This is a genomic window from Kitasatospora sp. NPDC057904, from assembly GCF_042887925.1.
Lineage (GTDB): Bacteria > Actinomycetota > Actinomycetes > Streptomycetales > Streptomycetaceae > Kitasatospora.
On record NZ_JBHVOL010000012.1, the window covers coordinates 1 to 55293 of the forward strand.

The window sequence follows — 55293 nt, forward strand, 5'->3', positions numbered from 1 at the left end:
TGGCACGCTGTTGAGTTCTCAAGGAACGGACGCTTCCTTCGAGCCGCCTTCCAGCGGGCCCTCCGGGCGCTTCGTTCTTTCGTGTTTCCAGCTTACCAGATGTTTTCCGCTCCGTTTTCCCGGAGTTTCTTTCATCCGATTCCCACTGGGGGGATTTCCTGCAACTTCGCTCCGAAGCTTATCAAAGCTTTCGTACTGCGCAGTTCGCGGGATTTGCTTCGTCGGAGGGCGCGCATTTCGTGAAACGCGCGCGCCTCGATTCGGCGGTGTCGTAGACACTAACGCCCGGGCCCGACCGTTGTCCAGTCAGTCCCAACCGTTCAAATCTACTAGCCCACCGGTGCCACGTCAATGGTCCGGCCGGGATGCGAGAAGAGTAGCAGGTCAGAGGCCTGGTGATCACATCCGCCTCACGCGGCGACCGGCTGAAGGTCCGGCCGGTCGGCCGCGTCCAGGTCTCCGGTCTCACCGTCCGCGGCGGCCTTCTTCCCCAGCACCAGGGCGTAGAGCAGGAAGGCGGTCTCCGCGACGACGCCGATCGAAATGCGCGCCCAGGTGGGCAGGCCCGACGGGGTCACGAAGGCTTCGAGGATGCCGGAGACCGCGAGCACCGTCGCCATGCCGATGGCCATGCCGATGATGGAACGGCCCTGTTCCGCGAGCGCCGTCGTCCGGGTGCGCGGACCCGGGTCGATCACCGTCCAGCCGAGGCGCATGCCGAGCCCGCCGGCGACGAAGACGGCGGTCAGCTCCAGCAGGCCGTGCGGGATGAGCAGGCCGAGGAAGACGTCGAGTCGGCCCGCCGAGGCCATCAGGCCGATGCCCGCGCCGAGGTTGAGGACGTTCGACCACATCACGAAGATCACGGGGATGCCCAGCGCGATCCCGAACAACAGGCACTTGACGGCGACCATGGCGTTGTTCGTCCAGACCTGGGCCGCGAACGAGCTCGCGGGGCGGTCCGAGTAGTACGCCTCGTACTCGCCACCGGGGCGGGTCATCTGGCGCAGCATCTCGGGCGAGGCGAGGCTGTTGCGGACCTCGGGGTGGTTGGCGACCCACCAGGCGATCACCGCGGTGGCGACCAGCGAGACGACCGCGATCGGCAGCCACCACCGGCGGGAGCGGTACAGGGCCGCCGGGAAGCTCACCGTGTAGTACCGCGCCACGTCCCGCCAACCGCTGCTACGGGTGCCGGTGACGGCGGCCCGCCCGCGGGAGACCAGCGCGGTCAGCCGGCTCACCAGTGTCGGGTCGGGCGCGGCGGCCTGCACCTTGGCCAAGTGGCCGGTGGCCCGCTGGTACAGGGTGACCAGTTCGTCCGCCTCTTCTCCGCTGAGCCGGCGCTTGCGGGCGAGGGCGTCCAGCCGGTTCCACTCCCCCTGGTGGGTGGCGACGAAGACGTCCAGGTCCATGCGGCGGCTCCATGGTCGACGCGAGGCGCGGGGCGCACGGGGCGGCCGCACACACGCGGGGCGGTCGGGCAGGTCGGGCGGGCGAAGACGTACGGACACGTGCGGGCCCAGCATGCCAGGACGGACCGACGCCGTGGCCCCCGGGATCTCACTTCCCGTCCGAGCGCCGGGCGCCGTATGTTGGCGACTGCGGATCGGACGGCAGCAGGTGGGTCGCGGGGGCCGGTCCGGGATGTCCCGCGCCACGGCGTCCATCCGCCTCCGCGACCTCGACGAGCGTGAACGGACGGGTGTCTTGAGCGACCTGGTGACCGGTGAGGCGGTCGTCCTCGACCTGCGCGCGGCGAAGCTTCCGAGCCGGGCGCTGGCCGTCGCGCTCGACCTGGCCGTGGAGTTCGCCGGCCTGCTGATCACCTCGCTGGTCCTCAGCGTCGCCCTCTCGGGCCTCGACGGCGCCGCGCTGACCGCCATCCTGCTCGGGCTGATGGTGTTCTTCCTGGTCGGCGTGCCGGTGATGGTCGAGACGTTCAGCCACGGCCGTTCACTCGGCAAGGCCGCGCTCGGTCTGCGGGTGGTCCGCGGCGACGGCGGTCCGGTGCGGTTCCGGCACGCGCTGGTGCGCGGCCTGACCGGCTTCTTCGAGCTGATCACGCTGAGCGGCGCGCCCGCCGTGATCTGCTCGGTGGTGAACTCGGAGGGCAAGCGGCTGGGCGACATCTTCGCCGGGACGCTGGTGGTCCGCGAGCGCGCCCCGGGCGGCGGCGGGACGGCGGTCGCCCTGCCACCGGTGCACCCGCAGCTGCTGCAGTCGATGGGGCACGAGCTCCGCGCGATGGACCTGTCGGCCGTCCCCGAGCCGCTGTGGCTCGCGGTCCGCCAACTACTGGGACGGATAGGCCAGTTGGACCAGGCCGTGGCGCACCAGTTGTCCGCCCGGCTGGCCGCCGACCTCGCGGCCAGGACGTCCCACGACGTGCCGCCGGGAGTGCACCCGGCCGCCTACCTCGGCGCCGTGCTCACCGAACGTCAGCGTCGGGAGTGGACGCGCGCCGAGGGCTACCGGCCGACGGCAGCCCCACAGGCCCCGCAGACCCCACAGGCCCCGCAGACCTCCCAAGGCCCTCAGACCCCGCAGCCGTCGATGCCCGCGGCGGCCCCCGCAGGCCCCGCCCCGCTGACCGCACCACCGGCACCGCCAGCACCGGCCGCCACCACCCAGCCCAACGACATGGGCTTCGCCCCACCCGCCTGACCCGCGGCCTACCCCCCGAACTCCACCGGCCAGGCGTTCGGCGGCGACTCCAGCTCCTCCAGCTCGACCCCGTCCGCCGACAGCACCACGTCCCCGGCGAGGTGCACCACCTGCTGCTCCCCGGTCTCCAGGTCCGCCACCTGGTACCGCTCGACGAGCAGCGGACCGGAATCCGTGTCGTGCGTGTTGGTCCCCTCCAGCAACCAGCCCTGGTCGAAGGTGCGCGGCGCCAGCACCGGCTCGGTGAACGCCACCAGCCGCACCCGGGCGCTCGCCCCCTCCCGCAGCCGCAGCAGGCGGGCGGTCGCGACCAGGAAGGCCGGCGAGCGCCCGGTGAACCCGTGGGCCCGGTCGTGCCCCTCCACCGCGTGCTCGCCGCCCGGGTCGGCCGCGTCCGTACGCACCCACGCCACCCCGTCCACCGCCCCGCCGCGGACCTGCCACCCGCCCGCCCGCAGTTCCATCCGCAGCGGCCGGGCGCGCGAGTCCAGCGTGAGGTCGACGGTGCCGGTCACCCGGCCGTCCGGGGCGTAGGTCTTGGAGACGTACCGCCAGCCGGCCGGCCCGGGAGCGCAGCTGAACCGCTCCTCGCCGAGCAGCACGTGGTCATGGGTGTCGTGGAGCGAGTACCGGCCGTTGGGCATGCCCGAAGCCTACGTGGACGCCTCCGACCGGTCGGCATGCAACCTTCCGGAGCAGTGCCCGCATTAGGGAGGCGGACGGCGCGGGAGAGACGCCGCCGACACGATGAAGGGGGGTGCGGATGGCGAAGCAGACACACGACGCGGAGTTCACGGAGTACGTGGCTTCCAGGAGCGGCTGGCTGCGGAAGGTCGCCTATCTGCTGTGCGGGGACTGGCACCGGGCCGACGACCTGGTGCAGGAGACCATCACCAAGCTGTACGTGAACTGGTCGCGGGCCAAGCGGGTGGAGAACCTGGACGGCTACGCCCGGCGGGTGCTGGTCAACGTGTTCCTCGGCGAGCAGCGCACCTCGTGGTGGCGCCGCACGGTCCGCCGGGAGACAACGCCCGAGACCGTCGCCGACAGCATCGACCTGGACGCCTCGCTGGACCTCCGCCAGGCCCTGGCGGCACTGCCGCCGCGCCAGCGCGCCACGGTCGTCCTGCGCTACTACTGCGACCTGACCGTCGACCAGGCCGCAGAGGCCCTGGGCTGCTCCCCCGGCAACGTGAAGAGCCAGAGCTCACGCGGCCTGGACGCCCTCAGGACCAGGCTCGTCGCCCGCCCCGCCGTCGCAGAGAGGACGCCATGACCATCAACGATCACGACGAGCTGGCCGCCCACCTGACGGCCCTGGCCGACGCGCCGGCCCCACCGGCGGCCTTCGACGTCGCGACGTCCATCTCCCGGGGACGGGCCCGCCTGCGCCGCCGGCGCCAGGCGGCGGTCGGCGCGCTGGCCGCCATGACAGCGGCCACGGTCACGGCCGCCCTCCTGCTGGCGCCCGGAGGGGGTTTGCACGCGACCCAACTGCTGCCCGCCGGCACTCCCCGGGAATCCGCGACCCCCACCCCCGGCGAGCCGGTCGGCAGCCCCACCAATCCGCTGATCATCAGCGGCAGGTTCGGCTGGCTCCCCGACTGGCTGGACCCGGCTCGCGACGTCGGGTACCTGGCGGACGGATCGACGGTCGTCACCAAGGCCGGCCAGGGCGGCCCGTCGGGGCGGCGGCTGGACCTCCTCGTCCATCCGGCCGGTGCCGAGCCCCGGTTGACCGAGACATCGCAGTCGAAGCCGGAGAAGGACCCGGCGCCCCCCGTCAACGGCCGGACCGCGTACTGGATCACCGATCCGACCCATCCGACGTTCGACAGCGGTCGGCGCATCCTGTGCTGGCAGACCGCTTCCGGCCGTTGGGCGCAGCTGGTGTCGAACCGCCCGCGCGGCGGCGAGGTGCCCGACGACGTGCTGCTCCGGATCGCGGCCGACGTCCAGACCGGCGAGTGGCCCGCCGCGCTGCCGTTCTGGCTGTCCGGACTGCCGGAGGGCCTCCGGCCGAACCAGGCCGATCTGAGCCGTCCTGCGGCCGGGCAGCCGTGGAGTGCGGGAGCCGCCTTCTCCGTCGGCGAGATGACCATCGCCTTCATCGTGGCCCCCGCGGGCAAGCTGGAGTTCGGGAAGTCCGAAACGGTCTGCCGGGAGGAGCAGGGTCTGCAGATCTGCGCGACGACCGAAGGTGGCAGCAAGCCGCTGCTCGACAAGTTCGGTGGCCTGGAGGGCCTGACCCGGATGGTGCACCCCACCGGTGTCGACCCGTCGACCTGGACGACCGACGTCATCCGCTGACGGACGTCCGAACGCGCCGGTGGCCGGCACCCACGGGGGGTGCCGGCCACCGGCGTACGACTGTCACCGCATCAGTAGCGGTACTGCTCCGCCTTGTACGGGCCCTCGACCGGGACGCCGATGTAGTCGGCCTGCTCCTGGGTCAGGGTCGTGAGCTTCACGCCCAGCGCGTCCAGGTGCAGACGCGCGACCTTCTCGTCCAGGTGCTTCGGCAGCACGTACACGCCGATCGGGTACTGCTCGGTCTTCGTGAACAGCTCGATCTGCGCGATCGTCTGGTTCGCGAAGGAGTTGGACATCACGAACGACGGGTGACCGGTCGCGTTGCCCAGGTTCAGCAGACGGCCCTCGGACAGCACGATGATCGTCCGGCCGTCGGCCTTGCGCCACTCGTGGACCTGCGGCTTGACCTCGGTCTTCACGACGCCGTCGAGCTTGGCCAGACCGGCCATGTCGATCTCGTTGTCGAAGTGGCCGATGTTGCCCACGATCGCCTGGTGCTTCATCCGGGCCATGTGGGAGGCCATGATGATGTCCTTGTTGCCCGTGGTCGTGATGAAGATGTCGGCGGTCTCGACGACGTCATCCAGCGTGGCGACCTGGTAGCCGTCCATCGCCGCCTGCAGCGCGCAGATCGGGTCGATCTCCGTGACGATGACACGGGCGCCCTGGCCGCGCAGCGACTCCGCGCAGCCCTTGCCGACGTCGCCGTAGCCGCAGACGACGGCGACCTTGCCGCCGATCAGGACGTCGGTGGCGCGGTTGATGCCGTCGATGAGCGAGTGGCGGCAGCCGTACTTGTTGTCGAACTTCGACTTCGTCACCGAGTCGTTGACGTTGATCGCCGGGAACAGCAGCTGGCCGTCACGGTGCATCTCGTACAGCCGGTGCACACCGGTGGTGGTCTCCTCGGTCACGCCCTTGATGGTGGCGGCGACCTCGGTCCACTTGTTCGGGGTGTCCTTCAGGGTGCGGTTCAGCAGCTCCAGGATGATCCGGAACTCGTCGTTGTCCGCGGTGGACGGGTCCGGAGCGGCACCGGCCTTCTCGAACTCGACACCCTTGTGGATCAGGAGGGTGGCGTCACCGCCGTCGTCCAGGATCATGTTCGGGGTCTTGCCGTCCGGCCAGGTCAGCGCCTGCTCGGTGCACCACCAGTACTCCTCCAGCGTCTCGCCCTTCCAGGCGAAGACCGGGACGCCCTGCGGGTTCTCCGGGGTGCCCTCCGGGCCGACCGCGATGGCCGCGGCCGCGTGGTCCTGGGTGGAGAAGATGTTGCACGAGCACCAGCGGACCTCGGCGCCCAGCGCGGTCAGGGTCTCGATCAGCACCGCGGTCTGCACGGTCATGTGCAGCGAGCCGGTGATGCGGGCGCCGGCCAGCGGCTGCGACGCCGCGTACTCGGCGCGGATCGACATGAGGCCGGGCATCTCGTGCTCGGCGAGCTGGATCTCCTTGCGGCCGAACGGCGCCAGGGAAAGGTCGGCGACCTTGAAGTCACCGGTGATGTCGGTCGACATGCGTCTGCTCCTCGCTGATGGGGTGGGGCAAGGCCAAGGTCCTGGGTGTGCGTCGCAGCGCGGCGGTGCCGTACGAGGGTGCACGGCCACGCCGGGGCGGCCGGGCCCGCTGTACCGGACCGGCTCCCTGTGCGCAGCACAAACCGTCGGAGGACCTCTCTCCCTCGACCGGGGCACACCCTACGGGTGCGGACCGCCGATCGACCGCCATCAGCAGCGACGTTCTGGCTCTGGTGACGAATCTACACCGGTGACCCACCGGCCGTTCCCGGTTACGGATTTTCGGGGCCCGGCCCGCCGGGCGTGGCCGCCGGGTCGGCGCCGGCCGCGGCCTTGGCCGCGCTGTACACGTCCGGCTCCAGGTAGATCGCCCGGGCGATCGGGACGGCCGCGCGCACCCGCTCCTCGGCGGCGTCGATGGCGGCCGCGACCCGGGCGGCGCTGTCCTCCGCGTTGACCGCGATCTTGGCGGCGACCAGCAGTTCCTCGGGGCCGAGGTGGAGCGTGCGCATGTGGATCACGCCGGTGACCGCGTCCCCGTCGACCAGGGCCGCGCGGATGCGGGCCACCGACTCGCGGTCGGCGGACTCGCCGAGCAGCAGCGACTTGGTCTCCAGAGCGAGCACCACGGCGATCAGCACCAGGAGGACGCCGATGCACAGGGTGCCGACGCCGTCCCAGACGCCGTCGCCGGTGATCACGGTGAGCGACACGCCGAGCAGCGCGAGCACCAGGCCGATCAGCGCGCCGGTGTCCTCCAGCAGCACCACGGGCAGTTCCGGCGCCTTCGCGGTGCGGATGAACTGCACCCAGCCCTGGCCGCCCTTGGCCTTCGCCGACTCGCGCATCGCGGTGAGGAAGGACCAGCCCTCCATCGCGATCGCGAACACCAGCACGCCGACGGCCCAGCCCCAGGAGTCCAGCGCCTCCGGGTGGCGCACCTTGTGCCAGCCCTCGTAGACCGCGAAGAGGCCACCGACGCTGAACAGCACGATGGCCACCAGGAAGCCGTAGACGTAGCGCTCGCGGCCGTACCCGAACGGGTGCTCCTCGTCGGCCGCCCGGCGCGCCCGCTTGCCGCCGATCAGCAGCAGCACCTGGTTGCCGGAGTCGGCCACCGAGTGGACGCCCTCGGCCAGCATCGACGACGACCCGGTGAAGCCGAAGGCGGTGAACTTGGCCACCGCGATCGCCAGGTTCGCCGACAGCGCCGCGATCAGCGCTTTCGTCCCACCCTCTGCACTCATGCGCTCACCGTAGCGTGCGCCTCTCCCGCGCCTGCTCCCTACGACTGCGCGGCGGCGAGTCCCAGGTAGACGGCGGCGAAGTCGGTCAGCGCGACGAGGTCGGCGAGCGCGTGCAGCGGCTCGGGCCGGGCGCTGGCGTACTCGGTGAGCCGGACGTCGTGGGCGGCGGCGAGGCGGTGCGCCCGGGAGACGCCGAAGGCGCGCGGGCCCTCGTCGTCCTCCGGAACCTCGGCCGGGCCCTCGTCCTCGTCCAGCGGGCCACCGGGCGTGCCCGGGACGTGCCGCAGCAGCAGGACCTGGAGGTGCAGCGGGTCCGGCTCGTCGACGCGGTCGCGGAAGAAGTCGTCCGGGTCGGCGCCCGCGCCCAGCTGGCCGGTGAACATGCCCCGGTGCGCGGTGAGCACCTGCGGCAGCAGTCCTGGCAGCGCCGGGCGGCCGGCCCGGTCGGCCAGCTGCGCGGCGAAGCGGGTGACGACGGCCCCGGCGACGGCCCCCTCCGCCCACAGCAGCGGGACGGTCCCGGCGAGCCTGGCGGCCAGGCCCTTGGCCGGGTTGGTGTAGGCGGCGGCGTCGGGGCGGCAGCGGACGGCCGACGCGTCGAGGAGGTCGGCGGTGGCCGGGAGCGCGTCGTACGGCAGCTGGGTGACGCCGATCTTCTGGGCGAGCGCGAGCATCGGGGTCAGGTGGGCCCACAGCGCACCCGGGTCCTCGGCGGGCAGGTCCGGTTCGGCGGCGCGCTCGGCCGGCGGCTCGTCCTCGGGCCGCGCGGACGGCACGTACGGGAGCGGCAGGGCCCGCACCTGGAGTGCCGCCGCGGCGAGCGGGCTGCCCTCGGGCGCGGTGACGACGATCGCGCAGCCGCGCGCGTAGGCCTGCTCGGCGAGGCCGATCAGGCCCTGCTCGTCACCGTCGGCGGAGCTGATCACCAGCAGGTCGAGCGGTCCGGCCCAGCCGGGCAGCTGCCAGCCGAGCCCGGCGGTGAAGACGGGCGGGGCGCCGGCCCGGTCGGCGCGGGGGGCGGTGGCGTCGGCGGGCGGCAGCGGGGTGACGAGGCTGCCGGTGCCGGCCAGCGCGGCGAGGATCTCGCCCGCGGTCAGGGCGCTGCCGTGCCCGGCGACGAGGACGGCGCGCGGGCGGCCGTCGGGCCGCAGCCGGTCGAGGCCGGCCGCGTCGGCGAGCCGCAGCGCGGTGCGCACCCGCGCGCCGGAGCCGGCCAGCGCGAGCAGGGCGCGGTCGCGGTCGGCGCGCTGGAGGGCGGCCGGGTCGTCGAGCAGGGTGTCGTCGAGCATGCGGCGGTCCTCCGGCTGCGGTCGGCTGCGGTCCTGGGGGCGCTGGGCTGGCGGTGCGCTGGACTGGCGGGGCGCTGAGCTGGCGGTGCGGGGCTTCGCCCCCAAGGATCAGGCCGGGCGGCGGGCCTCGTCCACCAGGAGGACCGGAATGCCGTCGCGGACCGGGTACGCGAGGCCGCAGTCCGTACCGGTGCAGACCAGCTCGGGCTGCTCCTCGGTGCCGGCCTCGGCGAGCGCGGCCCGGCACTGCGGGCAGACCAGGATCTCCAGCAGGAAGGATTCGAGCTTCAAGGGGCTCTCCAAGAGTCGGGAGGTGGCGCGGCGGTGCCCCGGCCGATAGGCAACCCTACCGGCCGGGGCACCGGCGCTCCGGCTCGGGCGCGTCGGCGCCCGGGGCGCGTCAGGCGCGGACGATCGCGAGGACGCCGTCGCGCAGCTCGGCCATCTTCGCCGGGTCCTTGGCCTCGACGTTCAGGCGCAGCAGCGGCTCGGTGTTGGACGCGCGCAGGTTGAACCACCAGTCCGGGCCGGCCACGGTGAGGCCGTCCAGCTCGTCGACGGTGGTGCCCTCCAGGCCGGCGTAGGCGGCGCGGACGGCGGCCGAGCGGTCGGCCTGGTCGGCGACGGTGCTGTTGATCTCGCCGGAGGCCGCGTAGCGGTCGTACTCGGCGGTGAGCGCGGACAGCGTGCCCGGCTGCCCGCCGAGGGCGGCGAGCACGTGCAGGGCGGCGAGCATGCCGGTGTCGGCGCGCCAGAAGTCGCGGAAGTAGTAGTGGGCGGAGTGCTCGCCGCCGAAGACGGCGTCGGTGACGGCCATCTCCTGCTTGATGAAGGAGTGGCCGACGCGGGTGCGCACCGGGGTGCCGCCGAGCTCGCGGACCACCTCGGGGACGGTCCAGGAGGTGATCAGGTTGTGGATGATCGTCGGCTCGGCCTCGCCGGCGGCCTGGGCGCGGGCGATCTCGCGGGCGGCGACCAGGGCGGTGATCGCGGACGGGGAGACCGGCTCGCCGCGCTCGTCGACGACGAAGCAGCGGTCGGCGTCGCCGTCGAAGGCGAGGCCGAGGTCGGCGCCGACCTCGCGGACCTTCGCCTGCAGGTCGACCAGGTTCTTGGGGTCGAGCGGGTTGGCCTCGTGGTTGGGGAAGGTGCCGTCCAGCTCGAAGTACATCGGGACGAGCTCGATCGGCAGGCCGTCGAAGACGGTCGGCACGGTGTGGCCGCCCATGCCGTTGCCCGCGTCGACGGCGACCTTCAGCGGGCGGATCGCGGTGAGGTCGACCAGGCCGAGCAGGTGGTCGGCGTAGCCGCGCAGGGTCTCCTGCTCCGAGAGCGCGCCGGGCTTGACGTCCTTGGCCGGGACGGTGACGGCGTCGTCCTCGCCGGTCCAGGACTCGACCAGCTCGCGGATCTCGGAGAGGCCGGTGTCCTGGCCGACCGGGGCGGCGCCGGCCCGGCACAGCTTGATGCCGTTGTACTGGGCCGGGTTGTGGCTCGCGGTGAACATCGCGCCGGGCAGGTCGAGCTTGCCGCTGGCGTAGTAGAGCTGGTCGGTCGAGCAGAGGCCGATCTGCACGACGTCGGCGCCGTAGGCCGCGGCGCCCTCGGCGAAGGCCCGGCTGAGCGACGGGGAGGAGGGCCGCATGTCGTGGCCGACCACGATCGCGGTCGCACCGGTGACCTGGACGAAGGCCGCGCCGAAGGCCCGGGACAGGCTCTCGTCCCACTGGTCCGGGACGACGCCTCGGACGTCGTACGCCTTCACGAGCTGCTTGAGGTCGCGCACTGCGGCTCCACCCTGGTCTCTGTGCTGATCGTTCACGATACGTCGGGGTCACCGCGCGTTCGGTCGACGGGACGCGGTGACGGTAGACGGGCAGCGTACCCGGGCCGGGGGAACGCCCCGTGCGGGGCGAGCCGTCAGTTGTCGGGCGAACGGAGGACCCGGAGGTGGCCGCGGCGGCCGCCCTCGGTGGACTCGCCCTCGGGGGCGCGGCCCTGACGGGGGGTCTGCGGGCGGGCGGCCTCGCGGACGGCGTTGGCGAGGGCCTCCAGGTCGTCGCTGCTGCGGCGCAGCGGCCCGGCCTCGGCGGCGAGGCGGACGACCTCCCAGCCGCGCGGGGCGGTGAGGCGCTCGGCGTGCTCGGCGCACAGGTCGTAGCAGTGCGGTTCGGCGTAGGTGGCGAGCGGGCCCAGGACGGCGGTGGAATCCGCGTAGACGTACGTCAGCGTCGCGACGGCCGGCCGGCCGCACGCGGTCCGCGAACAACGACGTACAGAGCTCACGAGGGTGGACGGTACAGCACTCCTCGCCGGGGAGCGAAGACCGCCTGCCCTCGTGGTGCGACGTGTCGCGCCGCGCGCCCCTCGGACTCCCCCTCCGCCGCGCCCGGGGGGCGCTTCGGCGCGGAGCCGCTCCTTCGACTGCTCCGCTCGCTCCGCCCGTTGCGGCGTACGCCCCCGCCCCGGGCGTTTCCCTGCCGGAGTGGTCCACTTCCGACCGTCCAAGGACTACCCTCGGCAGTGATATGGACAGCTCTGCACCGCAGTCATCGACGGGACCCTCGCGCCGACCCCGGCACCGCGACCGGCACGGCAGGGGGCTGCGCGGCCCGCTGGCACCGCCCCAGGTGCCGATCTCGCTCACCCGCTCCGAACTGTTCGACGACTACGTGCGCGAATCGGTGGAGCGTCTGGAGCGGCGTTGGCCGCAGCTGATCGAGGTGGAATTCGCCGTCCAGGAGGTGCCGCTGCACGAGGCGGACGGCGCGGACTCCGAGGACGGCGTGCCGCTGGGGCGGGTGTCGCCCGGCAAGCAGGGGCGCAAGAGTCAGATCGTGGTGTACCGGCGGCCGGTGGAGATCCGGGCGAAGACCCGGGAGGACCGGGCGGCGCTGGTGCACGAGATCCTGATCGAGCAGGTCGCCGAGCTGCTCGGCCTGTCGCCGGACGCCATCGACCCGCGCTACGACGAGGAGTGACGCTCCGGGGGCCCGCAGCCGGGCCCCCGGAGCGCGCGGTCAGCGCTGGACGACGCCCGGGTCCTGGGAGGCCTGCGGGACCTTGACGGTGCTGCGGTCGTCCCGCAGCGCCTGGACGGTGAACATCGGCACGTCCTTGGCGGGGATCGCGAGCATCCGGGCGGCCACCACCGGGCCGCCGGAGGCGGTCTCCACGGTGAGCGCGAAGGAGCCGTTCAGCCCGCCGGGCTCGGGGGCCGGGACGGCGACCGTGGCACCGGCCGGCACCTGGACGTCCTTGGTCACCGGGGTGCCGCCGTTGCTGCCCGCCGAGGCGGTGACGTGGACGGTGGCGGCGTCGCCGGTCGACGTCAGGAACAGGGTGGACGCGCCGGCCCGGTTGTCGGCCACCGTGGCGCGGGCGCCGACCGGGGCACTGCCGGTGAGCCAGGCCGCGTCGGACTTGCCGTTGGAGCCGGCCCGGTCGATCCGGACCCCGGCGACGACCGGGGTGGGGTGCTTGTCGTCGCTGGGCGACAGCCGCAGCCCGGCCACCTCGTCGCGGGTGACCTTCCCGAGGTCGACGGCGGCGACCATGCCCGCCTTGACGTGGATGGACTCGTTGCCGGCCGGGGTGAACCAGCCGTTCTTGCCGGAGAGCTGGATCTTCAGGTCGGCGTCGTCGTCCGGCGACGCCCAGACGACCAGGCGGGCGGCCGAGGTGTCGGCGGGCAGGCCGGGCAGCACCTGGGTCGGGGCGGGCTCGACGGAGGACGGGATCCAGTCGGCGCCCTTGCTGCCGTCGGCGGCGTGCAGGAACGCGCCGAGCCGGCCGCTGCGGGCCACCACGTGCACGGCGAGGTCGGTGACCGGACCCTTGGTCAGCGTCGGCAGCAGGATCGACTGGGAGCTGCCGGGGGCGACGGTGATGCCGTTGGCGGCGTCGTTGTCGATCGGGCCCTTGTCGCCGTAGAGCTTGATGTCGACGACGGCGGCGGAGGACTCGGTGTTCACCAGGCTGACGTAGTCCGTCCGGTCGCCCGCGGTGCTGGCCCCGGCGAACCAGAAGCTGGTGCCGGCCGGGGTGCAGGTGACGCCGGACAGGCCGAGGCCGCGCTGCTCGGTGACCGTGGTGGTCTGCGAGACGGTGAAACCGGGGGCGAGGGCTCCGGTGGCGAGGGCCCCGGTGCCGGGCGCGGTGTCGGCGTTGGCCGCGGGGGCCGAGACCGGGGTACCGGGCTTGGCCAGCGTCAGTCGGGCGTCGGCGGGTGCGCCGCCCTTGTCGGGGGCGGCCGAGCCGGTCGGCGCCGGGGTCGCGGGGGCGGACGGCGTGGCCGGGGCCGACGGGGCCGCGGTCGGGGGCGTCGCGGGCGCGCTGGCGTCGGAGAGCCAGCCGGCCCCGCCGGTGGCGGCGCCGGTGCCGGGCGGGGTGTAGGCGGTGAGCGTGGTCGAGCCGGTCAGGCCCTGGAGCGGCTGCGGGCAGACCGCCGCCGTCCGTTCGACCTGCGCGGTGGTCGCCGAGGCGCCGGTGTCGCCGGTCGCGGGGGCGGCCGGCGGACGGACCTCGGAGATGCCGAACACCACGGCGAGCACGGCCGCGGCCGCCAGCAGCGACTGCGTCGTGCGGCTGCCGCCCGAGCGCCCGGCGGGGCGGGTCGGCGCCGGGGCGCCGTCCGCGTCGGGGGCGGCGGCCGGAGCCGGCGGCGGGTAACCGCTCTCCTCGGCCTCGGCGGGCGCGGACTTCTTCCCGAAGGAGGGCTTCTTCATCGCGGGTCAGCTCCCCGATCCGTGGTGGTGCGGGTACCGGCCAGTCCCGTTGGGGTCGTTCGGGTCGTAGTAGGGCTCGGCCTGCGGCTGCCCCGGCACCCAGGGCTGCTGGTGCTCCGTCTGCTGGTAGGGGTCGTAGCCGTACTGCTGGTCCTGGTACGGCTGCTCGTAGCCCTGCTGCTGCTCGTAACCCTCTTGGGGGTAGGCCTGCTGGAAGTCCTGATGGGAGTGGGCCTGCTGCTGCTCGTAGCCCTGCTGGGCGTGGGCCTGGCCGCCGTACGGCGCGGCCGCCGGCTGCTGCGCGGCGTACGGGTCGTAGCTGTACGGGTCGGCCTGCTGGTACGTCTGGTACGGGTCCGTGTACGGCTCGGTGTCCTGGGCGGCCGCGGCCGCCTGGACGGCCTCCGTCATCGGATCGGCGGCGGGCTGCGGCGGCACTGCGCCCTCGTACACCCCGCTCTCCTCGGTGCCCGGCTCGGCGCCCTCGCCGCGCTCGGCCATCCGGCGGGCCCGGCGGCTGCCGGGGGCCGGGGCCTGCGCCTGGGCGGCGGCGGCCAGCGCGGCGGCGGCCACCACGTCCTCGGGCAGGTCGTCGTCCTTGTGGCTACGGCGGCCGGGCAGGGCGAGGACCAGGATGGTCAGCCCGATCAGCACCTGCGCCCAGATCCAACCGGTGTGCAGCAGGCCGGCCTCGCGGGTGACGGACAGCTTGCCGCCGCCCGCCGGGAGCTTGAAGCCCTGCGCCCAGCCGTCGACCGTGGTCGGCTCCAGCGCGGTGCCGTCCAGGGTGGCCTTCCACTCGGGGGACGCGCTCTCGGCGAGCCGCAGCACCCGGCCGTCCGGGCCGGCCGCGACGGTCGTGGCGATGTCGCGGACGCCGGACGGGACGACCACGGGGGCCGCGCCGGGGGCGGTGATCACCGCGCGGACCGCCGCGGCGCCGTTGACCTGCCAGAGCGCGGCGGCACCGTCCTGGTTGGCCTTGACCAGACCGGGGGTGGCGTCCAGGACGTCCTTGAACACGTCGATCACCGGCCGCTCGACCACCACGTACGCGATGCCGTAGCCCGACAGGGCGCCGGCCTGGTCCGCGCCGGAGCCGGCCAGCAGGCTGCCGACCACCTTGTTCAGGCCGTCCTGGGTGCCGGTCGCCGGGTCGACGGTGGACTCGGACTGGCCGAGCGTCAGGCCGGCGCCGCGGACCAGGGTGTAGCGGACGGCTCCACCGCTCTTCTCCCCCGTCACGACGAGCGTGCGGGCGCGGTCGGTGGTGCCGGCCTCCTCCGCGACGAACGCGGGCACCTGGCTGGCATCGGCGCGGTGCAGCGGACCGTCCGCGCCGGTCACCGCCCACCAGAGGCCGGTGCCCAGCGGGGCCAGCGCGGCCGCGGCCACCACGAGGGCGGCGACCGGCTGGCGCCAGCCGAAGGCGATGCCGGCCACGCGGGCGTTGGCGCCGTCGGCGCCGATCGCGGCGGCGGCCAGCAGGGCGATCCCGGCGACCAGGGTCGCCGGACCGGCCCAGGCGGGCACGGCCGGACCGCCCGAGGCGGGGGTCACGGAGGTGCCCGCCACGGCGACGGCGAAGACCATGCCCGCACCGGCCGCGCCCCACGCGGCGAGCACCGCGCGACGGCGGTCGGCGCGCAGCAGCGCCGCGAGCGCGGCGAGCACGACACCGGCCGACAGCCACACCGGGGGCACCCCGGCGCCGCCCGGGTTGACGAGCACCAGGCCGACGGCGCCGGCGCCACTGCCGTGCAGGCCCGGCAGGCCCGCCTCCATCAGCAGCGACTGCGGGTGCGACAGCACCGTCAGCGACCACGGCGCGAGCACCGCCACCGGCAGCGCGAGCACCACGACGACGCGCAGCCCGAGCAGCCGCAGCGCGGCGCCGCCGGAGCCGAAGGCACCGCCGCGGACGACCGCGACCCCCAGCGTGGCCAGGCAGAGCGGAACCGCGAGCGCCCAGGTCAGCGGCACGAAGGCGGTGGCCAGGGTGAGCAGCAGGACGGTCATCCAGACCGGCCGCCAGCCGGGGCGGGCGCCCTTGGCAGCGCTCTCCTCGCGGATGCCGAGGCCGGCGGTGATCGCCGCGGCACGGGCCAGCGGCGGCAGCAGGACGGCGAGGACGGCGGTGCCGAGGCGGCCCTGCGCGAGCGCGCCGGTCGCGGCGGGCAGCAGCGCGTAGGCGGCGCTGGCCCAGGCGCGGACCAGCTTGGAGTCCAGCAGCGGACGCGAGACCAGGTAGGCGCTGACCGCGGCGAGCGGCACCGTCAGGAAGAGCAGCAGGGTGATCGCGAGGTCGGCGTGGCCGAAGAAGATCCAGGACAGGACGGCGAGCACGCCGAGGTACGGCGGTGCGGCGGCCGTGGAGCCGGTGCCGATCGGGTGCCAGGCGTCGGCGTACATCGACCAGAGGCCGCCGGCGCCGTCGGCGGCCGGCAGCAGGGCGCCGCCGAACAGCACGCCGCTGCCGAACAGACCGCGGCAGGCGACGAGGGCGAACACCAGCAGGGCCGCGAACAGGACGGGCGCGGGGCGCCGGGCGAGCTTCTTGATCAGCGCGAACTGCTCGACGACGAGGTCCTCGGCGTCGTCGTCGCCGCCGGCCTCCACCGAGCCGTGCCGGCCGACGTTGTCGTCCGCTCCCCCTATCCCGAGCGAGCTGATGACGCCCTCGACGGCGAGCCGGGTGGTCGCGCCGGGCGCCGGGAACAGCGTGCGGTCGTCCAGGGCGTCGGCGGCCCTGGTCCGGGCCCGGCGCTTGCGCGCGGCCAACAGCCGCGGCAGCCGGACGAGTTCGTGCCCGAGCCCGGCGAGCTCGTCGAAGGCCTGGCGCGGGTCCTTGCCCAGCAGGTTGGTGACGGCCCGCACCAGCGTGCCGAGCACCAGCCGCAGCAGGACGTAGGGGAAGAGCGCGCCCTTGCAGTTGGCGAGCAGGGTGTAGACGGCTCCGGCCTTGTCCACCCGGTGCGGGTGGGAGGCGCCGCAGTCGATGGCGCGGCGCTCGCGGCTGGCCGCCTCGGCGTGCCGCAGCACGGCGTCGGGGGCGACCACCACGCGGTGGCCGGCGGCGTTGACCCGCCAGCAGAAGTCGGCGTCGTCGCGCATCAGCGGCAGCGCCTTGTCGAAGCCGCCGAGCTCCTCGAAGACGTCCCGGCGCACCAGCATGCCGGCCGAGGAGACGGCGAGCACCGGGCGGACCTGGTCGTGCTGGCCCTGGTCCTGCTCGCGGCGGTCGAGGCCGGTCCAGCGGCGGCCGGAGCGGGCGATCGTGACGCCGACCTCCAGCAGTTGGCGGCGGTCGTACCAGCTGCGCAGCTTGGGGCCGACGACGGCGGCGCTCGGGGTGGAGTCGGCGACCTGGAGCAGGCGGCGCAGGGCGTCGGTCTGCGGCTCGCAGTCGTCGTGCAGCAGCCACAGCCACTCGACCGGCTGGGTCTCGCGCGGGCCGCCGCGGACGAGGTCGTCCTCCTGGGCGAGCGGGTCGCCGAAGTCGTCCCAGCCGCCGGTGACCGGGTCGTAGCCGGAGGGGTCGAGCCGGTACGGGAGGTCCTCCGGGCGCAGCGGCGGGCTGTTGAAGACGGCCTCGGCGACGGCGGTGCCGAACCCGGCCCGGCGGCCGAGGATCAGGGGCCCGCTCTCGGGCAGCCAGTCGGCGAGGGTGTCGGCGAGCAGCTGCGGGGAGTTGTCGGTGGATCCGGTGTCGACCGCGAGCACCCGCTGGACCTGGCGGTCCTGGCCGAGCAGGCCGGCCAGGGCCTGCGGCAGCCAGCGGGCGCCGTCGTGCGAGACGATCACGGCGGTGACCAGGTGGCGCGGATAGGCGGGCGGCCTGGCAGCGGTGAAGCCGCTCTGGTGGCTGTAGACGGTCATCGAGTGCGCGGGCCCCAGTTCTCGGTGGACACAGCCGGTGAACGGCAACCGGATGGCGCACCACACTAACGGCTCCGGGTTGCGGCTCCGTCCACGGTGTCCGTGCGGGGACGGTGAAGGACGGCCCACGACCGTGCCCCGGCACGCGAAAGCGCCCCACCACCGCGGTGAGGCGCCCGTACAGCTGTGTGGTTGTCCTCCGTCACCGGAGGATCGGCGGAGGCCCGAAACCGCTCCGCCCGGACCGCGGCCCCGGCGGGCCGGACCGGTCCTCCGTCAGACCGCGCTCTTCTTGAGCCGCCGGCGCTCGCGCTCGGAGAGGCCGCCCCAGATCCCGAAGCGCTCGTCGTTGGCGAGGGCGTACTCCAGGCACTCGGAACGGACCTCGCAGGCGAGGCAGACCTTCTTCGCCTCGCGAGTGGAGCCGCCCTTCTCGGGGAAGAAGGACTCGGGGTCGGTCTGGGCGCACAACGCGCGCTCCTGCCAGCCGAGTTCCTCCTCGTCCTCCGCGATGCCGTCCCCGATCAACAGCTCAAAGAGCTCGCTCATGTGGCGCGCCTCCTCTGCCCCTACTTGGCGTCCCCGTGGTTGCCGTTGCCTCGTGCGGCCGACGACACGAGTGAAATTACAGTTGCGTCACTCTGGCTCAGTCAAGCCGAGCTCTGGTATTGGGGCCAGGATTCACTCCCCGGCACCAAGCCGTTACGAATAGTGTACATATCTGGACACATCGGACTTTTCGCCCAGATGCCCCGGACAGCTTCGAACCATCCGCAACCATCCGCCGAGTGACGCCCGGTCACCCTCACAGGCCGGTCATCGCCCTGCCTTCCCGGCGATCTTCCCATCGAAACATAGACGGTGATGAATCACCCCATCCGGTACTTCCGGACCGAACCCACCCGAATGCCGCATCTCCCGGTTTGACACCACCCCCGCGGATGCGGTCTCCTTTCCCCTATGTCAGAGTCCATGAGCCCCCGGAGCGGTTCCACGCTCCGCCGTGCCGTGAACTCTTGTTGTCGCCTCTGTTCCTGCTGTATCTAGGCGCCCGCGTCCCACCGCGCGCCGCCCCCAGGAAGCACAGAGGCCGCCCGCGATTCCCGCCCCAGGACATCCCGGATCCGGCTGATCCCTGACGAACCAGCCGCAGATCCGAGGACGACAGCCGTGCGCATGACCCGCATCCGCAAGCGGAACCGCGACCGCAACAAGCTCGCCCGCCGTGGGCTCCAGGCCGCCCGCCCCGCCGCCGCCCGCTGGGACGACGGCCTCTCCGACGTCTCCATCGCCGGGGACCCGCTCGCCTTCCCGCACCTCGCCCGCACCGACCTGCCCGCCCACCCCACCACCGTCGCCGGCTACGCCCGGCTGGTCCGCGAGATCGCCGCCGACCGCACCCGCTGGGAGCACCTCGTCCGCTACGACGCGCTCACCCGCTGGTACGCCCGGCTGGAGACCGGCCCCGGCTACGAGGTGTGGCTGCTCAGCTGGCTGCCCGGGCAGAGCAGCGGCTTCCACGACCACGGCGCGTCCTCCGGCGTCATGACCGTCGTCCAGGGCGAGCTCGTCGAGCGCTCCCTGACGCACGCCGGCGAGGGCGCCCGCGCCCTGCGCCCCGGCGGGCAGAGGGTCTTCTCCTCCGGCTACCTGCACGAGGTGGTCAACGGCGCGCTGGAGCCGGCCGTCTCCATCCACCTCTACAGCCCGGGCCTCACCGAGATGAACCAGTACGGCGGAGCGAACGCCGTCCCCGAGCAGCACCACGAGCAGCCCGCCGAGCAGGGCGCGGCGCAGGGCTCCGCGCACGGCCGGCCGGCGCAGGCCGGGACGTCTTGACCGAGGACTGACGGGCAGTCGGGCCGTGGCAGGATGGGCCCATGCGCATCGTGGCACTGGCAGGCGGAATCGGCGGGGCGCGCTTCCTGCGCGGACTCCTCGCGGCGGTCGACCCGCAGGACGAGATCACCGTCATCGGCAACACCGGCGACGACATCCACCTCTACGGACTGAAGGTCTGCCCCGACCTCGACACCGTGATGTACACCCTCGGCGGCGGCATCCACGAGGAACAGGGCTGGGGCCGGACCGACGAGACCTGGTCGATCAAGGCCGAGATGAAGGAGTACGGCGTCGGCCCCGAGTGGTTCGGGCTCGGCGACCGCGACTTCGCCACCCACCTCGTGCGCAGCCAGATGCTCACCGCCGGGTACAGCCTCAGCCAGGTCACCGAGGCGCTGTGCGTGCGCTGGAAGCCCGGTGTGCGGCTGCTGCCGATGAGCGACGACCGGGTCGAGACCCACGTGCGGATCACCGACGAGCAGGGCACCCGGGCCATCCACTTCCAGGAGTACTGGGTCAGGCTGCACGCCGCCGTCGACGCCGAGGCGATCATCCCGATCGGCGCCGACACCGCCAAGCCCGCGCCCGGCGTGCTGGAGGCGATCGCCGCGGCGGACGTCATCCTCTTCCCGCCGTCCAACCCGGTCGTGTCGATCGGCACCATCCTCGCCGTGCCCGGCATCCGCGGGGCCGTCGCCGCCGCACCCGCCCCCGTCGTCGGGCTCTCGCCCATCATCGGCGGGGCGCCGGTGCGGGGCATGGCCGACAAGGTGCTCGCCGCCGTCGGCGTCGAGGCCACGGCGGAGGCCGTCGCGCTGAACTACGGCTCGGAACTGTTGGACGGCTGGCTGGTCGACACCGCGGACGAGGGCGCCGTGAGCACCGTCGAGGCCGCCGGCATCGCCTGCCGGGCCGTCCCGCTGCTGATGACCGACGTCGACGCCACCGCCGAGATGGCGCGGGCCGCACTGGCCCTCGCGGAGCAGGTCCGGGCGTGACCGTCGAGATCCTCCCGGTCGGGGGACTGCCCGAGATCGAGGCCGGGGCCGACCTCGCCGCGCTGATCGCCAAGGCGGGGACGTACGAGGACGGCGACATCCTGCTCGTCACCTCCAAGATCGTCAGCAAGGCCGAGGGCCGGCTCCTGCACGCCGCCGACCGCGAGGCCGCGATCGACGCCGAGACCGTCCGGGTCGTCGCCCGGCGCGGGCCCGCCCGGATCGTCGAGAACCGCAACGGCTTCGTCATGGCCGCCGCCGGAGTCGACGCCTCCAACACCGCCCCCGGCACCGTCCTCCTCCTGCCCGAGGACCCCGACGCCTCCGCCCGCGCGCTGCGCGCCGCGCTGCAGCGGCTCACCGGGCAGCGGCTCGCCGTGGTCGTCACCGACACCTTCGGCCGGCCCTGGCGCAACGGGCTCACCGACGTCGCCATCGGCGCCGCCGGGCTTTCCGTGCTGGAGGACCACCGCGGGCGCACCGACAGCCACGGCAACGAGCTCGTCCTGACCGTCACCGCCACCGCCGACGAACTCGCCGCCGCCGGCGACCTGGTGAAGGGCAAGGCCGGCGGCGTGCCGGTCGCGGTCGTCCGCGGCCTCGGACACCTCGTCACCGCCGAGGACGGCGAGGGCACCCGGCCGCTGGTGCGCCCCGCCGCCGACGACATGTTCCGGCTCGGCACCTCCGAGGCCCTGCGGGCCGCCGTCACCCTGCGGCGCACCGTGCGGGCCTTCACCGACGAGCCCGTCGACCCGGGCGCCGTCCGCCGCGCCGTCGCCGCCGCCGTCACCGCGCCGGCGCCGCACCACACCACGCCGTGGCGGTTCGTCCTGCTGGAGTCCGCGGACACCCGCACCCGGCTGCTCGACGCGATGCTCGACGCCTGGCGGCGCGACCTGCGCGAACTCGACGGCTGGGACGACGCGAAGATCGCCCGCCGCACCGCGCGCGGCGACGTCCTGCGCAACGCGCCCTACCTCGTCGTGCCGTGCCTGGTCATGGACGGCTCGCACGACTACCCCGACCCGCGGCGCGCCGCCGCCGAACGGGAGATGTTCACCGTCGCCGCCGGCGCCGCCGTGCAGAACCTGCTGATCGCCCTCACCGGCGAGGGCTACGGCTCCGCGTGGGTCTCGTCCACCATGTTCTGCCGCGACACCGTCCGCACCGCCCTCGACCTCCCGGACACCTGGGACCCGATGGGCGCCGTCGCCGTCGGCCGCCCCGCCGAAGCACCGCGCGACCGCCCGGAACGCGGCGCGGACGCCTTCATCGCGGTCCGGTAGTCAGGGCGACCACCGGTCACCTGCCGAAGCCCTCCATGTGACGGGTCGAGATCGGCCGGGATCGACCCGTCACCGCCCTCGGACGTCGGCATGCCGTCGACTTCGTCGCCCATCGGATCCGTCCGGAAGGGGCGCACCGACTCGTCGGGCGAGGGTGAACCGAACAGGCCTGCCGGGGAGTTCGGCCGTGCTCGCGGCCGGGTCGTCCACGCCGTCGTCCATGGCATCGGCGTATTGGCGGCCTCCGTCAGCGGCCGCGGTGGTCGTTGGGGGTCAGGCGGGGGCCGTAGCGGGGGGCGCGGGCGCCGGTGGCCGTCAGAAGGCGGCAGACGCGGTGACGGTGGGGGCGGTAGGGCTCCAGGAGGGCGAGCATCCGGGCGTCGTCGCTGCGTGGGCGGCCGGCCAGGGCCCAGCCGACCAGGTTCGGCAGGTGGAAGTCACCGACCGAGACCGCGTCCGCGTCGCCGTTGCTGCGCTGGAGGGTCTCGGCGGCCGTCCAGATCCCGACGCCCGGCACGGCGGTCAGGCGGGCGAAGGCCTCGGCGTGGTCCATCGCGGACGCCTCCTCCAGGCGGGGCGCCAGCCGGACCGCCCGCACGACCGTCGCCGAGCGCTTCGGGTCCACGCCCGCGCGGTGCCACTCCCAGCTCGGGAGGAGCGCCCACTCGCGGGCCGACAGTGCCACCCGCATGCCCTCCGCCGGGCCCGGCGCCGGGGTGCCGAAGTCCCGGAGCAGCGTCCGCCAGGCGCGGTAGGCCTCGTCGGTCGTCACCTTCTGTTCCAGGATCGCCGGGACGAGGGACTCCAGCACCAGGCCCGTCCTGGTCAGCCGCACGCCCGCCGTCCGGCGCTGGGCGTCCCGCAGCGGACCGGGCGGCAGCACCAGGCCCTCCGGGTCGTCCTCGGCCCCGAGCAACGCGGGCAGCCGGTCCAGCAGCCACCCGGCACCCGGGCCCCACGCCCGCGCCTCCACCTCGCCGGCCCCCGGGCGGGACAGCACGCGCAGCGTCCCGGCACCGGCCGGGGTCCGGGACGCCCGCCAGACCGCTCCGTCACCGGTCGTCCGGTACGAGGGGTCGGCCGGGCCGCGGCGCAGCGGGAGCAGCGTGCGGGCCACGTCCAGCGGGAAACCCGGCCGCCAGAGCCGCACCGACTCGCCGCCCGTCACTGCGTCGCCTCCTCCGCCGCCGTCCCCGACCATGGGGATATGAACGATACGCGGCTGCCGGACCTCTCCCCCTCGGACGAGAACGCGGTGCGAGCGCTCTACGACCGGGCCCTCGACGGGTGGAACCGGCAGGACGGCTCGGCCTTCGCCGGACCCTTCGCCGCCGACGGCGAGGTGATCGGCCACGACGGCACGCGCCACCGCGGGCGGTCGGCGATCGCGGCCGAACTCGGGCGGATCTTCGCGGACCACGTCACTCCCCGGTACGTGGCCGCCGTACGGCGCGTCCGGGGGCTCGGGCCCGGCGTGGCGCAACTGGACGCCGTCGCGGGGCTCGTACCGGCGGGGGCGGCGGACGTGGTGCCGGAGCTCAACTCGGTGCAGACGGTGATCGCCGTGAACGCGGGGGCGGGGTGGCGGATCGCGCTCCTGCAGACCACACCCGCCCGGTACGACCTCCGGCCGGACCTGGCGGCGGCTCTGACGGAGGAGCTGCGGGGGCTGGTGGGAGGCGACGCGGGGGCGAGGACGCTGAAGACGTGACGGGGAGCGCGAGGCGCTCAAACCGGATGGTCGCCGCGAACACGGGTGTCCGCCACGCCGCCCGGCGCCGGGTCCGGCGCCCCTCCCGGGGTCACACCCGGAGGCCGTAGGCTGGGGCGCACCATGACTGCGCCTTTCGCTGCCGATGCCCGCACCCCCGTCGAGCTGCTGCACGCATACCTGCGAGGTGGCACCCCTTCGGTCGATCCCGCGGCCCCGCTGGTCACCTTCTACGACGACGCCACCGGCGAACGGGTGGAGCTGTCCGCCCGGACGTTCGACAACTGGGTGGCCAAGACGGCCAACCTGCTCCAGGACGAGCTCAACGCCGGTCCCGGCGACCGCGCCGCCCTCCTCCTGCCCGCCCACTGGCAGAGCGCCGTCTGGCTGCTGGCCTGCTGGTCGGTCGGGGTGACGGCGGTGCCGGGCGGCGAGCCGGCCGCCGCCGATCTGGTGGTCAGCGGCCCGGACGGCCTGGAGTCCGCCCACGCCTGCGAGGGCGAGCGGGTCGCGCTGGCCCTGCGCCCGCTGGGCGGCCGGTTCCCGCAGCGCCCGGACGGCTTCCTCGACTACGCCGCCGAGGTGCCCGGCCAGGGCGACCGCTTCGCGCCGTACTCGCCGGTGACCCCGGACGCGCCCGCCCTGGAGACCGGCGTGGACGGCCTGCCGCTGAAGCTGACCGGTGAGCAGACCGTCGCCCTGGCCCGCGAGGGCGCCGTCCGGCTCGGGCTGAACCCGGGCGACCGCGTGATGTCCACGCTGTCGTACGACGACTGGACGGGCCTGGAGGCCGGCCTGCTGGCGCCGCTGGCGGCCGGCGCCTCGGTGGTGCTGTGCCGCAACTCCCAGGGCCTGACGGCCGAGCAGTGGGAGAAGCGGGCCGACTCCGAACGGGTGACACTGCGCCTCGGGTAACCCCCGCCGCCGGCCCGGCGGGTAGGGATCCCTGCCATGGCCGAGGACGACGACACCGCGCACACCCCGACCGACACTCCCCCGGACGCGCCCGGACGCCCCCGTCGGCGCCGGCGGTGGCTGATGATCACCGCCGGCGTCGTCGCGTTCCTGCTCGTGGCCACCGGCGTGCTGCTCTGGATCGCCTACCGCAAGCTCGACGGGAACATCCGCACGGACACGGCCACCGACAAGCTGCTCGCCAGGCTGGAGGCGGAGCGGCCGAGCCGGACCGCCGGGGCCAAGGGCGCCGAGAACATCCTGCTCATCGGCAGCGACGACCGCTCCGGCGCGAACGGCGCCTACGGCGGCGAGGCCGGCACCCAGCGCTCGGACACCACGATCCTGCTGCACCTGGCCGCGGACCGGAAGCACGCGACGGCCGTCTCCGTACCGCGCGACGTCATGGTCACCGTGCCCGCGTGCGAGAAGCCGGACGGCACCCGGAGCAAGCCCGCGCTCATGCAGTTCAACTGGGCGTTCGAACTCGGCGGTCCGGCCTGTTCGATCCGCACCGTCGAGCAGCTCAGCGGCATCCGGATCGACCACTACGTGATCCTCGACTTCAGCGGCTTCAAGTCGATGGTGGACGCGGTCGGCGGCGTCGAGGTGTGCGTCCCGCAGGCGATCCACGACAAGGACGCCAAGCTCGACCTGCCGGCCGGGCGCCAGACCCTCCAGGGCGAGCAGGCGCTCGGCTACGTCCGCGCCCGGGAGAGCCTCGGCGACGGCAGCGACACCCAGCGGATGGGCCGTCAGCAGCAGTTCCTGGCCTCGCTGATCCGCAAGGTGCAGTCGCAGGGCGTCCTGCTGAACCCGGCGAGGCTGTGGCCGGTGCTGGACGCGGCCACCTCCTCCGTCAAGGCGGACGGCGGGCTGTCCTCGCTCGGCGCGCTCTACGACCTCACCCAGGACCTGCGCGGCATCCCCTCGGCGGACGTGGTGTTCCTGACCGCGCCGCGCCGCCCGTACCGCTACGACTCGGACCGGGACGAGTTCGTGGAGCCGCAGACCGGCCAGCTGTTCGCCGCGCTGCGCGACGACCGGCGGATCACCGTCCGGCCGCCCGGCTCGGAGCCCACGCCCACGGCCGGCGCCTCCCCCGCGTCGGACGGGGCCGCCGCGGCCGGGCCCTCGGCCTCGCCGACGGCCGGCGCCTCGCCCGTCTTCGAGGGGCGCACGGCCGACGTGGACGCCTGCGCGCAGCACTGACCACCCTCCGGACTTTACGCTCCGATTACCTACGTGTGACGGACATCATACCCGGAACAATTCCCCTGTTCGGCTCGTCTACTGTGTCCGGATCGGCCCATCGCCCCGGTGTGCCGCACCACCGTGACCGGCCGGACGTAGGGAATCCCGTGCAGAAGGACAAACCGAAAACCGGTGAGTACAGCGGGCAGGGCCACCGGACGGCGCAGCGGCGGGCGGCCGCCGCCAGGCGCACGCGGCGCCGGCGCCGGACGCTCAAGTGGACGGCCGGGACGGGCGCACTGGTCATGGCCGCCGGCTGCGGCGGGGCGTACTACCTGTACGAGCACTTCAACAACAACCTGACCTCGGTCAAGGTCCAGCTGGGCGACGAGGCCGAGCGGCCCAGGGCGGCCGGGGACGCGCTGAACATCCTGGTGCTCGGCACCGACAGCCGCGAGGGCCTCGGGAGCGACTACGGCGACGCGGGCAGCTCCGGGCACGCCGACACCACGCTGCTCTTCCACGTCGCCAAGGACCGCTCCAACGCGACGGTGATCAGCATCCCGCGCGACCTGATGGTGCCGATCCCGGAATGCCGGGCGCCGGACGGCAAGTCGATACCCGGCTCCGCGCGGGACATGTTCAACAACAGCCTGGGGCAGGCGGGCCGGGACCCGGGCTGTTCCTGGAAGACCGTCGAGAAGGTCACCGGGATCCGGGTCGACCACTTCGTCCAGGTGAACTTCGAGGCGGTGAAGACGCTGTCCACCGCAGTCGGCGGGGTCGAGGTGTGCGCCGCGAAGGACATCAACGACCCGAAGTCGCACCTGAGGATGACCAAGGGCCGGCACGTCGTCCAGGGCGACGACGCGCTCGCGTTCGTGCGCACCCGGCACGTGGTCGGGACGGGCGGCGACCTCAGCCGGATCCCGCTCCAGCAGCAGTTCATCAGCTCGATGATCCGCAAGGTCAAGGGCGACGACACCCTGACCAGCCCGGCCAAGCTCTACAAGCTCGCGGACGCCGCCACCAAGGCGCTCACCGTCGACTCCGGCATCGGCAGCGTCGACAAGCTCAAGGACCTGGCGCTGGACATCAGCGCGGTGGACACCAAGAACATCACCTTCGCCACCGTGCCGGTGCTCGACGACCCGAAGGACGAGAACCGGGTGATCCTCAAACAGCCGGACGCCGGCCGGCTGTTCTCGATGATCGCGGCCGACCGCTCGTTGACCGAGACCTCGCAGGGCGCCACCGCCGCCCCCGCCGCACCGGAGACCACGGCCGCGCCGGGCACGCCCGCGGCGCCGGCGGTGGACCCGAAGGACGTCCAGGTGACCGTCCGCAACGGCAGCGGGGCACAGGGACAGTCGGGCGCGACCGTGGACAGACTCAGGGCCAAGGGCTTCACCAAGGCCGCGACGGGCCCCAACGCGCCTGCGGCGGCGACCAGTTCGATTGCGTACCCGGCCGGGCAGGAGGAGGCGGCGACCGCACTGGCCGCCGCCCTCGGACTGCCCGGCGACGCCGCTCGGCCGGATCCGAAGGCCGCCGCGAAGGGGCCGCTGGTGCTGGTGCTCGGCAAGGACGCCCTCGCGGCGCCCGCCGCACCGTCCGCGGCGCCGGCGGAGGCCCCGGCCGACCTCCAGCGGGTGCAGGCCGACGACACCGACGTGTGCGCGAAGTAGCTTTCCTACGAGGGCTGCTGGAGGCGGGTGAGGATGCCGTCCGCCGCCACGAAGCGGTCGCCGGTGCGGAGGCAGTGCCAGTGCCCCCCGCCGGCGGAACGAAGGGGTTCGCCGGTGCGGCCGACCCACTTGATCCGGCGGGCGGGGACGCCGGCGACCAGCGCGTGGTCCGGGACGTCGCGGTGGACCACGGCGCCCGCCGCGACCAGCGCCCAGCGGCCGACCGTCACCCCGGCGACCAGGACGGCCCGGGCGCCGATCGAGCAGCCCTGACGGAGCGTCACCCCCTCGGCGCGCCAGTCGGATCGACGCTTCAGCCGGCCTTCCGGCTCGATCGCGCGCGGGTAGCGGTCGTTGGTGAGGACGACGGCCGGGCCGATGAACACCCCGTCCTCGATCACGGCCGGCTCGTACACCAGCGCGTGGTTCTGCACCTTGACCCGGTCGCCGATGCGGACGCCGGGGCCGATGTAGGCGCCCCGGCCGATGATGCACTCGGCGCCGAGCACCGCGTGCTCGCGCACCTGGGCGAGGTCCCAGACCGTCGTCCCGGGGCCGATGGCGGCCCGCTCGTCCACGTCCGCGCTCGGCGCGATGCGCGGGCCGGCCGCGGACCCGCCCTCAACCGTCCCCATGGGGAACGACCCTAGTGCCGTGGGCGGGGTCGCGCGGGCGGATCAGCGCGCGTCGGCGAGGACGTTGTCCGGGGTGGGCGCGGTGCTGCCGATGACCTTGCGGGCCAGCGAGCGCGGCGACGTGAGGAAGCCGAAGCCCCAGCTGAGGTGCATGGTCGCGAGGGCCACCGGGAGCAGCGCCTTCGCCTTGGCGGACAGGCCGCGGCCCTCGACCACCGAGCCGCCGAGGATCCCGAGCAGGTACGCGCCGGGCGCCGCGAGGAAGACCGGGTGGACGGCGGCACCGAGCACCAGGCCGAGCGTGACGCCGAGGAACGCGGCCGGCGGGGCCAGGTAGCGCAGGTTGACCGAGCCGCGGTGGTAGCGGGTGACCACGCGCCGCCAGCGGCCGTAGTCCTTGTACTGCTTGGCGAGGGCGCGGACCGACGGCCGGGGGCGGTAGGTGACCTTGAGCTGCGGGGTGAACCAGATCAGCCCGCCGTCCTGGCGGATGCGGTAGTTCAGCTCCCAGTCCTGGGCGCGGATGAACTCCTCGTTGTAGCCGCCCAGCTTCTCCAGCACCTCGCGCCGGAACACGCCCAGGTAGACGGTGTCCGCGGGGCCGGCCAGGCCGCCGGTGTGGAAGGCGGCGTTGCCGACGCCGATCTTGGAGGTCATCGCGGCGGCGACCGCGTTCTCCCACTCCGTCTCGCCCTCGGCGTGCATGATGCCGCCGACGTTGGCCGCCTCCATCTCGTCCAGCAGGCGGACGGCGGTGGCGACGTAGCCGGGGGTCAGCAGGCCGTGGCCGTCCACGCGCACCACTATCGGGTGGCGCGAGCCGCGGATCGCCGCGTTGAGACCGGCCGGCGTGCGGCCGGTGGGGTTCTCCACGGTCCGGACCCGGGGGTCCTCGGCGGTGAGCTCGGCGGCGATCTCGGCGGTGCGGTCGGTGGACGGACCGAGGGCGATCACCACCTCCATCGGGCCGGCGTACTCCTGCTCCAGGATGTGCCGGACGGCCGTGCGCAGGTGACGTTCCTCGTTGAGCACCGGCATGATCACGGAGACCGCCGGCAGCTCCTCAGCAGCCTTGGTGTTCATCGCCGCCAACCGTACCGGTCAGCGGAGGTAGTGGACGACCGTGAAGGCGGCGAAGCCGAGCAGCGCGATCCGGTTGAGGACGTGCTGCGGACTGCCGAGCCGGTCCGGCAGCCGGACGGACGGCCGCAGGTCGGGCCGGTGGGCGGCGGTGGCGACGGTCCTGGCCAGTTCCCGCGGGTCGCAGCGGTCGCCGAAGTGGCCGGCCAGCCAGGCCGCCGGGCGGCTCGCCACGGTGACGTCCTGGCCTGAGCGCAGCTGGACGGTGAGGGCGTTGCGGTGCACGGCGGCGGCGTTGATCTCCTGCCACCGGAAGACGCGGCTGCGCAGCGTGGTGGCGACCCGCAGGCCGTCCCGGTCGACGACCATCTGCCAGGACAGCGGGCGGGCGCAGAAGAGGATCCCGACGCAGCCCGTCCAGAGCGGGCGGACCAGGCCGTTCCACCAGCCGTCGGCGTCGAGGAGCACGACGAGCGCGGCGAGCAGGACGGCGGCGGCCGGGCCGGCCGCGGCGCGCAGGACGAACGGCATCTCCCAGCGGCGGGCGGTCATCGGCTCGGTGCCGGGGCCGGGTTCGGGGGCGGCGGCGACCGTCTCGGCGGTCAGCGCGGAGACCGTCAGGTCCGGGTTCCGGTAGCGCTGGCGGTCCCGGCCGAGCCGGGGGTCCCTCGGGGCGGGGGCGACGACGGCGGCGAGCCAGTGCGGCTCGTGCTCCAGCAGGCCGGGGCGGACGAGGAGTTGGCGTTCCGGGCCGTCGGGGCCCTGGTAGAGCACGGCGTCGACGCTCAGCTCGGCGCGCGCGAGGCGGGCGGCGGCTTCGGTGGGCGGGAGGGGGATCCCGGGGTCGTGGTCGTGGTGGTCGTGGTGGTCTTCCTCGTCCCCGTCTTCTTCTTCGTCGTGGATGTCGAGCGCGTAGTCGGGGTAGAGGAAGTCGCCCTCCATGTCCGGGGTCTGCTCGCGCTGCGGCACCCACCCGGGGCCGGTGCCGTCCCCGGCGCCGTACCGGGCCCACCGGTAGCCCTCGTCCTCGACCAGCCGCCACAGCGCGGGCCCGCCCGGCGGGCCGTCCAGCGGCTCCACGAGCAGGTCGCCCCCGCTGTCGGCCCGGACCCGGACAGCGAGCGCGGGGGCGGAGCCCGCGAAGGCGGGCCGCCGGCGCCGGGCCTCGGCCCCGGCGGCGGAGGCGAGCACCAGCAGGCCGGTCAGCGCGACGAGGCCGGCGCCGAAGACGTCCTCCACCGGGCTGTACTCGACGCCGGCGGCGCGGGCCCAGTCGCCGTCCACGAGCAGCGGCACCGCGTCGCCGGGCTGCGGCGGCCGGGCGAAGGTGAGGTCGAGCCCGACGGTGCGTTCGGGACCGCCGCCGGGCGGGCGGTAGCGGACGGTCAGCACGCCGTCCTCGTCGGTGGCGCCGGCCGTGCCGGTGACCGCCGTCGCCCGGCCGCGGTGGTCGGCCTCCCCGGCCTCCGCCCAGAGCCCGTACAGCGGGATCACCAGCGCGACGGCCAGCAGCACGGCGCCGAGCGCGCGGCGCACCACGGGCGGGCGGCCGGGGGTGACGGGCGACGGAGCGCCCGCGGCGGTCCACGGGTACGGGACGGGCGGGGCCATCAGCTCGTCGAGGTCCTGGCGGGCGCGGCGGCGGCCGAGTTCGGCGCCGATCAGCACGAGGGACAGCAGGACGTGCACCAGGACCGCCGTCCAACGGCCGGCGGTGGTGACCAGGCCGTCCGGGACGTACCAGAGCACCGCGAGGACGGCCGGCGGCACCAGCGCCCGGGCGCGGACCCGGGCGAGCAGCAGGATCGTCTCGGCGATCACCGACCAGGCGGCGATCTCGTCGCCCCAGGTGTCGGCGCAGATGCCGGCGGCGTTGCAGTGCGTGCCGGTCGGCTCGACGGCGGTGGCGAAGGCCACGAAGGCGATCGGGACCAGGGCGAGCCAGCGGCTGTCGAGCCGCCGGAAGCGGTGGGCGGCGCGCCAGCGGTCGGCGGCGGCCGTGGTGAGGGGCGCGGCGCTGGGCAGGGGCGGGGCGTCCGGGGCGACCATCGGACGATCATCCCAGCCCGGTGGGTGCGGGGACGCCGCAGGGGCCGGGTGCTCGTTCGCACCCGGCCCCTGCGCCCCCGTTCCCCCGTGCTCCCCCGATTTTCCCGGCGTCCCCCGCCGCCGGGTCAGTCCGTCGCGATGGCCGCGAGGACGTTCATGCGCCCGGCCCGGAAGGCCGGGAAGAGGGCCGCGAACAGGCCGATCACCACGGAGGAGACCAGCGTCACGGCGATCGTGGTGGTCGGGACGGAGAGCGTGTCCAGACCCTGGTCGCGCAGCACCTGCTGGGCGGTGACGCCCCAGGCGAGGCCGAGCACCGTACCGAGGACCGCGCCGAAGACCGCGATCACCACGGACTCCAGCCGGATCATCCGGCGCAGCTGGCGGCGGGAGAGCCCGATCGCCCGCAGCAGGCCGATCTCACGGGTCCGCTCGACCACCGACAGCGCCAGGGTGTTGACGACGCCGAGCACGGCGACCGTGATCGAGAGGCCGACCAGCCCGTAGATCAGGTAGAGCAGGGTGTTGACCTGGGACTGGACGAGCTCCTTGTAGCCGGCCTGGTCCTTGACGGTCAGCTGCGGGTACTCCTTGAGCGCGTCCTGCAGGGCGGTCAGCGTCTTGGCGACGTCGGCGCCGGAGGCCGCCTTGGCATAGAAGACCCGGTCGACGGGCTGGTCGGCGGCCGGGACCACCTTGGCCATGGTGGCGGTGTCGACGAAGGAGGCGTCGCCGTAGAGCGACTTCTTGCCGAACACCACGCCGACCGTCAGCTGCTGGGTGTGCCCCTTGCCGTAGGTCACAGTGACGGTGTCGCCGACCTTGAGGCCGTTGTCCTTCGCGAAGTTCTCGCCGATGCCCAGCGAGCCGCGGGCGATCGAGTCGGCCGTGCCGGACGCGACCGGGAGGTGGAAGTCCGTGCCGAAGAAGCTCGGCGGCACGGCGGCGATCCCGGCCTTCTTGCTCCGGCCGTCGGCGAGCTGGACCTTCGCGTCGAAGTCCTTCTCGGTGGTGACGTGGTCGATGCCCGGGGTCCTGCGGACCGCGTCCGTCATCTCGGCGGTGATCGGCGCACCGCCGCCGCGGACGATGTAGTCCACGCCCACCGAGCGGTCTATCTGCGCGCTGGCCGAGGTGACCGCCGAGGCGCTGAACACCGAGGAGCCGATCACCAGCGCCAGGCCGATCATCAGCGCGGCGGCGGTGGCGCCGGTGCGGCGCGGGTTGCGTGTCGCGTTGCGCTGGGCGAGCTTGCCGGACGGGCCGAACAGGGCCGGCAGGAGGGCGCCCAGCACCCTGATGACGGCGGTGGCCAGCAGCGGGCCGAGCACCACGAAGCCGATCAGGGTCAGCAGCACGCCGAGGCCCAGGTACTGCCCGCCGGTCGCCGCCTTCTCCGCCTTCGCGGCGAGCACCAGCAGACCGCCGCCGCCCAGGGTGAGGACGAGGCCGAGGACCGTACGGACCGCGTTGGCCCGCGCCTCGGCCGGGGTGCCGTGGTCGCGCAGGGCGGCCATCGGCGCGATCCGGCCGGCCCGGCGGGCCGGGATCCAGGCCGCGACGACGGTGATCAGGATGCCGACCGCGTACCCGGCGACGAAGACGTCCGGGCCGATCTGCAGGTCGCTCGCCTTGAGGTCCATGCCGATCGCGTTCATCAGCTGGATCAGGCCGACCGCGATGCCGAGGCCGGCCCCGATGCCGAGGGTCGAGCCGAGCACGCCCAGGATCAGCGCCTCGGCCAGCACCGAGCCGTTGACCTGGCGGCGGCTGCCGCCGATGGCGCGCAGCAGGCCGATCTCCCGGGTGCGCTGGGCGACCAGCATCGAGAAGGTGTTGATGATCAGGAAGCCGCCGACGAGCAGCGAGACGCCGGCGAAGCCGAGCATCGCGTACTTCATGAAGTCGAGGCCGCTGCCGATGCTCTTGTTGTTCTCGTCCTTCTGCTCGGCCGCGGTCTTGACCTGGTAGCCGCCGCCCAGCTTGGCGAGGGTGTCGGTCTTGAGCTGCGCGTCGCTGCGGCTGCCGTCGCCGAAGGCCTCGACGGAGGTGTAGGCCGCCTCGCCGAGCAGCACCTGCTGCGCGGTCGGGGTGTCCAGGAAGGCGAGCGCCGCACCCGGGTTGGTGGTGGTGAAGGTCGCGATGCCCGCGATGGTGAACTCGTGCTTGCCGCTCGCGTTGTCGACCCGCACCTTGCCACCGAGGCCGAGCTTGGCCTTCTTCGCGGTGTCGGCGTCGAGCACCAGCTCGCCCGCGTTCTGCGGCACGTGGCCGGAGGTGATGCGCACCGGGTTGCGCGGCGTGTCCGCCCAGTTGCCGACCAGGGTCGGGGCGCCGCTGGTCGGGCCGATCAGCTTGTTGGTGGCCGGGTCGACCAGGATCGCGTCGCCGACCATGACCTGGCCGACGGCCGTCTTCACGCCGGGCACCGCGGCGACCTGCTGGGCGAGCGCGACCGGGAGCACCCGCGGCTTGTCGCCGGGCTGCTGCTGGTCGTCCTCGGCCGGCTTCGGCGGCTGGACGGAGACGTCCGAGGCGGTCGCGGCGAAGAGCTTGTCGAAGGTGCTGGTCGCGGTGTTGGAGAAGACCAGGGTTCCGGAGACGAAGGCGACCGACAGCACGACGGCCATCAGGGAGAGCGCCATCCGGCCCTTGTGGGCGAAGAAGCTCCGCAGTGACGTCTTGAGGATCATGATGCGTCGTCCCGCCCGCTCAGCTCGTGCGCTTGCCGTCGAAGCGGCGCATGCGCTCCAGGACGGAGTCGGCGGTCGGGGAGTGCATCTCGTCGACGATCACGCCGTCGGCGAGGAAGAGCACGCGGTCCGCGTACCCGGCGGCGACCGGGTCGTGGGTCACCATGACGATGGTCTGGCCGAGTTCGTCCACCGAGCGGCGCAGGAAGGTCAGCACCTCGGCGCCGGCCCGGGAGTCGAGGTTGCCGGTGGGCTCGTCGCCGAAGATGATCTCGGGGCGGGCGGCCAGGGCTCTCGCCACCGCGACGCGCTGCTGCTGGCCGCCGGAGAGCTGGGTCGGGCGGTGCTTGAGCCGGCCGGCCAGGCCGACGGTCTCCACCACCTGGGCCAGCCAGGCCTCGTCGACCCTGCGGCCGGCGATGTCCATCGGGAGCGTGATGTTCTCCAGCGCGTTCAGCGTGGGCAGCAGGTTGAACGCCTGGAAGATGAAGCCGATCTTGTCCCGGCGCAGCCTGGTCAGCTGCTTGTCCTTGAGGCCGGTGATCTCGGTGCCGCCGATCCAGATCCGCCCGCCGCTGACCGTGTCGAGGCCGGCCAGGCAGTGCATGAGGGTCGACTTGCCGGAACCGGAGGGGCCCATGATCGCGGTGAAGCGACCGCGCTGGATGTCGACGTCGACCGCGTCCAGCGCGGTGACCTTGGTCTCGCCCGCGCCGTACGCCTTGGTGACCTGGCGGGCCGAGGCGGCGACGGCGGACTCGCCGCCGGGAAGCTGGTGGTCGAACACGGCTGCTGCTGCCGTCGTCACTGGAGTCTCCTAAGGAATGGCCCACCCGTTGGCCCCCAGCCTGGTCGTCCCCACCTGTCCGGCGACATGGTGGAAGCGGTAGTCCTCGACCGGGGGTTGTCCCCACCCTGCCCGGCGCACCGGGCCGCCGACCCGAGGAAATCGGGCCGGCTCCGGACGGGCGGGGATGTATGAACCACGTTAGGAGCGGCGGACGGAGCGCTCGTCCTCCGCCGGGATGAAGCGGGCCAACGGGAGTTGTACGGGGTGCGGCGGCCCTCCCCCTAGGGGTCGCCGCGGCCCTTCTCGGGGACGCCCCGTACGGGCCCGCGGCCGCGGCTCGTCAGCCGGCCAGGACGGGGGCGGCGAGCCGCTCCAGCGCCACCGCGAAGCCGTCGACGACGGGGGCGAGCAGCGCCTCGGTCTCGCGCTCGACGACGGTCGTCCCGTCCTCCCCGGCGGTGACGTGGCGGTCGAGCACGAACCAGCCCTGGGTGACGTGGCCGGCGCCCATCGAGCTGAGGACCGGACGCAGCGCGTAGTCCACGGCGAGGACGTGCGCGGGCGAGCCGCCGGTGGCGAGCGGCAGGACGGCCTTGCCGGCGAGCGCGTACTGCGGCAGGACGTCGAGCAGGGCCTTCAACAGGCCGGAGTACGCGGCCTTGTAGACGGGGGTGCCGATCACGACGCCGTCGGCCCGGGCGAACAGCTCGACGGCGGCGGCGATCTCGGGATGGTCGAAGTCGCCCGAGAGCAGGGCGTGCGCGGGCAGGTGGCGGGCCTCGAACGGGATCACGTGGTGGCCGCGGGCCGCGAGCCACCCGTCCACGTGGCGCAGGAGGCGGGTGGTGCGGGAGGTCGCGGACGGGGAGCCGGAGACGGACAGGACGGTGGCCATGGGTTCACCTCTGCGGGAAGCGGGGACGACGCGGTGCGGCGGCGCTGCCGCTGCGGCGGAGCGGCGGTGCTTCCGCCGCCCGGGGAAAGGGAGTTGGGGAATTCGACGGGGCGCGCGTCAGCCACGACAGAGCGAACGGGACACACGCTTGAGGTCGACGTGCCGCCGACGCGTGAGGGTCCTTCGCTGATCCATGCCAAAAATGCAAACACGGCGTGTTCGGGGCGGTCAAGAATCGTTTCGGCAGGTGAACGCCGGAGTGGGACGGATCACTCCGGCGAGCCGGCGCCCGCACGGGCGTGCGCACGCGCGGAAGTTGCGGCGGAACGATCCGGCACGTGCATCAAAACTGCTACAAGAGGCCTGGTGGAGCCCCCGGGGGGAGTCAGGCCGGACGCCTTCGGGCATCCTCGTCCACATGAACACGTGGCAGGAGGGCCGCCCGAGCGGCGGCGGGAACCCGTACAACGGCGGGACCCCGTACGGCGGCGGCGACGGGGGCGGCGCGTACGGGCGCAGCGGGGGCGGCACGTCGGCCGAGCCGCCGCTGCCGGCCGGGCTGAACCCGCGCGGGCCGGGTGCCCCGGCGCCGCGCCGGCCCGAACCCTCCCGCACCGGCGGCGTCCCGCCGCAGGGCCCCGGCCGGCCCGACGGTCCCGGCCGCCCCGGTGGTCCGGGCGGTCCGGGTGGCCCTGGTGGTCCGGGCGCCCCCGGCGGCACCCGCCCGTCCGCGCCGGGCCCCGCCGGGCGCAGGGGCTGGTCGAAGGGCCGGATCGCCAAGTGGACGGTCTTCGGCCTGCTCGTCGCGATCATGGTGACGGCCGTCTCCACCTACTTCTGGGCCGACTCCAAGATCAACCACGACAACGTGCTCGCCGACTACCCCGGCCGCCCGGCGGCCGGCAAGGGCACCAACTGGCTGATCGTCGGCTCGGACAGCCGCGAGGGCCTCACCGACGCCCAGGAGGAGAACCTCCACACCGGCCACGACGTCGAGGGCAAGCGCAGCGACTCGATGATGATCCTGCACGTCGGGGACAACGGGAACACCCTGCTGAGCGTGCCGCGCGACTCCTGGGTACCGATCCCGGAGTACAAGACCAGCAGCGGCAAGACCCTCAAGGGCACCAACTCGAAGATCAACTCGGCCTTCGCCAACGGCAACGGCCGGCTGCTCGTCCAGACCATCGAGCTGAACACCGGCATCCGCATCGACCACTACGCCGAGATCGGCTTCTCCGGCTTCGTCGGCATCGTCGACGCGGTCGGCGGCGTGCAGATGCACATCGACCAGGACATCAAGGACCGGGACTCCGGCCTCGACCTCAAGGCCGGCGACCAGACCCTCAACGGCACCCAGGCCCTCGCCTTCGTCCGCCAGCGCCACCAGATGGCCGACCAGGACCTCGGCCGGATGCGCAACCAGCAGAAGTTCCTCGCCGCCCTGGCCCACCAGGCGGCCTCCCCGGGCACGCTGCTCGACCCGTTCACCTTCTACCCGCTGGTCGACGCCGGCCTCGGCACGCTGATCGTCGACAACGACACCGGCCTGACCGACCTCGGCTCGCTCTTCCTCGCGATGAAGGACGTCAACGGCGGCAGCGGCAAGACGCTGACCATCCCGATCTCCAACCCGGACTTCCGCACCACCACCGGGGAGTCGGCGGTCAAGTGGGACTCCGCCAAGGCCAAGCAGGTGTTCGACGCCTTCAAGAACGACACCCCCGTGCCGGACGTCAAGTAGCGGACCCACCCGCCGCTCCACCGCCGCCACCGCCTCCTGGGCCGCCTGGTCCAGGAGGCGCTCGCGTTCTCCGGGACGGACGTGCCGGCCGCCGCCGGCCGGGCCCCTACCGGCCGATCGGCTGCAGGCCGGTCACGTACTCCGGGAAGCGCACCAGCCACTCCCCCTCGCCGTCGCCGGCGCCCCCGGCCTCGGTCGGGCCCGAGTAGCCGTAGTGGATCTCCCGCGCGCGGCCGCCGTCCACCCAGCGGGCGTCCGCCAGGTGCACGGCGAGGGCGGCCGGGTGCTGCGGATCGGGGCGTTCGAGGACGAGCTCGTGCTCGGTCTCGCCGGGGCGGAAGGCGACCACCGTCTCGCTGGTGCGGCGGCGCGGGCGCCCGCCCGCCCGGTACGTCCAGTACGCGGCGACGGTGACCGTCAGCGTGCCGTCCGGGCTCCCCGGCTCCGGGCGGACGTACTCCTCGTCGGGCACCCACCGCGCGTGGTGGCGGATGTCGTCCGGGCCGCGCCGCTCGTCCCAGCGCACCCAGTAGCTCGCCACGCGCTTGACCGTCATCACCTCGCGCGAGACGCGGACCGGGACGCGCGCCGGATTGGCCGGCTCGCCCGCCGCGAGGGAGACCACGGTGACCTGCTCGTACGTCACCTCGGCGTCGTCGAGGCCCTGCCCCATCGCTTCCATCGGCTGCTCCATCGGTGAACCACCTTGGCGGAGAGTGGAGTTGAGCGCGGCTCGGCCGCGCGAGGAGAGCCTACGGCGACCGCGCGGACACCCGGAGTGATTGTGTGATTCCGGCCCGGACGGCCGGGCCCGGCGCTACCCTGCCCCCCGTGGACGAACGAAGCGGCACCGGAGCGCTCCTGGGGCGCGGGCGGACGGCCGACGTCTTCGCCCTGGACGGACACCGGGTGCTGCGCCGGTACCGGGACGGCAGCGACGCGTCCGGCGAACTCGCCGTGATGCGGCACCTCGCGGAGCACGGCTACCCGGTGCCCGGGGCGAGCCCCGGGGCCGCGCCCGGCGAACTCGTCCTGGAGCGCCTCACCGGCCCGACGATGCGCGACGCCCTCGTGGCGGGCGAGCTCGCGCCCGGAGCGGCCGGCGAACTGCTGGCCGGGCTGCTGCGGCGGCTGCACGCCGTCCCGGCCCGCACGGGCACCGACCCGGCGCACCGGATCCTGCACCTCGACCTGCACCCGGAGAACGTGCTGATGACGCCGCGCGGGCCGGTGGTGATCGACTGGGCGACGGCCGCGGAAGGCCCGCCCGCCCTGGACACGGGCACGTCGGTGCTGATCATGGCGGAGGTCGTGCTCACGCTGCCCGCCGGCCTCGCGACGGCCGCCCGGGCCGTGCTGGCGGCGCTGGTGCGGCACCTCGGCGGGCCGGGCGACCTCTCCGCCGCCCGGGCCCGCCGGGCCGCCAACCCGACCCTGGACGCGGCGGAGGTGGCCCGGCTCGACGCGGCGGAGGCGCTGGCACTCGGCGTGGCCGGCCCGGAGGCGCGCGGCGGGCGGCAGGAGCGGCCCTGACGCCCTCGGCCCCACCGGCGCCGCTGCGCGGGCACCAGCCCGCGCAGCGGTAGACCTTCGGGCGTCAGCGCGGGCCCTGCGGGATGCGGTCCAGCGCGATCCCGAAGCGGGTGCGATAGGCCGCCAGGGCCTCGTCGTCGGTGAGCGTCAGCTCGCTGCGCTCGCCGGCCGGGGTGGTGGTGATCAGGCGGTTGCCGGCGATGGTCGCCCGGCCGCCGTCGGCGGTGAGCATCGAGCAGGTCGTCGAGCGGGTGAACGGGGAGTCCGGCGAGGTGGTCTGCCACCAGCAGGTCGGGCGGAAGTCGGCGAGCTCGTACGGGCGCAGGCCCAGCCGGTACTGCGGCGTGCCGTCCAGGAGGACGTCCAGGTCTCCGTGCGCGCCGGCCGGGACGAGGGTGAACGTGCCGTGGGCGTCGGCCTGTTCGCCGCGTCCGTCGAGCCGCAGCGGGCCGCGACTGAAACGCCCGAAGCCGACGTCGACCAGCCACGGCTCGTCGAGGTCCACCCGCAGCGCGAGGTGGTCGAACGGCGGGCCCGGCCGCTCGCCGTCGAAGACACGGGCGGCCAGCAGGCTCACCCGGTAGCCGAGCGAGCCGAGCAACTCGGCGAAGAGGCCGTTGAGTTCGTAGCAGAAGCCGCCGCGGCGGGCGGTCACGACCTTCGCCACCAGGGCGTCCGGGTCGAGGACGACGGGCTCGCCGAGGTGGATGCTCAGGTTCTCGAACGGGACGGCCCGCAGGTGCGCGAGCTGGAGCCGGGCGAGCGCCTCCGGGGACGGCGCGCCGGGCTCGGGGAGCGCGATGCGGTCGAGGTAGGCGGACCGCTGGGCGGCGGTGAGGCCGCCGTACGGCTGCTCGGTGCGTGGCGCGTGATCCATCCGACCATTCCACCCGGACGCGGGCCGGTCGGCCATCGTCCATTGGTCCTACGCCCTCGGCCCCACCCGCACTGCCGCTGCGCGGGACGTCGGGCCGGCCGACTTCCCGCGCAGCGGGCGGAAGAGCTAGCCCGCGTAGCGGTAGACCTTCGAGTCCCGGGCCTGGAAGCCAGCCCGTTCGTAGAGGCGGTTCGCGGCCTCGCGGGACGGCCGGGACGTCAGGTCGAGGGTCCGGGCGCCGGCCTCGCGCGCCAGCCGCACGGCCTCGTCGGTCAGGGCCGCGCCGACACCCTTGCCGCGCGTCTCCGCGTCGACGACCACGTCCTCGATCCGCGCCCGCAGGCCGGACGGGAGCGGGGACAGCACCAGGGTCAGCGTGCCGACGATCACCCCGTCGAGGCGGGCGACCAGCAGCGTGTTGGAGTCGCAGGCCACCAGGTGGGCCAGCGCCGCGTGGTCCAACGGCTTGGCCGAACCGGACAGCTGCGGGAGCAGGCCGGCGAACGCGGCCACCAGCTCGTCGGTCGTCTCCCGGACGACCTCGACATCAAGACTCATGCGCCCACCTCGCTGCGCTCGGCGGGGGCATTCGCCCACACGCACCTCTCGACCATTCGCTCGCTCATGGCGCTGGACCCTAGCCGCGCCGCACGTCGGGTGCGCCGCTTTCCGGCGCACTGGTCGCGACGCGCGGGTGAACTGGCCGAATTCCGGTGCAGTAACGGCCAGTTGATCACCGCCCCACTCCGCCCCTCACAGCGCGCGGGCCGCCGCCCTGAACCGGTACGCGGTGGCGGACGGGTCCTGCGCCGCGAACAGCACGGCGAGCAGGTGGTCGACGGCGGCGGCGTCCAGGATCCGCAGCAGCGTGGTGAGTTCGGCCTCCGGCGCGTCGGCGAGGAGCTCGTCCGCGCCGGCGAGGACGACGAGCACCCGGGGCGGCGGCCGGTCCGGCTCCCCGGCGGGGTGGAGGACGTCGCCCAGGCACTCCTCGAAGGCGTCCCAGTTGTGGCCGAAGTACGCGGGGAAGTCGAGGGCGCGCGCCCAGGCGGTGAGCAGGCCGGCCTTGGTGCGGCACGCGCCGCCGTCGATCGCGACCCGGCGGACGTCCCCGGCGGGGACGCGGGCCAGGCCCGCCCACGGGTGCCCGGGGAACAGGTCCCACCGGGCCCCGGCGAGCAGTCTCTCCGGTGGGCTGGGGTGCGTCACGACGGTAGCTCTACCGCCCCGCCCGCCGGCGCCGGACGCCGCCGCGCCGGGGGCTCACCCGGCCGGCCGACGGGTCCGGTGCGGCAGCGCCTCGGCATGCGGGAACGCGTCCGGACGGACGCCCGGAAACGCCACCGCCCCGAGTGGGAAGTCGGCGGATCCGACTTTCCACGACGGGGCGGTACGCGGTACCGGGTCGGCCGGGCGGGAGCCCGGCCACGCACCGGTGATTACTCGACGATGCCGGACTTGGCGATGGTGACCTTGGCCGAGGTGCGGCCGCTCTGCGAGCCCTTGGACTCGATGAGCTTCACGATGTCCATGCCCTCGACGACCTCGCCGAAGACGACGTGCTTGCCGTCCAGCCAGTTGGTGGCGATGGTGGTGATGAAGAACTGCGAGCCGTTGGTGTTGCGGCCCGCGTTGGCCATCGAGAGCTGGCCGGCCTTGGTGTGCTTGATCTCGAAGTTCTCGTCCGCGAACTTCTCGCCGTAGATGCTGCGGCCGCCGGTGCCGTTGTGGTTGGTGAAGTCACCGCCCTGCAGCATGAAGTCGGGGATGACGCGGTGGAAGCCGGAGCCCTCGTAGCCGAAGCCGTTCTGGCCGGTGGCGAGCTCGCGGAAGTTGCGGGCGGTGACCGGGACGACGTCGTCGTACAGCTTGAAGACGATCCGGCCGGCGGGCTCGTCGTTGATCGTGATGTCGAAGAAAACGTTGGAAGCCATGCAGGGATCATGGCACGACCGACGCTCCGACGCGCGACACCCCCGACGGTCCGGCGCCACCTCGGTGTCGTCCCGTACCGCCCCGCCGCACCGGGCACGGACGTTACGATCGGGGCCGGCTTCGAGCGGGGCGGGCGTTCGATCGCGACGACGGGGTGGGCGGCATGCGGATCGGTGAACTGGCCCGGCGCACGGGCGTGAGCGAGCGCTCCCTGCGCTACTACGAGAAGCAGGGCCTGCTGGCCCCCGACCGCACCCTGGGCGGGCACCGGGACTTCCCGGACGGCGCGGTGGACCGGGTCATCCTCATCCAGGAGCTGTTCGCGGCCGGACTGCACAGCCGCAAGATCTACGAGATCCTCCCCTGCATGCGGGACGCCGACGGCGGCCCGAACGAGATCGCCACCCCGCTGCTGGTCGAGGAGCTCACCGCCGAGCGGGAGCGGATCGACCGGATGATCGCCGACCTGGTCCGCTCGCGCGAGGTCCTGGACGAGGTGATCCAGACCGCCTCCGGCCGCCCGGCGCTCGGCCCGGCCGGGCGCGGGGCGCGCTAGCGGGTCCCGTCCGGCGCCCGGTCGGGCCGGGGCTCCTTCAGCTTGCGCCAGACCGTCTCCAGCGCGGCGATGTCGGCGTCGTCGAGCCGGTCGTCGAAGACCGGCGCGAGCACCGCCCGCCGGGTCGCGTCGGCCTCGGCGAACGCGGCCCGGCCCCGCTCGGTCAGTTCGATCCGCACCGAGCGGGCGTCCGAGTCGGAGGCCGAGCGGGCCACCAGTCCGCGCCCGGCGAGGGCGTCGACCACCCGGGACACCTGGCTGCGGCTGAGCATCGTCTTCGCCCCGAGGTCGGAGGCGGCGACCGGCTCCCGCTGCCCGTTGAGCCACAGCATCACCTCGAACCAGGACAGCGGCAGCCCGTGGACCCGGGCGAGCTCCCGGTCCACCCGGGCGGCCAGCGTGGCGCCGGCCCAGACCAGCCCGTAGAAGGCGTGATCGCGCTCCGGCAGCGGGCCCAGGGTGAGGTCGGCACGGTTCATGCCGTTCATCGTACCGAGTTGCGTGCGCATGCACAGATTCCCGGCGCGGCACCGACGCGGTCGGTAGCATCACCGGCATCGGGCGCCCGCACACGGCGTACGACCGGGGAGGGACGAGGCGATGGACGACACGGCCGGCCCGATCGGGGTCTACCTGGCACACCCGCGGCCGGGCAGCTTCAACCACGCGCTGCACGACGCCGTCGTGGCCGAACTGCGCGGGCGCGGCTGCGACGTGCGCGCCCACGACCTGTACGCGGAGGGGTTCCCCGCCCTGCTCACCGCCGAGGAGACCGGCACCGTCAACGCCGCCGACGCGCCCGCCGACCCGCAACTCGCGCTGCACCGCGCCGAAGTGGCCACCCTCGACGCCCTCGTCCTGATCCACCCCAACTGGTGGGGCATGCCGCCCGCCGTCCTCACCGGCTGGGTGCAGCGCGTGCTCGCGCCCGGCGTCGCGTACAAGCTCGGCACCGCCGACGGCGAACCCGCCGGGCTGCTCCGGGCCGGCCGGGCCCTGGTCCTCAACACCTCCGATACCCCGGAGGAGCGCGAGCGCACCGAGTTCGGCGATCCCCTCCAGCGGATCTGGGCCGCCTGCGTCCTCCCGTACGTCGGCGTCACCGACATCCGCCGGACGGTCTTCCGCACCGTCACCGACGCCCCGGCCCCGACCCGCGCCGCCTGGCTCGACCAGGCCCGCGCCGAGGCGGCGGTCCTCCTGCGGTGACCGCGCGGGCGCGGTGACACGATGGGCGGATGTTCCTCGAAAGCTCCTCGCACCGGCTCGACCTGCGGCCGCGCAGCTACCAGTTCGGGACGGCGCGCGGTGAGGGCTACGACGACAACTGGCTGGTGATCGCCGGCGCCGTGGCCGTGCCCGAGGGGGCGTGGCGGTTCGTCGAGGCGTGCCTGACCACCTGGGAGGCGCGGGAGATCTCGCGGTGGCTGCGGGCCGCCGCCGACCCGGCCCGCAGCCCGGGTGCGCTCGACTTCACCGAACCGCTGCTGACCTTCGGCCTCGCCGAGGAGCAGCCCGCGGACGGGCGGCGGCCGGTGCGGGTCCGCTTCGCGCTGGAGGCCGCGCCGCCGTGGGTGGACCTCGACGCCGAGGACGCCGACAGCGACGAGGACGAGGACGACAGCGACGAGGACGGGGACGACGTGTGGCCCGGCCACACCGCCGAGTTCCTCCTCGCCCCCGCCGAGCTCCGCGCGGCCGCCGACGCCTGGGACGCCGAGCTCGCGCCCTTCCCCGAGCGCTGAGCCCCGGCCTCAGGCCGGGTCCAGCTCCAGCTCCGCCACCGCGTCGTCGCCGCTCGTCTCGCCGGTCGGCCGGAAGCCCAGCCGGGCGTAGAACTCGGCGGGACCGTCCGGCCCGGGGTGGTACGTGACGGTGACGCGGGTGCCGCCGCGGCGGCGGACCTCCGCGCACACCTGCTCCACCGCGAAGCGCCCGTAGCCGCCGCCCTGCCGGTCGGCGTCGACGAGCAGGCGCCAGAGGCCCGAACGCGGCCGGTCCCCCGCCTTGTCGGGGTAGAACGTGATGTCGAAGAAGGCCATCACGAACCCGACCATCCGCTCGCCGTCGAAGATCAGCCGGGGCCACGCGGTGTCGCCGTGGACGTACGCCTCCGCGAGCGACTTCACCACCGATGCCACCAGCCCCTCCTGGTCCGGCCGCACCCGCAGGGCGAGGGCGGCGTCGAGGTTGGCCGGGGTGACGGGTTCGAGGCGCAGGTCGGAGGACATGGCCGTCAGCCTACGAAGCGGACGGCCCCGCGTCGCCCGGATTTCGGCCGGCCCCGGCGTCAGCGCGTGAACACCAGCGAGACGTTGTGCCCGCCGAAGCCGAACGCGTTGGTGAGCGCGACCGGCACGGCCCCGGTGCGCGGCGCGCCCGCGACGACGTCGAGCTTCACCGCCGGGTCGAGCCGCTCCAGGTTGGCGGTGGCCGGCACGACCCCCTCCCGGACGGCGAGGACGGCCGTGAGGGCCCCGAGCGCGCCGGCCGCCCCGAAGAGGTGCCCGGTGAGCGACTTGGTGGCGGTCACGGCCGGGTGCAGCCCGATCGCCTCGGTGACCGACTCCGCCTCGGCGAGGTCGCCGATCTGGGTGGAGGTCGCGTGGGCGTGGACGAGGGCGACGTCCTGCGGGGCGAGCCCCGCCTCGGCCACCGCGCGCCGCATGGCCCGGACCTGGCCCTCGGCCGCCGCCGCGGTGATGTGGTGGGCGTCGGAGGTGACGGCCGCGCCGGCCAGGGCGGCATGCGGGCGGGCGGCCCTGGCGGCGGCGAACTCGGCGCGCTCCAGGACGAGGACGACCGCGCCCTCGCCGATCACGAAGCCGTCCCGGTCGACGTCGAACGGCCGGGAGGCCCTGGTGGGCTCGTCGTTGCGGGTCGAGTGGGCCTTGGCCTGGGCGAAGCCGGCCATCGGGAGCGGGCAGATGCAGGCCTCGGCGCCACCGGCGACGACGACGTCGGCGCGGCCGAGCCGGATCAGGTCGAGGCCGAGGGCGATCGCCTCGGCGCCGGAGGCGCAGGCACTGACCGGGGTGTGCGCGCCGGCCCGCGCGCCGAGCTCGATGCTGACCCACGCGGCCGGGCCGTTGGCCATCAGCATGGGCACGGTGTGCGGGGAGACCTTGCGGACGCCGGAGGCCTCCAGCACGTCGTCCTGCGCGAGCATGGTGACCGCGCCGCCGGTGCCGGTGCCGATGACGACGGCGAGGCGCTCCGGGTCGACCTCCGGGGCGCCCGCGTCGGCCCAGGCCTGCCGGGCGGCGATCAGCGCGATCTGCTCGCAGCGGTCCAGCCTCCGGGCCTGGACGCGGTCCATCACCTCGGACGGCTCGACCTTCAGCCGGCCGGCGATCCGGGCGGGCAGGTCCGCGGCCCAGGCGTCCTCGATGGCCGCGATCCCGGACTGCCCGGCCAGCATCGCGGCCCAGGTCGAGGGGACGTCCCCGCCGAGCGGCGTGGTCGCCCCGAGACCGGTGACGACCACGTGGCCGGCGCCGGCGGCACCGCTGTCGGCATTCATGAAATCTTTCCCCCTACGTTTATTGAGAGGCCACAAATCGAAACCGCCCTCCGTGCCGATGGGCCCGGAGAGCGGTCGAACCCTGTGCCACTCTGACAGGGGATTGAGGGATCTTCAGAGGCCGGAGAGCACCGATTCGGGTACGGCCCCTTTGTAGGTTTCCTTTAGTTTGCGAGGTCGGCGAAGTCCGTCCCGCGGCCGACCGCCTCCCACGCCTCGGCCTCCTTGCGGGCACGGTCGAGCTGCCCCAGGACCCCGTCGACGGCGTCACTGCCGAGCGCGAGCCGCAGCGGCGTGTGCTCGGCGTCCAGGGCGGCGAGGATCGCCGCGGCGGCCTTGGCCGGATCCCCGGGCTGCTTGCCGTCGGAGTCCGGCAGGCCGGTGCGGACCGGGCCGACGACCGGGTCGTAGGCGGCGATCGGGGTGGCGTGCGCGAGGGCGCCGCCGCCGGCGAAGCCGGTCCGGAACGCGCCCGGCTCGACGATCAGCACCTTCACCCCGAACCCGGCGACCTCCTGCGCCAGCGCCTCGGACAGCCCCTCCAGCGCGAACTTGGTGGCCGAGTACGCCCCCACCCCGGGGAACGAGAACCGCCCGCCCATGCTGCTCATCTGCACGACCGCCCCCGAGCCCTGCGCCCGCAGGTGCGGCAGGACGGCCCGGGTGAGCGCGGCCGGCCCGAAGAAGTGCAGCTCCATCAGGTCCCGCAGCTCACGGTCGGTGTACTCCTCGACGGCGCCGATCAGGCCGCGCCCGGCGTTGTTCACCAGGACGTCGATCCGGCCGAACCGCTCCAGCGCCTCCGCGACGGCCGCCGGGATCCGCTCCCCGTCCGTCACGTCCAGCCGCACCGGCACGACCCGCCCCGGGTGCGCGGCGACCAGCCCGTCCAGCGCCTCGGGCCGCCGGGCCGCCGCCACCACGCTGTCCCCGGCGGCGATCGCGGCCTCGGCGATCGCCTGCCCGAAGCCGGAGTTCGCCCCGGTGATCAGCCAGACCCGCCCGGCCGCCCGCTTCTCGTTGCTCATTCCCCATGCCCTCCGTATGCCGTGCACCACAAGGAAGTTGACGATCATTTATACGTCAGGCCGGCGGCCGGGGCCCGACCCGCCCCGGAAACGCCGGAGCCCCCGGCCGACGGTGATCGGCCGGGGGCTCCCGGAACTTCGAGGTCGTGTGCGTTACGGCAGGTTGCGGGCCATGACGATGCGCTGGACCTGGTTGGTGCCCTCGTAGATCTGCGTGATCTTCGCGTCGCGCATCATCCGCTCCACCGGGTAGTCCCGCGTGTACCCGTACCCGCCCAGCAACTGCACCGCGTCCGTCGTGATCTCCATCGCCGCGTCCGACGCGAAGCACTTCGCCGCCGCACCGAAGAACGTCAGGTCCCCGTCCCCGCGCTGCGACTTCGCCGCCGCCGCGTACGTCAGCTGACGCGCCGCCTCCAGCTTCATCGCCATGTCCGCCAGCATGAACTGGACCCCCTGGAACTCCGCGATCGCCTTCCCGAACTGCCGGCGCTCCTGCACATAGCCCTTCGCGTAGTCCAGCGCCCCCTGCGCGATCCCGACCGCCTGCGCCGCGATCGTCACCCGCGTGTGGTCCAGCGTCCGCATCGCCGTCGCGAAACCCGTCCCCTCCGCACCGATCATCCGGTCCGCCGGAATCCGCACGTTGTCGAAGTACACCTCACGCGTCGGCGACCCCTTGATCCCCAGCTTCTTCTCCGGAGCACCGAACGACACACCCGCATCGCCCTTCTCCACCACGAACGCCGAGATCCCCTTCGACCGCTTCTCCGGATCCGTCACCGCCATCACCGTGTAGAACTCCGACACACCCGCGTTCGTGATCCAGCGCTTCACCCCGTTCAGCACCCAGAAATCACCGTCCCGCACCGCACGCGTCCTCATCCCCGCCGCGTCCGAACCCGCCTCCGGCTCCGACAGGCAGTACGAGAACATCCCCTCACCACGCGCCAGCGCCCCCAGGTACTTCGCCTTCAGCTCCTCCGAGCCCGACAGCTGCACCGGCAGCGACCCCAGCTTGTTCACCGCCGGGATCAACGACGACGACGCGCACACCCGCGCGACCTCCTCGATCACGATCACCGTCGCCAGCGCGTCCGCCCCCGCACCCCCGTACTCCTCCGGCACGTGCACCGCGTGCAGGTCACTGCCCCGCAACGCCTCCAGCGCCTCCTGCGGGAACCGGCCCTGCTCGTCCACCTCCGCCGCGAACGGAGCGATCTTCGCCTCGGCCAGCCCGCGCACCGCCTCACGGAGCATCCCGTGCTCCTCGGAGATACGGAAGAGATCGAAGTCAGCCGCGCCTGCGCTGCCCGCCATGATGCCGCCTCGCCACAGTGATCGAAGGATCCGGTTGGTTACCGTCGAGTAGAGATCCTAGGGCTCCGACCTGCGACTGCCTAGCGTTTCCGGCCCCCGGCGGGCCCCGGACGGGCGGCCTCCGGCGGAGTCCGGGGGACGGATAGCATCAGGGCACCCACTCATGGTCGAGTCCGCACAAAGGGGAACCCGTGACCCTCCGCATCTCCGTGATCGGCACCGGCTACCTCGGTGCCACCCACGCGGCCGCGATGGCCGAGTTCGGCTTCGAGGTGCTCGGTCTGGACATCGACCCCGAGAAGATCGCCACACTGACCGCCGGCCGCGTCCCGATGTACGAGCCGGGCCTGTCCGAGCTGCTGCTCAAGCACGTGGCCGGGCACGAGGGCTCCACCGGCCGGCTGCGCTTCACCACCTCCGTCGAGGAGGTCGCGGAGTTCGCCGACATCCACTTCGTGTGCGTCAACACCCCGCAGCGCAAGGGCGAGTTCGCCGCCGACATGTCCTACGTGGACGCCGCGATCGACGGCCTCGCGCCGCACCTGTCGCGCCCGGCCCTGGTGGTCGGCAAGTCCACCGTGCCGGTCGGCTCGGCCGGCCGGCTGGCCGAGCGCCTCGCCGCCCTGGCGCCGGTCGGCGCCGACGCCGAACTCGCCTGGAACCCGGAGTTCCTGCGCGAGGGCTTCGCCGTCCAGGACACCCTGCGCCCGGACCGGATCGTGGTCGGCGCGCACAGCGAGCGCGCCGAGCGGCAGCTGCGCGAGGTGTACGCCGAGCCGATCGGGGCCGGAGTGCCGTTCGTGGTCACCGACTACGCGACCGCGGAGCTGGTGAAGACCGCCGCCAACTCCTTCCTGGCCACGAAGATCTCCTTCATCAACGCGATGGCCGAGGTGTGCGAGGCGGCCGGCGCCGACGTCACCCAGCTCTCCACCGCGCTCGCCTACGACGAGCGGATCGGCGGCAAGTTCCTCAACTCCGGCCTCGGCTTCGGCGGCGGCTGCCTGCCCAAGGACATCCGGGCGTTCATGGCCCGGGCCGGCGAGCTCGGCGCCGACCAGGCGCTGACCTTCCTGCGCGAGGTCGACTCGATCAACATGCGCCGCCGCTCCCGGATGGTGGAGCTGGCCCGCGAGCAGTGCGGCGGCGGTTTCCTGGGCCGCCGGGTGGCCGTGCTCGGCGCCGCCTTCAAGCCCAACTCGGACGACATCCGGGACTCCCCCGCGCTCAACGTCGCCGCCCAGATCCAGCTCCAGGGCGCCCAGGTCACCGTCTACGACCCGAAGGCCATGGACAACGCCCGCAAGATGTTCCCGGGCCTGACCTACGCCGACTCCCCGCTGGAGGCCGCCGAGGGCGCCCACGTGGTGCTGCACCTGACCGAGTGGCAGGAGTTCCGCACCCTCGACCCGGCCGTCCTCGGCGCGGTCGTCGCCGAGCGCCGCCTCCTCGACGGCCGCAACGTCCTCGACGCGGACGCCTGGCGCGCCGCCGGCTGGACGTACCGCGCCCTCGGGCGGCCCAGCTAGGGAATCCCGCACCCCGGCACGTCGTTGGGACCGTCATGACGAGCTACGGCGACGACGCGACGGTCCGCGACATCCTCACCGGCACGGGCGACACCTGGGCGGTGGTCGGCCTGTCGAACAACACCGCGCGCGCCGCGTACGGCGTGGCCGCCGTGCTCCAGCGCCACGGCAAGCGGATCGTGCCCGTGCACCCGAAGGCCGAGACGGTCCTCGGCGAGCCCGGCTACGCGTCGCTGGCGGAGGTGCCGTTCCCGGTCGACGTCGTCGACGTGTTCGTCCGGTCCGAGCTGGCCGGCGAGGTGGCCGACCAGGCGGTGGCCGTCGGGGCGAAGGCGGTCTGGTTCCAGCTCGGCGTCGTCGACGCGGCGGCGTACGAGCGGACGACGGCCGCCGGGGTCTCGATGGTCATGGACAGGTGCCCGGCCATCGAGTTCCCCCGGCTCGGCTAGTGGCGTGGCCGGACGGGTCCGGTCATCAGGCCGGGGCGGCGCCGTCCAGCTGCGCGATCGTCGCGATGGACGGGCCCCGGGTGGCCCGCAGCCCGGCCGCGGCGGACTCCGCGTCGCGCAGGACGCGGACGGCGTTGTGCCAGGTGAGCTTGGCCAGGTCGGCCTCCGACCAGTGGCGGCGCAGGAGTTCGGCGACGAGGTTCGGGTAGCCGGCGACCGAACCGAGGCCCTCGGGCAGGAACGCGGTGCCGTCGAAGTCGCCGCCGATGCCGATGTGGTCGATCCCGGCGACCTCGCGCATGTGGTCGAGGTGGTCGGCGACGGTGGACGCGGTGGTGACCGGCCGCGGGTGGGCGGCCTCGAACTCGCGCTGGCGGGCCATGCCCGCGGGGGTGGTGTCCAGCGGGTGGAGGCCGTGGGCGCGCATGTTCTCGTCGGCCCGCAGGGTCCACGCGGCGGCCTCGGCGTGGATGAACTTCGGCACGAAGGTGGCCATCGCGACGCCGCCGTTGCCGGGCAGCTGCGCGAGGACGTCGTCCGGGACGTTGCGCGGGTGGTCGCAGACCGCGCGGGACGACGAGTGCGAGAAGACGACGGGCGCCTCGGTGACCCGCAGGGCGTCGCGCATGGTGTCGGCGGAGACGTGCGAGAGGTCGACCAGCATGCCGAGCCGGTTCATCTCCCGGACGACCTCCTCGCCGAAGCGGGTGAGCCCGCCGGCCACCGGCTTGTCGGTCGCCGAGTCGGCCCACGGCACGTTGTCGTTGTGGGTGAGGGTCAGGTAGCGGACGCCGAGCTCGTACAGGGCCCGCAGGGTGGCGAGCGAGCAGTCGATGGAGTGGCCGCCCTCGGCGCCCATCAGGGAGGCGATGCGGCCCTCGGCGCGGGCCGCCTCGATGTCGTCGGCGGTGCGGGCGAGCCGGAGCCGGTCGGGGTAGCGCGCGACGAGGGCGTGGACGAAGTCGACCTGCTCCAGCGTGGCGCTCACGGCGTGGTCGCCGGCCAGCCGGGTGGGCACGTAGACGGACCAGAACTGCGCGCCGACCCCGCCCTCCGCGAGGCGGGCGAGGTCGGTGTGCAGGCGGTCGCTCTGGTCGGCGGCGAGGTCGAGCGCGCCGAGGTCGTACCCGGCCTGCTCGCGCATCGCCCAGGGGAGGTCGTTGTGGCCGTCCACGACGGGGGCGGTGCGCAGGAGGGCCCGCGCACGGTCCAGCGGGGTGGGGAAGTCCAGCTCAGAGGTCATGCGACCTGTTCTACCCCACCCCGCCGCGCCGCCTACTTGGCGAAGCCGAAGGAGTCCGAACCGGCCACCTTGGCGCGGAGCTTCTTGCCCTTCTCGGTGGCCTGGGTGTTGAGCTCGGCCTGGAAGTCGGTCATCCGCTCGGTCAGTTCGGGGTCGAACGCGGCGAGCATGCGCACCGCGAGCAGGCCCGCGTTGCGCGCGCCGGCCACCGAGACGGTCGCGACCGGCACGCCGGCGGGCATCTGGACGATCGACAGCAGGCTGTCCATGCCGTCCAGGTAGCGCAGCGGCACCGGGACGCCGATGACCGGCAGCGGCGTGACGGAGGCGAGCATGCCCGGCAGGTGGGCGGCGCCGCCGGCACCGGCGATGATCGCCTTGAGCCCGCGCTTGTGCGCGTTCTCGCCGTAGGCGACCATCTCGCGCGGCATCCGGTGGGCGGAGACGACGTCGACCTCGTAGGGGATCTCGAACTCGTCGAGGGCCTGGGCGGCGGCCTCCATGACGGGCCAGTCGGAGTCCGAGCCCATGACGATGCCGACGACGGGGTTGGTGTCGCTCATTCGGTGATCGTTCCTCGCAGGTAGGCGGCCGCGTGGCGGGCGCGCTCGCGGACGTCGTCGAGGTCGTCCCCGAAGACGTTGACGTGGCCGACCTTGCGGCCGGGCTTCACGTCCTTCCCGTACATGTGGATGCGCAGGCCAGGGTCGCGGGCCATGCAGTGCAGGAAGGCGTGGTACATGTCCGGGTAGTCGCCGCCGAGGACGTTGACCATGACGGTCCACTTGGCGCGCGGCCGGGGGTCGCCGAGCGGGAGGTCGAGGACGGCCCGCAGGTGGTTCTCGAACTGGGAGGTGACCGCGCCGTCCTGGGTCCAGTGGCCGGAGTTGTGCGGGCGCATGGCCAGCTCGTTGACCAGGATCCGGCCGTCCCGGGTCTGGAACAGCTCGACGGCGAGGTGGCCGGTGATGCCGAGGTCGCCGGCGATGCGCAGGGCGAGCTGCTGGGCCTCGTCGGACAGGGCCGGGTCGAGGTCCGGCGCGGGGGCGGTGACCTCGGCGCAGACGCCGTTCTCCTGGACGCTCTCCACGACCGGGTAGGCGACGGCCTGGCCGCTGGGCGAGCGGACGACGTTGGCGGCCAGCTCGCGGACGAAGTCGACCTTCTCCTCGGCCAGGACCGGCACGCCCGCCAGGAACGGCGCCTCGGCCTCCTGCTCGTCGTCGACGACCCACACGCCCTTGCCGTCGTAGCCGCCGCGGACCGTCTTCAGGACGACGGGGTAGCCCTCGCCCTCGGCCGCGAAGGCGGTCACGTCGGCCGGGTCGGCGACGATCCGGTGCCGGGGGCAGGGCACCCCGATGGCGTCGAGCCTGGCCCGCATGACGCCCTTGTCCTGGGCGTTGACCAGCGCGTCCGGACCGGGGCGGACGGCGATGCCGTCGGCCTCCAGCGCCCGCAGGTGCTCGGTCGGGACGTGCTCGTGGTCGAAGGTGATCACGTCGCAGCCGGCCGCGAAGCGGCGCAGGGTGTCGAGGTCGCGGTAGTCGCCGAGCACAACGTCGGAGACGACCTGCGCCGCGGAGTCCTGGGGGGTGTCGGCGAGGAGCTTGAACCTGACCCCGAGCGGGATACCCGCCTGGTGTGCCATGCGGGCCAACTGCCCGCCGCCGATCATGCCCACCACTGGAAAATTCACATTGCCCGGGGAAGTCACCTGGCCAGGATATCCGGGCCGATCGGGGGCGATGGAGCCGCTGGTGGCAAGGCCGGAGGGGCCCTCCGGGTGGACGCGCGTAGATGTCAACCGGGGGCGCGAGGGGCTGAGCCGTTCGGCGGAACCGGGTAGCCTGGACGGCCAGGTCCTGGTCTACGCAGTCCGATCATGTGCGTGCACGCAGGGCACAAGGGGCGGGCACCGTCCCGACGCACCGCCCTTTCGACCGCACGCACATGGAGGCAGCCCGGTATGGCCACGACCGCAGCTCCGAGTCCCACACTCGTGCAGAAGATGCGCGGACTCACGGGAGAAGCCGTGAAGTTCGGCATCGTCGGCCTGAGCGGCGTGGTGGTCAACTTCCTGGTGTTCTGGGTCTGCATCAACGGCCTGCACCTGGCCTCGCTGCGCTCGAACATCGCCGCGACGCTGATCGCGATCGCCACCAACTACCTCGGCTACCGCTACTGGCTGTACCGGGACCGCGACGCCGCCTCGCGCAAGCGCGAGATCACGCTGTTCCTGGTGTTCAGCGGCATCGGCATGCTGATCGAGACCGGCGTGCTCGGCACCTCGGTGTACCTGCTCGGCCTGGACTCGCACTTCGAGCAGCTCGGCGCCAAGCTGGTCGGCCTCGCGCTGGGCACCGTGTTCCGCTTCGTCTCGTACCGCACCTGGGTGTTCAAGGCCATGCCCGAGGCCGAGCCGCAGGCCCCGCACGCCACCGGCAGCGAGCTGGCCGCGCAGGCCGAGCTGATGCTGGCCGCCGAGGAGATCCGGTACGCCAAGGCGGAGTGATCCTCCGCACGTCCACGCCGTCGGGCCCGCGAGCACCCCGCTCGCGGGCCCGACGCGCGTCCTGCGCTTGCCGGTCCCACCCGCCCGAGAGGACAGTGGTTACCGAGGGCGAGCACGGCCGGCGCGGACGATCGAGGCCGAGGGGGTTCCAGGAGGCTCGCCATGGCGTTCGTCCAGATCATCGACTGCAAGACCGACAGGCTCGACGACCTCAACCGGCTGATGGACAGCTGGGCCGAGTCCACCAAGGGGAAGCGGACCGCCTCCCACGCGGTGGTCGCGACCGACCGCTCGGACACCAAGCACGTGGTGGAGATCGTGGAGTTCCCCTCCTACGAGGAGGCCATGCGCAACTCCCACCTCCCCGAGACGGACCGGATCTTCCGCGAGATGGTGGCGCTCTGCGACGCGCCGCCCACCTTCACCGACCTCGACGTGGTCCGCGACTCCCAGTTCAACAAGACCCTCGCCAACCGGGTCCTGGACGGGCTGGCCGCGGGCGACCTCGACGTCATCGACGAGTGCATGGCCGCCGACTACCGCGACCACGACTACGGCAGCGAGGGCGACCTCCAGGGCGTCCCGGCGTTCCGCGAGCGCTGTGCCGGCTACCTGGACGCCTTCGACTTCCGCTTCGAGATCGAGAGCCAGATCGCCGAGGGCGACGAGGTGGCGACCCGGTGGACCTGGCACGCCACCCAGAAGGCCGCCTTCCGGGACGTGCCCAACACCGGGAAGTCGGTGACCGGACGCGGCACGACGACCTTCCGCTGCAAGGAGGGCAGGATCGCCGAGGGCTGGTGGCAGTGGGACGTGATGGGCCTGATGCGCCAGCTCGGCGTCATGCCGGGAGCCTGAGGCACCCGGGGCCGCCCGGTCCCCCGGTCCTCTCAGTCCTCGTGACTGCGGCCGAGGAAGATCGCGAACACCGGCGGCCGCAGCGACAGCAGTTCGAGCCGGCCGCCGTCCGCCTCCGCGAGGTCGCGGGCGACGGCCAGGCCGATCCCGGTGGAGTTGCGGCCGCTGACCGCGCGCTCGAAGACCCGGTTGCCCAGCTCCGGCGGCACCCCGGCGCCCTGGTCCTGCACCTCGACCACGACCGAGGTGCCGGAGGGGCGGACCCGCAGGGTGATCGTCCCGGCGCCGTGCATCAGCGAGTTCTCGATCAGGGTGGCGAGCACCTGGGCGACCGTGCCCGGGGTGCCGACGGCGATGACGCCGTGCAGGCCCTCCAGGGAGAGCACCCGGCCCTTCTCGCGCAGGGTCGGGCCCCACTCCTCGACCTGCTGCTTGATCACCTCGTCGAGCTCGAAGGCGACGGCGGTGGGGCTGCGCGGGTCGCGCTGGGTGGTGAGCAGCCGCTGGACGACGTCGGTGAGCCGCTCGACCTGCTGGAGGGCGATGGTCGCCTCCTCCTTGACGGTCTCCGGGTCCTCGGCGAGGGCGGTGATCTCCTCCAGCCGCATGGACAGCGCGGTCAGCGGGGTGCGCAGCTGGTGCGAGGCGTCGGCGGCGAGCCGGCGCTCGGCGGTGAGCATGCGGGCGATCCGCTCGGCGCTGACGTCCAGCACTTCGGCGACCCGG

At 73.7% G+C, this 55293-nt stretch carries 52 protein-coding genes (1 of these 52 only partly in view); 20 read left to right on the forward strand and 32 right to left on the reverse strand.

All coding sequences use genetic code 11. From position 1 onward, the window contains the following. Window positions 1-410: 410 nt before the first annotated feature. Window positions 411-1415, reverse strand: coding sequence for a stage II sporulation protein M (locus ACFVSN_RS27625; RefSeq protein ID WP_387956773.1), 1005 nt, complete (start codon window positions 1413-1415; stop codon window positions 411-413). Window positions 1416-1710: 295 nt separating this feature from the next. Between ACFVSN_RS27625 and ACFVSN_RS27630 the strand changes: the two genes are divergently transcribed. Beyond that, window positions 1711-2667, forward strand: a complete 957-nt coding sequence (locus ACFVSN_RS27630; RefSeq protein ID WP_387956774.1) for an RDD family protein — start codon at window positions 1711-1713, stop codon at window positions 2665-2667. Window positions 2668-2675: 8 nt separating this feature from the next. Here ACFVSN_RS27630 and ACFVSN_RS27635 read toward each other — a convergent pair whose 3' ends face one another. Next, complete coding sequence (locus tag ACFVSN_RS27635; protein ID WP_387956775.1) at window positions 2676-3311, reverse strand: hypothetical protein; 636 nt, start codon at window positions 3309-3311, stop codon at window positions 2676-2678. A 119-nt stretch (window positions 3312-3430) separates the two neighbouring features. Here ACFVSN_RS27635 and ACFVSN_RS27640 point away from each other — a divergent pair, with 119 nt between their 5' ends. Next, window positions 3431-3943, forward strand: coding sequence for a SigE family RNA polymerase sigma factor (locus ACFVSN_RS27640; protein ID WP_380442004.1), 513 nt, complete (start codon window positions 3431-3433; stop codon window positions 3941-3943). Then, window positions 3940-4977 carry a hypothetical protein gene (locus ACFVSN_RS27645; RefSeq protein ID WP_387956776.1) on the forward strand — a complete coding sequence of 346 codons (1038 nt, stop codon included), beginning with the start codon at window positions 3940-3942 and terminating at the stop codon, window positions 4975-4977. Before ACFVSN_RS27640 ends, ACFVSN_RS27645 begins: the two co-directional genes overlap by 4 nt. Window positions 4978-5048: 71 nt before the next feature. Here ACFVSN_RS27645 and ahcY read toward each other — a convergent pair whose 3' ends face one another. The 6 genes from ahcY to ACFVSN_RS27675 all read right to left on the reverse strand — a co-directional run bounded on the left by ahcY (window position 5049) and on the right by ACFVSN_RS27675 (window position 11319). After that, window positions 5049-6497 (reverse strand): adenosylhomocysteinase, encoded by a 1449-nt coding sequence (ahcY, locus tag ACFVSN_RS27650; RefSeq protein ID WP_380442009.1) that lies wholly within the window; start codon window positions 6495-6497, stop codon window positions 5049-5051. Window positions 6498-6769: 272 nt separating this feature from the next. Continuing rightward, on the reverse strand, window positions 6770-7744 hold the full coding sequence (locus tag ACFVSN_RS27655; RefSeq protein ID WP_380442012.1) for a cation diffusion facilitator family transporter: 975 nt from the start codon (window positions 7742-7744) through the stop codon (window positions 6770-6772). 38 nt (window positions 7745-7782) lie between these two features. Further along, on the reverse strand, window positions 7783-9033 hold the full coding sequence (locus ACFVSN_RS27660; protein WP_380442015.1) for an SIS domain-containing protein: 1251 nt from the start codon (window positions 9031-9033) through the stop codon (window positions 7783-7785). A 108-nt stretch (window positions 9034-9141) separates the two neighbouring features. After that, window positions 9142-9324, reverse strand: a complete 183-nt coding sequence (locus ACFVSN_RS27665) for a Trm112 family protein (RefSeq protein WP_329928842.1) — start codon at window positions 9322-9324, stop codon at window positions 9142-9144. 109 nt (window positions 9325-9433) lie between these two features. Further along, window positions 9434-10819 (reverse strand): phosphomannomutase/phosphoglucomutase, encoded by a 1386-nt coding sequence (locus ACFVSN_RS27670; RefSeq protein ID WP_380442018.1) that lies wholly within the window; start codon window positions 10817-10819, stop codon window positions 9434-9436. 134 nt (window positions 10820-10953) lie between these two features. Beyond that, window positions 10954-11319, reverse strand: coding sequence for a DUF3499 domain-containing protein (locus tag ACFVSN_RS27675; RefSeq protein WP_280686050.1), 366 nt, complete (start codon window positions 11317-11319; stop codon window positions 10954-10956). A gap of 242 nt (window positions 11320-11561) precedes the next feature. Between ACFVSN_RS27675 and ACFVSN_RS27680 the strand changes: the two genes are divergently transcribed. After that, the gene (locus ACFVSN_RS27680; protein WP_380442021.1) at window positions 11562-12014 is read left to right on the forward strand and encodes a metallopeptidase family protein; all 453 of its coding nucleotides are present in this window, start codon (window positions 11562-11564) and stop codon (window positions 12012-12014) included. 39 nt (window positions 12015-12053) lie between these two features. Here the strand turns inward: ACFVSN_RS27680 and ACFVSN_RS27685 are convergent, their stop codons facing one another. The 3 genes from ACFVSN_RS27685 to ACFVSN_RS27695 all read right to left on the reverse strand — a co-directional run bounded on the left by ACFVSN_RS27685 (window position 12054) and on the right by ACFVSN_RS27695 (window position 18188). Beyond that, a complete protein-coding gene (locus tag ACFVSN_RS27685) occupies window positions 12054-13760 on the reverse strand; it encodes a DUF5719 family protein (RefSeq protein ID WP_387602273.1) in 1707 nt (568 codons plus the stop codon). Window positions 13761-13766: 6 nt separating this feature from the next. Beyond that, window positions 13767-17639: a glycosyltransferase gene (locus ACFVSN_RS27690; protein WP_387956777.1), complete on the reverse strand. Its 3873-nt coding sequence runs from the start codon at window positions 17637-17639 to the stop codon at window positions 13767-13769. Between the two features lie 276 nt (window positions 17640-17915). Beyond that, entirely contained in the window at window positions 17916-18188 is a 273-nt protein-coding gene (locus ACFVSN_RS27695; RefSeq protein ID WP_030062195.1) for a WhiB family transcriptional regulator, read from the reverse strand. Window positions 18189-18809: 621 nt separating this feature from the next. Between ACFVSN_RS27695 and ACFVSN_RS27700 the strand changes: the two genes are divergently transcribed. Genes ACFVSN_RS27700 through ACFVSN_RS27710 form a run of 3 tightly spaced genes read left to right on the forward strand, consistent with a single transcriptional unit; the run spans window position 18810 to window position 21768 of the window. Then, the gene (locus ACFVSN_RS27700; RefSeq protein ID WP_380442027.1) at window positions 18810-19478 is read left to right on the forward strand and encodes a cysteine dioxygenase; all 669 of its coding nucleotides are present in this window, start codon (window positions 18810-18812) and stop codon (window positions 19476-19478) included. 41 nt (window positions 19479-19519) lie between these two features. Continuing rightward, window positions 19520-20479, forward strand: coding sequence for a 2-phospho-L-lactate transferase (gene cofD, locus ACFVSN_RS27705; RefSeq protein WP_380442029.1), 960 nt, complete (start codon window positions 19520-19522; stop codon window positions 20477-20479). Then, entirely contained in the window at window positions 20476-21768 is a 1293-nt protein-coding gene (locus ACFVSN_RS27710) for a coenzyme F420-0:L-glutamate ligase (RefSeq protein WP_387956779.1), read from the forward strand. The genes cofD and ACFVSN_RS27710 overlap by 4 nt, the downstream gene beginning before the upstream one ends. A 247-nt stretch (window positions 21769-22015) precedes the next feature. On the opposite strand, the gene ACFVSN_RS27715 is transcribed toward ACFVSN_RS27710, so the two are convergent. Then, window positions 22016-22969 (reverse strand): DNA-3-methyladenine glycosylase family protein, encoded by a 954-nt coding sequence (locus ACFVSN_RS27715; RefSeq protein ID WP_380497269.1) that lies wholly within the window; start codon window positions 22967-22969, stop codon window positions 22016-22018. 6 nt (window positions 22970-22975) lie between these two features. Between ACFVSN_RS27715 and ACFVSN_RS27720 the strand changes: the two genes are divergently transcribed. The 4 genes from ACFVSN_RS27720 (at window position 22976) to ACFVSN_RS27735 (ending at window position 27315) form a co-directional block, all read left to right on the forward strand. Then, the gene (locus tag ACFVSN_RS27720) at window positions 22976-23479 is read left to right on the forward strand and encodes an SgcJ/EcaC family oxidoreductase (RefSeq protein WP_380442035.1); all 504 of its coding nucleotides are present in this window, start codon (window positions 22976-22978) and stop codon (window positions 23477-23479) included. 123 nt (window positions 23480-23602) lie between these two features. Beyond that, window positions 23603-24394: a TIGR03089 family protein gene (locus ACFVSN_RS27725; RefSeq protein WP_380442037.1), complete on the forward strand. Its 792-nt coding sequence runs from the start codon at window positions 23603-23605 to the stop codon at window positions 24392-24394. Window positions 24395-24430: 36 nt separating this feature from the next. Beyond that, the gene (locus ACFVSN_RS27730; protein WP_380442039.1) at window positions 24431-25645 is read left to right on the forward strand and encodes an LCP family protein; all 1215 of its coding nucleotides are present in this window, start codon (window positions 24431-24433) and stop codon (window positions 25643-25645) included. A 149-nt stretch (window positions 25646-25794) separates the two neighbouring features. Then, complete coding sequence (locus tag ACFVSN_RS27735) at window positions 25795-27315, forward strand: LCP family protein (RefSeq protein ID WP_387602286.1); 1521 nt, start codon at window positions 25795-25797, stop codon at window positions 27313-27315. Window positions 27316-27320: 5 nt separating this feature from the next. Here the strand turns inward: ACFVSN_RS27735 and ACFVSN_RS27740 are convergent, their stop codons facing one another. The 6 genes from ACFVSN_RS27740 to ssuE form a co-directional block, all read right to left on the reverse strand. Beyond that, the gene (locus ACFVSN_RS27740) at window positions 27321-27950 is read right to left on the reverse strand and encodes an acyltransferase (RefSeq protein ID WP_387602289.1); all 630 of its coding nucleotides are present in this window, start codon (window positions 27948-27950) and stop codon (window positions 27321-27323) included. A 42-nt stretch (window positions 27951-27992) separates the two neighbouring features. After that, window positions 27993-29033: a glycosyltransferase family 2 protein gene (locus ACFVSN_RS27745; protein WP_359973141.1), complete on the reverse strand. Its 1041-nt coding sequence runs from the start codon at window positions 29031-29033 to the stop codon at window positions 27993-27995. 18 nt (window positions 29034-29051) lie between these two features. Beyond that, complete coding sequence (locus ACFVSN_RS27750; protein WP_387956780.1) at window positions 29052-31079, reverse strand: hypothetical protein; 2028 nt, start codon at window positions 31077-31079, stop codon at window positions 29052-29054. Between the two features lie 125 nt (window positions 31080-31204). Beyond that, a complete protein-coding gene (locus tag ACFVSN_RS27755; protein WP_387956829.1) occupies window positions 31205-33775 on the reverse strand; it encodes an ABC transporter permease in 2571 nt (856 codons plus the stop codon). Between the two features lie 16 nt (window positions 33776-33791). Continuing rightward, window positions 33792-34580 (reverse strand): ABC transporter ATP-binding protein, encoded by a 789-nt coding sequence (locus ACFVSN_RS27760; RefSeq protein WP_387956782.1) that lies wholly within the window; start codon window positions 34578-34580, stop codon window positions 33792-33794. Between the two features lie 322 nt (window positions 34581-34902). Beyond that, entirely contained in the window at window positions 34903-35457 is a 555-nt protein-coding gene (gene ssuE / locus ACFVSN_RS27765) for an NADPH-dependent FMN reductase (RefSeq protein WP_387956783.1), read from the reverse strand. 418 nt (window positions 35458-35875) lie between these two features. On the opposite strand from ssuE, the gene ACFVSN_RS27770 reads away from it, so the two are divergent. Further along, the gene (locus ACFVSN_RS27770) at window positions 35876-37201 is read left to right on the forward strand and encodes an LCP family protein (protein WP_380442051.1); all 1326 of its coding nucleotides are present in this window, start codon (window positions 35876-35878) and stop codon (window positions 37199-37201) included. Window positions 37202-37307: 106 nt separating this feature from the next. On the opposite strand, the gene ACFVSN_RS27775 is transcribed toward ACFVSN_RS27770, so the two are convergent. After that, the gene (locus ACFVSN_RS27775) at window positions 37308-37895 is read right to left on the reverse strand and encodes a hypothetical protein (RefSeq protein WP_380442053.1); all 588 of its coding nucleotides are present in this window, start codon (window positions 37893-37895) and stop codon (window positions 37308-37310) included. 137 nt (window positions 37896-38032) lie between these two features. Here ACFVSN_RS27775 and ACFVSN_RS27780 point away from each other — a divergent pair, with 137 nt between their 5' ends. Continuing rightward, entirely contained in the window at window positions 38033-38734 is a 702-nt protein-coding gene (locus tag ACFVSN_RS27780) for a phosphotransferase (RefSeq protein WP_387956784.1), read from the forward strand. Between the two features lie 64 nt (window positions 38735-38798). On the opposite strand, the gene ACFVSN_RS27785 is transcribed toward ACFVSN_RS27780, so the two are convergent. From ACFVSN_RS27785 to ACFVSN_RS27800, 4 genes are all read right to left on the reverse strand, one after another. Continuing rightward, window positions 38799-39611 carry an arylamine N-acetyltransferase gene (locus tag ACFVSN_RS27785; RefSeq protein ID WP_380502489.1) on the reverse strand — a complete coding sequence of 271 codons (813 nt, stop codon included), beginning with the start codon at window positions 39609-39611 and terminating at the stop codon, window positions 38799-38801. Window positions 39612-39737: 126 nt separating this feature from the next. Next, window positions 39738-40169 carry a GNAT family N-acetyltransferase gene (locus tag ACFVSN_RS27790; RefSeq protein ID WP_380442059.1) on the reverse strand — a complete coding sequence of 144 codons (432 nt, stop codon included), beginning with the start codon at window positions 40167-40169 and terminating at the stop codon, window positions 39738-39740. A gap of 195 nt (window positions 40170-40364) precedes the next feature. Continuing rightward, complete coding sequence (locus ACFVSN_RS27795) at window positions 40365-40820, reverse strand: barstar family protein (RefSeq protein ID WP_380502494.1); 456 nt, start codon at window positions 40818-40820, stop codon at window positions 40365-40367. 230 nt (window positions 40821-41050) lie between these two features. Further along, window positions 41051-41545, reverse strand: a complete 495-nt coding sequence (locus ACFVSN_RS27800) for a peptidylprolyl isomerase (RefSeq protein WP_380442063.1) — start codon at window positions 41543-41545, stop codon at window positions 41051-41053. A gap of 164 nt (window positions 41546-41709) precedes the next feature. Between ACFVSN_RS27800 and ACFVSN_RS27805 the strand changes: the two genes are divergently transcribed. Continuing rightward, window positions 41710-42102: a MerR family transcriptional regulator gene (locus ACFVSN_RS27805; RefSeq protein WP_380497255.1), complete on the forward strand. Its 393-nt coding sequence runs from the start codon at window positions 41710-41712 to the stop codon at window positions 42100-42102. On the opposite strand, the gene ACFVSN_RS27810 is transcribed toward ACFVSN_RS27805, so the two are convergent. Continuing rightward, on the reverse strand, window positions 42099-42581 hold the full coding sequence (locus ACFVSN_RS27810; protein ID WP_387956785.1) for a MarR family winged helix-turn-helix transcriptional regulator: 483 nt from the start codon (window positions 42579-42581) through the stop codon (window positions 42099-42101). The two genes, ACFVSN_RS27805 and ACFVSN_RS27810, sit on opposite strands and share 4 nt — an antisense overlap. Before the next feature lie 121 nt (window positions 42582-42702). Here ACFVSN_RS27810 and ACFVSN_RS27815 point away from each other — a divergent pair, with 121 nt between their 5' ends. Continuing rightward, on the forward strand, window positions 42703-43311 hold the full coding sequence (locus tag ACFVSN_RS27815; protein WP_387956786.1) for an NAD(P)H-dependent oxidoreductase: 609 nt from the start codon (window positions 42703-42705) through the stop codon (window positions 43309-43311). 29 nt (window positions 43312-43340) lie between these two features. Next, window positions 43341-43847: a hypothetical protein gene (locus ACFVSN_RS27820; RefSeq protein ID WP_387956787.1), complete on the forward strand. Its 507-nt coding sequence runs from the start codon at window positions 43341-43343 to the stop codon at window positions 43845-43847. A gap of 9 nt (window positions 43848-43856) precedes the next feature. Here ACFVSN_RS27820 and ACFVSN_RS27825 read toward each other — a convergent pair whose 3' ends face one another. The 4 genes from ACFVSN_RS27825 to ACFVSN_RS27840 form a co-directional block, all read right to left on the reverse strand. After that, window positions 43857-44333: a GNAT family N-acetyltransferase gene (locus ACFVSN_RS27825; RefSeq protein ID WP_387956788.1), complete on the reverse strand. Its 477-nt coding sequence runs from the start codon at window positions 44331-44333 to the stop codon at window positions 43857-43859. Window positions 44334-44392: 59 nt separating this feature from the next. Then, window positions 44393-45625, reverse strand: a complete 1233-nt coding sequence (locus ACFVSN_RS27830) for a beta-ketoacyl-[acyl-carrier-protein] synthase family protein (protein WP_387601520.1) — start codon at window positions 45623-45625, stop codon at window positions 44393-44395. A 164-nt stretch (window positions 45626-45789) separates the two neighbouring features. Then, window positions 45790-46653, reverse strand: coding sequence for an oxidoreductase (locus ACFVSN_RS27835; RefSeq protein ID WP_380497249.1), 864 nt, complete (start codon window positions 46651-46653; stop codon window positions 45790-45792). A gap of 153 nt (window positions 46654-46806) precedes the next feature. Further along, a complete protein-coding gene (locus tag ACFVSN_RS27840) occupies window positions 46807-47973 on the reverse strand; it encodes an acyl-CoA dehydrogenase family protein (protein WP_387956789.1) in 1167 nt (388 codons plus the stop codon). 191 nt (window positions 47974-48164) lie between these two features. Between ACFVSN_RS27840 and ACFVSN_RS27845 the strand changes: the two genes are divergently transcribed. Next, the gene (locus ACFVSN_RS27845) at window positions 48165-49502 is read left to right on the forward strand and encodes a UDP-glucose dehydrogenase family protein (protein ID WP_387956790.1); all 1338 of its coding nucleotides are present in this window, start codon (window positions 48165-48167) and stop codon (window positions 49500-49502) included. A 35-nt stretch (window positions 49503-49537) separates the two neighbouring features. Further along, window positions 49538-49951, forward strand: coding sequence for a CoA-binding protein (locus ACFVSN_RS27850; RefSeq protein ID WP_380442081.1), 414 nt, complete (start codon window positions 49538-49540; stop codon window positions 49949-49951). 25 nt (window positions 49952-49976) lie between these two features. Here ACFVSN_RS27850 and ACFVSN_RS27855 read toward each other — a convergent pair whose 3' ends face one another. Genes ACFVSN_RS27855 through ACFVSN_RS27865 form a run of 3 tightly spaced genes read right to left on the reverse strand, consistent with a single transcriptional unit; the run spans window position 49977 to window position 52893 of the window. Further along, window positions 49977-51194, reverse strand: coding sequence for a dipeptidase (locus ACFVSN_RS27855; RefSeq protein ID WP_380502514.1), 1218 nt, complete (start codon window positions 51192-51194; stop codon window positions 49977-49979). Window positions 51195-51226: 32 nt separating this feature from the next. Next, window positions 51227-51757 carry a 5-(carboxyamino)imidazole ribonucleotide mutase gene (purE, locus tag ACFVSN_RS27860; protein WP_380442085.1) on the reverse strand — a complete coding sequence of 177 codons (531 nt, stop codon included), beginning with the start codon at window positions 51755-51757 and terminating at the stop codon, window positions 51227-51229. Next, window positions 51754-52893 carry a 5-(carboxyamino)imidazole ribonucleotide synthase gene (locus tag ACFVSN_RS27865; RefSeq protein WP_380442087.1) on the reverse strand — a complete coding sequence of 380 codons (1140 nt, stop codon included), beginning with the start codon at window positions 52891-52893 and terminating at the stop codon, window positions 51754-51756. Before ACFVSN_RS27865 ends, purE begins: the two co-directional genes overlap by 4 nt. A gap of 270 nt (window positions 52894-53163) precedes the next feature. On the opposite strand from ACFVSN_RS27865, the gene ACFVSN_RS27870 reads away from it, so the two are divergent. Then, entirely contained in the window at window positions 53164-53709 is a 546-nt protein-coding gene (locus ACFVSN_RS27870; RefSeq protein ID WP_380502516.1) for a GtrA family protein, read from the forward strand. A gap of 162 nt (window positions 53710-53871) precedes the next feature. Beyond that, window positions 53872-54567: an ester cyclase gene (locus tag ACFVSN_RS27875; RefSeq protein WP_380442089.1), complete on the forward strand. Its 696-nt coding sequence runs from the start codon at window positions 53872-53874 to the stop codon at window positions 54565-54567. A 32-nt stretch (window positions 54568-54599) separates the two neighbouring features. On the opposite strand, the gene ACFVSN_RS27880 is transcribed toward ACFVSN_RS27875, so the two are convergent. Further along, window positions 54600-55293, reverse strand: the 3' portion of a protein-coding gene (locus tag ACFVSN_RS27880; RefSeq protein ID WP_380442121.1) for an ATP-binding protein. The gene runs 551 nt beyond the window's last position; 694 of the gene's 1245 nt are visible here — the last part of the coding sequence; its start codon lies beyond the right edge, outside the window — the gene reads right to left on this strand; it ends in the stop codon at window positions 54600-54602.

Excerpts from the sequence above, each read along its gene's own strand:
- ACFVSN_RS27625 (WP_387956773.1), bottom strand. The coding sequence starts at position 1,415 with ATGGACCTGGACGTCTTCGTCGCCACCCACCAGGGGGAGTGGAACCGG.
- ACFVSN_RS27635 (WP_387956775.1), bottom strand. The coding sequence starts at position 3,311 with ATGCCCAACGGCCGGTACTCGCTCCACGACACCCATGACCACGTGCTG.
- ACFVSN_RS27640 (WP_380442004.1), top strand. The coding sequence starts at position 3,431 with ATGGCGAAGCAGACACACGACGCGGAGTTCACGGAGTACGTGGCTTCC.
- ACFVSN_RS27645 (WP_387956776.1), top strand. The coding sequence starts at position 3,940 with ATGACCATCAACGATCACGACGAGCTGGCCGCCCACCTGACGGCCCTG.
- ahcY (WP_380442009.1), bottom strand. The coding sequence starts at position 6,497 with ATGTCGACCGACATCACCGGTGACTTCAAGGTCGCCGACCTTTCCCTG.
- ACFVSN_RS27655 (WP_380442012.1), bottom strand. The coding sequence starts at position 7,744 with ATGAGTGCAGAGGGTGGGACGAAAGCGCTGATCGCGGCGCTGTCGGCG.
- ACFVSN_RS27660 (WP_380442015.1), bottom strand. The coding sequence starts at position 9,033 with ATGCTCGACGACACCCTGCTCGACGACCCGGCCGCCCTCCAGCGCGCC.
- ACFVSN_RS27680 (WP_380442021.1), top strand. The coding sequence starts at position 11,562 with ATGGACAGCTCTGCACCGCAGTCATCGACGGGACCCTCGCGCCGACCC.
- ACFVSN_RS27685 (WP_387602273.1), bottom strand. The coding sequence starts at position 13,760 with ATGAAGAAGCCCTCCTTCGGGAAGAAGTCCGCGCCCGCCGAGGCCGAG.
- ACFVSN_RS27690 (WP_387956777.1), bottom strand. The coding sequence starts at position 17,639 with ATGACCGTCTACAGCCACCAGAGCGGCTTCACCGCTGCCAGGCCGCCC.
- ACFVSN_RS27695 (WP_030062195.1), bottom strand. The coding sequence starts at position 18,188 with ATGAGCGAGCTCTTTGAGCTGTTGATCGGGGACGGCATCGCGGAGGAC.
- cofD (WP_380442029.1), top strand. The coding sequence starts at position 19,520 with ATGCGCATCGTGGCACTGGCAGGCGGAATCGGCGGGGCGCGCTTCCTG.
- ACFVSN_RS27715 (WP_380497269.1), bottom strand. The coding sequence starts at position 22,969 with ATGGTCGGGGACGGCGGCGGAGGAGGCGACGCAGTGACGGGCGGCGAG.
- ACFVSN_RS27720 (WP_380442035.1), top strand. The coding sequence starts at position 22,976 with ATGAACGATACGCGGCTGCCGGACCTCTCCCCCTCGGACGAGAACGCG.
- ACFVSN_RS27725 (WP_380442037.1), top strand. The coding sequence starts at position 23,603 with ATGACTGCGCCTTTCGCTGCCGATGCCCGCACCCCCGTCGAGCTGCTG.
- ACFVSN_RS27730 (WP_380442039.1), top strand. The coding sequence starts at position 24,431 with ATGGCCGAGGACGACGACACCGCGCACACCCCGACCGACACTCCCCCG.
- ACFVSN_RS27740 (WP_387602289.1), bottom strand. The coding sequence starts at position 27,950 with ATGGGGACGGTTGAGGGCGGGTCCGCGGCCGGCCCGCGCATCGCGCCG.
- ACFVSN_RS27745 (WP_359973141.1), bottom strand. The coding sequence starts at position 29,033 with ATGAACACCAAGGCTGCTGAGGAGCTGCCGGCGGTCTCCGTGATCATG.
- ACFVSN_RS27750 (WP_387956780.1), bottom strand. The coding sequence starts at position 31,079 with ATGGTCGCCCCGGACGCCCCGCCCCTGCCCAGCGCCGCGCCCCTCACC.
- ssuE (WP_387956783.1), bottom strand. The coding sequence starts at position 35,457 with ATGGCCACCGTCCTGTCCGTCTCCGGCTCCCCGTCCGCGACCTCCCGC.
- ACFVSN_RS27770 (WP_380442051.1), top strand. The coding sequence starts at position 35,876 with ATGAACACGTGGCAGGAGGGCCGCCCGAGCGGCGGCGGGAACCCGTAC.
- ACFVSN_RS27775 (WP_380442053.1), bottom strand. The coding sequence starts at position 37,895 with ATGGAGCAGCCGATGGAAGCGATGGGGCAGGGCCTCGACGACGCCGAG.
- ACFVSN_RS27785 (WP_380502489.1), bottom strand. The coding sequence starts at position 39,611 with ATGGATCACGCGCCACGCACCGAGCAGCCGTACGGCGGCCTCACCGCC.
- ACFVSN_RS27790 (WP_380442059.1), bottom strand. The coding sequence starts at position 40,169 with ATGAGTCTTGATGTCGAGGTCGTCCGGGAGACGACCGACGAGCTGGTG.
- ACFVSN_RS27800 (WP_380442063.1), bottom strand. The coding sequence starts at position 41,545 with ATGGCTTCCAACGTTTTCTTCGACATCACGATCAACGACGAGCCCGCC.
- ACFVSN_RS27805 (WP_380497255.1), top strand. The coding sequence starts at position 41,710 with ATGCGGATCGGTGAACTGGCCCGGCGCACGGGCGTGAGCGAGCGCTCC.
- ACFVSN_RS27810 (WP_387956785.1), bottom strand. The coding sequence starts at position 42,581 with ATGAACCGTGCCGACCTCACCCTGGGCCCGCTGCCGGAGCGCGATCAC.
- ACFVSN_RS27815 (WP_387956786.1), top strand. The coding sequence starts at position 42,703 with ATGGACGACACGGCCGGCCCGATCGGGGTCTACCTGGCACACCCGCGG.
- ACFVSN_RS27820 (WP_387956787.1), top strand. The coding sequence starts at position 43,341 with ATGTTCCTCGAAAGCTCCTCGCACCGGCTCGACCTGCGGCCGCGCAGC.
- ACFVSN_RS27825 (WP_387956788.1), bottom strand. The coding sequence starts at position 44,333 with ATGTCCTCCGACCTGCGCCTCGAACCCGTCACCCCGGCCAACCTCGAC.
- ACFVSN_RS27830 (WP_387601520.1), bottom strand. The coding sequence starts at position 45,625 with ATGAATGCCGACAGCGGTGCCGCCGGCGCCGGCCACGTGGTCGTCACC.
- ACFVSN_RS27835 (WP_380497249.1), bottom strand. The coding sequence starts at position 46,653 with ATGAGCAACGAGAAGCGGGCGGCCGGGCGGGTCTGGCTGATCACCGGG.
- ACFVSN_RS27840 (WP_387956789.1), bottom strand. The coding sequence starts at position 47,973 with ATGGCGGGCAGCGCAGGCGCGGCTGACTTCGATCTCTTCCGTATCTCC.
- ACFVSN_RS27850 (WP_380442081.1), top strand. The coding sequence starts at position 49,538 with ATGACGAGCTACGGCGACGACGCGACGGTCCGCGACATCCTCACCGGC.
- ACFVSN_RS27855 (WP_380502514.1), bottom strand. The coding sequence starts at position 51,194 with ATGACCTCTGAGCTGGACTTCCCCACCCCGCTGGACCGTGCGCGGGCC.
- purE (WP_380442085.1), bottom strand. The coding sequence starts at position 51,757 with ATGAGCGACACCAACCCCGTCGTCGGCATCGTCATGGGCTCGGACTCC.
- ACFVSN_RS27870 (WP_380502516.1), top strand. The coding sequence starts at position 53,164 with ATGGCCACGACCGCAGCTCCGAGTCCCACACTCGTGCAGAAGATGCGC.
- ACFVSN_RS27875 (WP_380442089.1), top strand. The coding sequence starts at position 53,872 with ATGGCGTTCGTCCAGATCATCGACTGCAAGACCGACAGGCTCGACGAC.